Source organism: Rhizobium sp. BR 362, from assembly GCF_036528765.1.
Taxonomy (GTDB): Bacteria; Pseudomonadota; Alphaproteobacteria; order Rhizobiales; family Rhizobiaceae; genus Rhizobium.
This window is the reverse complement of sequence record NZ_JARWGH010000031.1, coordinates 1-57,509: the sequence shown is the minus strand read 5'-3', so window position 1 is coordinate 57,509 and position 57,509 is coordinate 1. Positions and strand designations below refer to the sequence as shown.

General features: G+C 57.6%; 46 protein-coding genes and 9 pseudogenes. 20 read left to right on the top strand and 35 right to left on the bottom strand.

Annotated features, from left to right (window positions below; translation table 11 throughout):
• Window positions 1-332 precede the first annotated feature (332 nt).
• The 6 genes and pseudogenes from QDY28_RS25200 to QDY28_RS25175 all read right to left on the bottom strand — a co-directional run.
• Window positions 333-437: pseudogene (locus tag QDY28_RS25200) on the bottom strand (helix-turn-helix domain-containing protein); the annotation flags it as partial.
• Window positions 438-562: 125 nt separating this feature from the next.
• Window positions 563-2,200 carry an MFS transporter gene (locus QDY28_RS25195; protein ID WP_184806213.1) on the bottom strand — a complete coding sequence of 546 codons (1,638 nt, stop codon included), beginning with the start codon at window positions 2,198-2,200 and terminating at the stop codon, window positions 563-565.
• Between the two features lie 381 nt (window positions 2,201-2,581).
• Complete coding sequence (locus QDY28_RS25190; protein ID WP_184806209.1) at window positions 2,582-4,225, bottom strand: MFS transporter; 1,644 nt, start codon at window positions 4,223-4,225, stop codon at window positions 2,582-2,584.
• A gap of 195 nt (window positions 4,226-4,420) precedes the next feature.
• Window positions 4,421-4,669, bottom strand: coding sequence for a hypothetical protein (locus tag QDY28_RS25185; protein WP_246802376.1), 249 nt, complete (start codon window positions 4,667-4,669; stop codon window positions 4,421-4,423).
• A gap of 28 nt (window positions 4,670-4,697) precedes the next feature.
• A complete protein-coding gene (locus tag QDY28_RS25180; RefSeq protein WP_246802375.1) occupies window positions 4,698-4,838 on the bottom strand; it encodes a hypothetical protein in 141 nt (46 codons plus the stop codon).
• A pseudogene (locus QDY28_RS25175) lies at window positions 4,835-5,489 on the bottom strand (DUF433 domain-containing protein). Before QDY28_RS25175 ends, QDY28_RS25180 begins: the two are co-directional and overlap by 4 nt.
• 252 nt (window positions 5,490-5,741) lie before the next feature.
• Between QDY28_RS25175 and QDY28_RS25170 the strand changes: the two are divergent.
• The 5 genes from QDY28_RS25170 to QDY28_RS25150 all read left to right on the top strand — a co-directional run bounded on the left by QDY28_RS25170 (window position 5,742) and on the right by QDY28_RS25150 (window position 9,341).
• Window positions 5,742-6,089 (top strand): helix-turn-helix domain-containing protein, encoded by a 348-nt coding sequence (locus QDY28_RS25170; protein WP_184806206.1) that lies wholly within the window; start codon window positions 5,742-5,744, stop codon window positions 6,087-6,089.
• Window positions 6,089-7,378: a type II toxin-antitoxin system HipA family toxin gene (locus QDY28_RS25165; RefSeq protein ID WP_184806203.1), complete on the top strand. Its 1,290-nt coding sequence runs from the start codon at window positions 6,089-6,091 to the stop codon at window positions 7,376-7,378. Before QDY28_RS25170 ends, QDY28_RS25165 begins: the two co-directional genes overlap by 1 nt.
• Before the next feature lie 81 nt (window positions 7,379-7,459).
• Window positions 7,460-8,050: a DUF433 domain-containing protein gene (locus tag QDY28_RS25160; protein ID WP_184806200.1), complete on the top strand. Its 591-nt coding sequence runs from the start codon at window positions 7,460-7,462 to the stop codon at window positions 8,048-8,050.
• Window positions 8,051-8,052: 2 nt separating this feature from the next.
• A complete protein-coding gene (locus tag QDY28_RS25155; RefSeq protein ID WP_184806191.1) occupies window positions 8,053-8,493 on the top strand; it encodes a type II toxin-antitoxin system VapC family toxin in 441 nt (146 codons plus the stop codon).
• A 410-nt stretch (window positions 8,494-8,903) separates the two neighbouring features.
• A complete protein-coding gene (locus QDY28_RS25150) occupies window positions 8,904-9,341 on the top strand; it encodes a hypothetical protein (RefSeq protein WP_184806187.1) in 438 nt (145 codons plus the stop codon).
• 136 nt (window positions 9,342-9,477) lie between these two features.
• On the opposite strand, the gene QDY28_RS25145 is transcribed toward QDY28_RS25150, so the two are convergent.
• On the bottom strand, window positions 9,478-9,978 hold the full coding sequence (locus QDY28_RS25145) for a hypothetical protein (RefSeq protein ID WP_331384114.1): 501 nt from the start codon (window positions 9,976-9,978) through the stop codon (window positions 9,478-9,480).
• A 167-nt stretch (window positions 9,979-10,145) separates the two neighbouring features.
• On the opposite strand from QDY28_RS25145, the gene QDY28_RS25140 reads away from it, so the two are divergent.
• Both QDY28_RS25140 and QDY28_RS25135 read left to right on the top strand, forming a co-directional pair.
• Complete coding sequence (locus QDY28_RS25140) at window positions 10,146-10,478, top strand: hypothetical protein (RefSeq protein ID WP_120764207.1); 333 nt, start codon at window positions 10,146-10,148, stop codon at window positions 10,476-10,478.
• Between the two features lie 93 nt (window positions 10,479-10,571).
• Entirely contained in the window at window positions 10,572-11,954 is a 1,383-nt protein-coding gene (locus QDY28_RS25135; RefSeq protein WP_184806185.1) for an IS1380 family transposase, read from the top strand.
• Between the two features lie 158 nt (window positions 11,955-12,112).
• Here QDY28_RS25135 and ligD read toward each other — a convergent pair.
• Window positions 12,113-13,166: pseudogene (gene ligD, locus QDY28_RS25130) on the bottom strand (non-homologous end-joining DNA ligase).
• Window positions 13,167-13,203: 37 nt separating this feature from the next.
• On the opposite strand from ligD, the gene QDY28_RS25125 reads away from it, so the two are divergent.
• From QDY28_RS25125 to QDY28_RS25110, 4 genes and pseudogenes are all read left to right on the top strand, one after another.
• The gene (locus tag QDY28_RS25125) at window positions 13,204-13,425 is read left to right on the top strand and encodes a hypothetical protein (RefSeq protein WP_120764208.1); all 222 of its coding nucleotides are present in this window, start codon (window positions 13,204-13,206) and stop codon (window positions 13,423-13,425) included.
• A 578-nt stretch (window positions 13,426-14,003) separates the two neighbouring features.
• Window positions 14,004-14,882: pseudogene (locus tag QDY28_RS25120) on the top strand (DUF7146 domain-containing protein); the annotation flags it as partial.
• A 417-nt stretch (window positions 14,883-15,299) separates the two neighbouring features.
• Window positions 15,300-15,779, top strand: coding sequence for a coproporphyrinogen III oxidase (locus QDY28_RS25115; RefSeq protein ID WP_246802373.1), 480 nt, complete (start codon window positions 15,300-15,302; stop codon window positions 15,777-15,779).
• Complete coding sequence (locus tag QDY28_RS25110; RefSeq protein WP_285170279.1) at window positions 15,776-17,545, top strand: GNAT family N-acetyltransferase; 1,770 nt, start codon at window positions 15,776-15,778, stop codon at window positions 17,543-17,545. The genes QDY28_RS25115 and QDY28_RS25110 overlap by 4 nt, the downstream gene beginning before the upstream one ends.
• A gap of 173 nt (window positions 17,546-17,718) precedes the next feature.
• Here QDY28_RS25110 and QDY28_RS25105 read toward each other — a convergent pair.
• Window positions 17,719-18,122, bottom strand: a pseudogene (locus tag QDY28_RS25105) (ISNCY family transposase); the annotation flags it as partial.
• A gap of 808 nt (window positions 18,123-18,930) precedes the next feature.
• Between QDY28_RS25105 and QDY28_RS25100 the strand changes: the two are divergent.
• From QDY28_RS25100 to QDY28_RS25090, 3 genes are read left to right on the top strand one after another with little or no spacing between them, the layout of a single operon-like run.
• Entirely contained in the window at window positions 18,931-19,611 is a 681-nt protein-coding gene (locus QDY28_RS25100) for a vWA domain-containing protein (protein WP_004122927.1), read from the top strand.
• Window positions 19,608-20,378: a PP2C family serine/threonine-protein phosphatase gene (locus tag QDY28_RS25095; protein WP_245462488.1), complete on the top strand. Its 771-nt coding sequence runs from the start codon at window positions 19,608-19,610 to the stop codon at window positions 20,376-20,378. The genes QDY28_RS25100 and QDY28_RS25095 overlap by 4 nt, the downstream gene beginning before the upstream one ends.
• The gene (locus QDY28_RS25090) at window positions 20,375-22,282 is read left to right on the top strand and encodes a protein kinase domain-containing protein (RefSeq protein ID WP_120764214.1); all 1,908 of its coding nucleotides are present in this window, start codon (window positions 20,375-20,377) and stop codon (window positions 22,280-22,282) included. The genes QDY28_RS25095 and QDY28_RS25090 overlap by 4 nt, the downstream gene beginning before the upstream one ends.
• A gap of 765 nt (window positions 22,283-23,047) precedes the next feature.
• Here the strand turns inward: QDY28_RS25090 and QDY28_RS25085 are convergent.
• The 7 genes and pseudogenes from QDY28_RS25085 to QDY28_RS25055 all read right to left on the bottom strand — a co-directional run bounded on the left by QDY28_RS25085 (window position 23,048) and on the right by QDY28_RS25055 (window position 30,729).
• A complete protein-coding gene (locus QDY28_RS25085; protein ID WP_246802359.1) occupies window positions 23,048-24,226 on the bottom strand; it encodes a hypothetical protein in 1,179 nt (392 codons plus the stop codon).
• Window positions 24,227-24,238: 12 nt separating this feature from the next.
• Window positions 24,239-24,862, bottom strand: a complete 624-nt coding sequence (hxsA, locus tag QDY28_RS25080) for a His-Xaa-Ser repeat protein HxsA (protein WP_184805936.1) — start codon at window positions 24,860-24,862, stop codon at window positions 24,239-24,241.
• The gene (gene hxsC / locus QDY28_RS25075; RefSeq protein WP_184805939.1) at window positions 24,859-25,941 is read right to left on the bottom strand and encodes a His-Xaa-Ser system radical SAM maturase HxsC; all 1,083 of its coding nucleotides are present in this window, start codon (window positions 25,939-25,941) and stop codon (window positions 24,859-24,861) included. The genes hxsA and hxsC overlap by 4 nt, the downstream gene beginning before the upstream one ends.
• Window positions 25,938-27,344: a His-Xaa-Ser system radical SAM maturase HxsB gene (hxsB, locus tag QDY28_RS25070; RefSeq protein ID WP_184805942.1), complete on the bottom strand. Its 1,407-nt coding sequence runs from the start codon at window positions 27,342-27,344 to the stop codon at window positions 25,938-25,940. Before hxsB ends, hxsC begins: the two co-directional genes overlap by 4 nt.
• The gene (locus QDY28_RS25065; protein ID WP_245462489.1) at window positions 27,341-27,628 is read right to left on the bottom strand and encodes a hypothetical protein; all 288 of its coding nucleotides are present in this window, start codon (window positions 27,626-27,628) and stop codon (window positions 27,341-27,343) included. The genes hxsB and QDY28_RS25065 overlap by 4 nt, the downstream gene beginning before the upstream one ends.
• Before the next feature lie 523 nt (window positions 27,629-28,151).
• Window positions 28,152-29,069: pseudogene (locus QDY28_RS25060) on the bottom strand (MFS transporter).
• 262 nt (window positions 29,070-29,331) lie between these two features.
• On the bottom strand, window positions 29,332-30,729 hold the full coding sequence (locus tag QDY28_RS25055; protein ID WP_184805945.1) for a helix-turn-helix domain-containing protein: 1,398 nt from the start codon (window positions 30,727-30,729) through the stop codon (window positions 29,332-29,334).
• 124 nt (window positions 30,730-30,853) lie between these two features.
• Here QDY28_RS25055 and QDY28_RS25050 point away from each other — a divergent pair, with 124 nt between their 5' ends.
• The 3 genes from QDY28_RS25050 to gltA all read left to right on the top strand — a co-directional run bounded on the left by QDY28_RS25050 (window position 30,854) and on the right by gltA (window position 34,124).
• Window positions 30,854-32,446, top strand: coding sequence for an isocitrate lyase (locus QDY28_RS25050; RefSeq protein WP_184805949.1), 1,593 nt, complete (start codon window positions 30,854-30,856; stop codon window positions 32,444-32,446).
• Window positions 32,447-32,510: 64 nt separating this feature from the next.
• Window positions 32,511-32,690, top strand: a complete 180-nt coding sequence (locus QDY28_RS25045) for a hypothetical protein (protein ID WP_184805951.1) — start codon at window positions 32,511-32,513, stop codon at window positions 32,688-32,690.
• A 144-nt stretch (window positions 32,691-32,834) separates the two neighbouring features.
• A complete protein-coding gene (gene gltA / locus QDY28_RS25040) occupies window positions 32,835-34,124 on the top strand; it encodes a citrate synthase (protein ID WP_184805953.1) in 1,290 nt (429 codons plus the stop codon).
• Between the two features lie 110 nt (window positions 34,125-34,234).
• Here the strand turns inward: gltA and QDY28_RS25035 are convergent, their stop codons facing one another.
• Window positions 34,235-34,459, bottom strand: a complete 225-nt coding sequence (locus QDY28_RS25035; RefSeq protein WP_184805955.1) for a hypothetical protein — start codon at window positions 34,457-34,459, stop codon at window positions 34,235-34,237.
• Between the two features lie 84 nt (window positions 34,460-34,543).
• On the opposite strand from QDY28_RS25035, the pseudogene QDY28_RS25030 reads away from it, so the two are divergent.
• A pseudogene (locus tag QDY28_RS25030) lies at window positions 34,544-36,019 on the top strand (NAD-dependent succinate-semialdehyde dehydrogenase).
• 164 nt (window positions 36,020-36,183) lie between these two features.
• On the opposite strand, the gene QDY28_RS25025 reads toward QDY28_RS25030, so the two are convergent.
• The 18 genes and pseudogenes from QDY28_RS25025 to QDY28_RS24940 all read right to left on the bottom strand — a co-directional run bounded on the left by QDY28_RS25025 (window position 36,184) and on the right by QDY28_RS24940 (window position 56,024).
• A complete protein-coding gene (locus QDY28_RS25025; protein ID WP_425516144.1) occupies window positions 36,184-37,629 on the bottom strand; it encodes a Glu/Leu/Phe/Val family dehydrogenase in 1,446 nt (481 codons plus the stop codon).
• Between the two features lie 42 nt (window positions 37,630-37,671).
• Window positions 37,672-38,169 carry a UPF0262 family protein gene (locus tag QDY28_RS25020; RefSeq protein WP_184805957.1) on the bottom strand — a complete coding sequence of 166 codons (498 nt, stop codon included), beginning with the start codon at window positions 38,167-38,169 and terminating at the stop codon, window positions 37,672-37,674.
• A gap of 15 nt (window positions 38,170-38,184) precedes the next feature.
• Window positions 38,185-39,366, bottom strand: coding sequence for an acetyl-CoA C-acetyltransferase (locus QDY28_RS25015; RefSeq protein ID WP_184805960.1), 1,182 nt, complete (start codon window positions 39,364-39,366; stop codon window positions 38,185-38,187).
• 71 nt (window positions 39,367-39,437) lie between these two features.
• On the bottom strand, window positions 39,438-40,067 hold the full coding sequence (locus tag QDY28_RS25010) for a 3-oxoacid CoA-transferase subunit B (RefSeq protein WP_184805962.1): 630 nt from the start codon (window positions 40,065-40,067) through the stop codon (window positions 39,438-39,440).
• A 16-nt stretch (window positions 40,068-40,083) separates the two neighbouring features.
• Window positions 40,084-40,782, bottom strand: a complete 699-nt coding sequence (locus QDY28_RS25005; RefSeq protein ID WP_184805964.1) for a CoA transferase subunit A — start codon at window positions 40,780-40,782, stop codon at window positions 40,084-40,086.
• Window positions 40,783-40,886: 104 nt separating this feature from the next.
• Window positions 40,887-42,296 carry an aldehyde dehydrogenase family protein gene (locus QDY28_RS25000; protein WP_184805966.1) on the bottom strand — a complete coding sequence of 470 codons (1,410 nt, stop codon included), beginning with the start codon at window positions 42,294-42,296 and terminating at the stop codon, window positions 40,887-40,889.
• 141 nt (window positions 42,297-42,437) lie between these two features.
• Entirely contained in the window at window positions 42,438-43,841 is a 1,404-nt protein-coding gene (locus QDY28_RS24995; protein ID WP_184805969.1) for an aspartate aminotransferase family protein, read from the bottom strand.
• A 401-nt stretch (window positions 43,842-44,242) separates the two neighbouring features.
• Window positions 44,243-45,422: pseudogene (locus QDY28_RS24990) on the bottom strand (M24 family metallopeptidase).
• A 32-nt stretch (window positions 45,423-45,454) separates the two neighbouring features.
• Complete coding sequence (locus QDY28_RS24985) at window positions 45,455-46,171, bottom strand: hypothetical protein (RefSeq protein ID WP_184805971.1); 717 nt, start codon at window positions 46,169-46,171, stop codon at window positions 45,455-45,457.
• 78 nt (window positions 46,172-46,249) lie between these two features.
• Window positions 46,250-47,434, bottom strand: coding sequence for a M20 family metallopeptidase (locus QDY28_RS24980; protein ID WP_184805972.1), 1,185 nt, complete (start codon window positions 47,432-47,434; stop codon window positions 46,250-46,252).
• A gap of 140 nt (window positions 47,435-47,574) precedes the next feature.
• Window positions 47,575-48,042 (bottom strand): Lrp/AsnC family transcriptional regulator, encoded by a 468-nt coding sequence (locus tag QDY28_RS24975; RefSeq protein ID WP_120764339.1) that lies wholly within the window; start codon window positions 48,040-48,042, stop codon window positions 47,575-47,577.
• A 182-nt stretch (window positions 48,043-48,224) separates the two neighbouring features.
• Entirely contained in the window at window positions 48,225-49,403 is a 1,179-nt protein-coding gene (locus tag QDY28_RS24970; protein ID WP_184805974.1) for a M24 family metallopeptidase, read from the bottom strand.
• 112 nt (window positions 49,404-49,515) lie between these two features.
• Window positions 49,516-51,156: a N,N-dimethylformamidase beta subunit family domain-containing protein gene (locus QDY28_RS24965; RefSeq protein ID WP_184805976.1), complete on the bottom strand. Its 1,641-nt coding sequence runs from the start codon at window positions 51,154-51,156 to the stop codon at window positions 49,516-49,518.
• A gap of 73 nt (window positions 51,157-51,229) precedes the next feature.
• Window positions 51,230-52,045 carry an amino acid ABC transporter ATP-binding protein gene (locus QDY28_RS24960; RefSeq protein ID WP_425516146.1) on the bottom strand — a complete coding sequence of 272 codons (816 nt, stop codon included), beginning with the start codon at window positions 52,043-52,045 and terminating at the stop codon, window positions 51,230-51,232.
• Window positions 52,042-53,016, bottom strand: coding sequence for an amino acid ABC transporter permease (locus QDY28_RS24955; RefSeq protein WP_184805979.1), 975 nt, complete (start codon window positions 53,014-53,016; stop codon window positions 52,042-52,044). The genes QDY28_RS24960 and QDY28_RS24955 overlap by 4 nt, the downstream gene beginning before the upstream one ends.
• Window positions 53,017-53,075: 59 nt before the next feature.
• Window positions 53,076-53,915: a transporter substrate-binding domain-containing protein gene (locus QDY28_RS24950; protein ID WP_184805982.1), complete on the bottom strand. Its 840-nt coding sequence runs from the start codon at window positions 53,913-53,915 to the stop codon at window positions 53,076-53,078.
• Window positions 53,916-54,150: 235 nt separating this feature from the next.
• Window positions 54,151-54,627 carry a carboxymuconolactone decarboxylase family protein gene (locus QDY28_RS24945; protein WP_246802361.1) on the bottom strand — a complete coding sequence of 159 codons (477 nt, stop codon included), beginning with the start codon at window positions 54,625-54,627 and terminating at the stop codon, window positions 54,151-54,153.
• 71 nt (window positions 54,628-54,698) lie between these two features.
• Window positions 54,699-56,024, bottom strand: a complete 1,326-nt coding sequence (locus tag QDY28_RS24940; protein ID WP_184805988.1) for an aspartate aminotransferase family protein — start codon at window positions 56,022-56,024, stop codon at window positions 54,699-54,701.
• Window positions 56,025-56,256: 232 nt separating this feature from the next.
• Here QDY28_RS24940 and QDY28_RS24935 point away from each other — a divergent pair, with 232 nt between their 5' ends.
• Both QDY28_RS24935 and QDY28_RS24930 read left to right on the top strand, forming a co-directional pair.
• Window positions 56,257-57,141 (top strand): MurR/RpiR family transcriptional regulator, encoded by an 885-nt coding sequence (locus tag QDY28_RS24935; protein ID WP_184805991.1) that lies wholly within the window; start codon window positions 56,257-56,259, stop codon window positions 57,139-57,141.
• 247 nt (window positions 57,142-57,388) lie between these two features.
• Window positions 57,389-57,509: pseudogene (locus QDY28_RS24930) on the top strand (IS66-like element accessory protein TnpA); the annotation flags it as partial.

The following is a 57,509-nucleotide window of genomic DNA, read 5'->3' as shown; positions in this document are numbered from 1 at the left end:
CGATTCCCCCCTCAGCGCCGCCCGAAACCAAAAACCGCCCGCAATCTGGCCTTCCCCAGGGTTATCGACCCCGCGGAGCCCCCGATCCGACCCGAGCGACACGTGTCGAATTCGATCGCCACAATCCGAAGGCACTTGACCGTCGCACTCAGTCGCAACCTCCAGCGATGTCCATGCTGCTCCCGGATGAAGGATCGATAAAATCCACAAATTTGTGACGCAGTAAGATTAACAGGCCGTTGAAAAAGGCCCTGGCGCATAGGCCCTTGTCGTGATTCACTCGCTTTGTGGCGATTTGGAGCTGATGGATGCGCGGCGGCGATGTGAGGACATCGGTGACGGCCGAGCTTACGTGCCATCTCGTTGATCGGCACCTTGCGCTCGACTAAATGATGCAGGCGCCGCCGATCGGCGAGGGTCAATTGCGAATAGTGCACAACAACAAGCTGTGGCGTAACCAGCAACAAGAAACTGGAGAGCGGTTTTCCGGTGACGCTCGAAGCTTTCCAAAGAAGAATGGCCACCAATATAAACCCCGTTGGGAAGATGTCTGCTGACATCCCTACTTCTGCGAAACGTATGGCACGGGCGCGGACTTGCGCGCAGCCGTCGGGCGCTCCACCAGAATGGTTGTTCGCGGGAGATCGTACGCCACGCTCAACGCTTTGAGCTCGTCGTCCAGGCGCTTGTCCGCTTCGTTGAGGCGGTGATGAAGGCGATGGTAATCCGTCCAGGTCGGCGTCCGGAAGCTCTCGAGCCATCGCGAAGGCTGCTGAACGTCGCGCGTGAGTGTCCACTGGCGTGCACCGACGCGGCTTTGAACCAGCCGACGCCTGCGCATGATTTCAAGAAAAAGGTCAGCATTCTCGTCCGCCACAGCGTATTCTGTCGTGACCAGGATCGGGCCACTTCGCGGCTTCAGATCAAGTGCCGGCACAGGCGCATCGAAAGCGCCGGAGGCTTCGAGCTCCGACTCCAGGCGGTTGCTGATCGGGAGCTTGAGCCCAAGTGCCGCAACAACCAAGGAGGACGCAGCAGAACATGCCAGGGACAGGGAGAGGGAATGATTTTCCGCGATAATTCCCCAGAGCCAACTGCCCCCGGCAATCCCCCCATAGGTGAAGGCGCTGTAGATGGAAATCGTGCGACCCACGACCCAACGTGGGCTTGCCAACTGCACATTGACGCCGAACCCCGACCATCCTGTCACCCAGCCTGCGCCCCCGAAGGCAAGGCAGACTGTTGCGATGATAAGGGAGGACGTCAGAGCAAGTGAGATGGCACATGCCGCACACGCGACGCATGCCAGAACGATCAGCAGCTCCTGCGTGACCGCGCGCCTGAGTGGTGGGTTCACGAGCCCCGCGACCAGCGCGCCGGCGCCAAAGCCCCCCATGAGAATACCGTAGTCGATCGGCCCGCCCTTCAAAAGGTCTCTCGCGACGAGCGGCAGGAGCGCCAGCATTGAGGTTCCGGTCAGCCCGAAGAGCGTCCCGCGGACAATGGTCGCCTTGATTTCGGAGGATATCGCGGTGAAGCGCAGGCCATCATAGATGGCCGTCATAAGCGCTTCCCGGGGGAGGGGCGACGCTTTCACGGTCCACGTGTTTCGCCACAGGGCGGTGAGGGGCGCGACGAAGCCGAGGGTGGTGAGCGCGAATGTGACGAGCGGCCCGAATACAGCAACGATGATGCCGCCGAGGGCGGGACCAACGCTACGGACCGTGTTGAAGCCGACGTTAAGAAGTGTCACGGCCGACGGCAGATGGCGGCGCTCCAGCATATCGCCAAGCGAAGCGCGCCAGGCAGGATCGCTGAGTGCGATACCGCAGCCGTCAAGGAAACTGAACGCCAGGATCATCCATGGATCGGTGATGCCGAAGGCCATGAGGATCGTCAGCATCGCCGAGGCCGCCATCATCAGGCTGCGACCGACGATCATGACCATGCGCCTGCTGTAGTTGTCGGCGATCGCGCCAACGAAGATCGCAAGAAAAAAGGCTGGCAGCGTGGATGAGGCCTGAACGAGGGCAACCATGACATCGGACGTCGAAACCGTGGCCATGAGCCAGCTGAGCGCTACCGTCTGCATCAGCCAGCCCAGGCTCGAAAGCTGCGACGCGAAGAAAATCGAACGGAAAGTCGAATTCTTCAGTGGCGCCAATAACCCTATGGATGCTGTCTCTTCTATTGAAGGCATGTCATTCAGTCTCTTTCGGGCGGGTCACTTCGGCCGTGCTTGACGGGCGCCATTCGGCGATGAGGGAAAGGAGTCGTACTTCGGTCTGCCATCATTTGTCGCCTGCCCAGTCGACGCTTTGTCCAAGAGTTCGCGGGCCAGGTTTCGACGCGTGGCGGCAAGGCCGGAATCGAAAACCGAGGGAAAAGCGGCTGTCGTCGAGCAGGGATCGACGACAGCCGAGCGAACCTGGATGGCAGGGGTTGATGCCACTCCCAGGCCAGGAGCTGTGTTCGGCTTGCGGCTAGTCTCCACAGTCTGAACCGTGAGGTTTTGTTTCTGGCCGACGCCATTATGGGACCGTTGCCGCTGCTCGATAAATGGCCTCATCGCAAGATCACCTCATGGACGCGAAAAGCGCGCGACCGGTTGGCTCCGGGTCCGTCGCGCGTCTGTTGTGCGCTCAATCACAAGATCAGTTTCCGGAGGCTTGTCACTCATATGCAAAGCGGCGAGAAGCTGTACGACTTCCTGATCCGACGGGGAGAGACGATGATGCAAACGCAGGAAATCCATCCAGGTCGGCGTGCGGAATGTTTCTGTCCAACGGGAAGGCTTTCGAAGATTTCGCTGGAGCGTCCAGTCACGTGCGCCTGCCCGGGCCAGGGCGTATCTTCGAGTGCGCATGTGATCGAGGAAGATGTCCAGGTCGCTGTCGTCTATGGCATATTCCGTCCTCGCTGCAATCGGGCCGCTTCGGGGCTTCAGATCAAGCGCCACAGCTGGCGCCGGATAAACCGAGCCCTGCTGATCTGCCTCGGCCGCCAGATGCACCGGCAGGACGAACCCTGATGCGGCGACGAGTAACAGGGCCGCTGCGGCAAGTTCGAGAGAAGATGCAAGCGAATAGGTCTGGGCGACGGTGCCCCAGATCCAGCTGCCGGCTGCCATGCCGCCGGAGAGGAATGCGTAATAGATAGAGAGCGTACGGCCGACGACCCAGCGCGGACTTGCCAATTGCACCCAGACGTCGAACCCGGTCCAGGTGATGACCCAGCCGGCGCCTCCGATGACAAGCGCAAGTGTCGCCAAAGGTACTGAGGAGGTGAGGGCAAGTGAGATGCAACAAAACGCGCAAGCGATGGAAGCGATCGCCATCAGCCATTCCTGAGGAATCAATCTCCTTAAGAGCCGGTTGGTCAGCCCGGCGATGCAAGCGCCTGTTCCGAAACCAGCAAACAGTATGCCGTAGATGATTGGGCCGCCGGCCAAACGATCGCGGGCGACAAGCGGCAGAAGGGCAAGTATGGCAATAGCGGCAAGGCCGAAGAGGGTGGCACGTATGATCGCCGCCCGGATGTCGGAAGAAAGCGCCGTGAACCGCATTCCGTCATGGATTGCTGTTGAAATTCGCTCTGCAGGCAGCGGAGACTTGCGGACGTGCCACTTGTTGCGCAACACCGCGCCGAGAGGCGCTAAGTTGCTGCAGGCGGCAAAGAGAAAGGCCGCCAACGGACCGAGGAACGCGAGAATGGCCCCGCCCAAAGCCGGTCCAACGCTGCGCGTCATGTTGTATCCGACCGACATAAGCGTCACCGCAGCCGGAATATCTCGCTTGTTGAGGATATCGCCCACGGAGGCATGCCAAGCGGGGTCATTCAGCGCAAAGCCGCAGCCTGCGATAAATCCCAGACCTAGAATGAGCCAGGGACTGACGAAGCCGAAGGCGGCAGCAATCGCCAGTACGATGGAAGCGAGCGCAATCAATGAGAGCCCGGTGATCATGACCAATCGGCGGCTATAGGTGTCGGCGATCGCTCCGGCGGGAATGGAGAGTATGAATGCCGGAAGCGTCGTTGAAGCCTGCACAAGCGCGACCATCAGATCCGAAGCGGAGATCGTCGCCATGAGCCAACTGATCGCGACGGTTTGCACCAGCCATCCCAGGTTGGCGACTTGCGTGGAACTCCAGATCGAACGGAATGCTATACTGCGTAGCGGATCAAGGGTGGTTGGGCCGCGCGCGGTGACGTCTTCGATCTGCATTCTTGATGGCTCTGAGCTTCGCATCGACACGGTGACGCCACAGACTATCCGCAACTCGGATACGAATTCCGGCGTTATCGAGGTTCTTGGCGCAGGAACCCTGCGTTGAGCGGGAGTGTATCAGCCAGTCCGATTAGTTCTAGCACGTTGCTGGCTTATTATTGAGCCTGTATGCCGTTTTTCCTTCCTGAACGATTATTCCTTCGGAAGTGCGTACCGGAGCACGCGCAGTTCCTCCTCATCGTTGAGGGAAATTTCCAACACACGATTGACGAAATCATCGTCGTCGTCGAGTTCGGCCAAAGCCTGTTCGAACAGCTCGATCTGCATCTCGAGGTCCATACCGGACGGGCCATTTAGGCAGATCAGCCCGGCATGGATGGCAACGTCGGCATATTGCCCATTCGTCTCGGGCTTGTCTTTGGGCCCGCGGAAGTCGACCAAGTTATTCGTGACGAACGTCCAGTCGCCCTCAAGAATGATCGGTTTGAGCTCCCAGTCTTTCAGGCCACCCAGTTTTCATCCAGACGACATGGCTCGTTTCACCATAACCTTTTTCCAGCGCCATCTTAGCCAGTTCAGGACTGAGGCACTCATCAATCAGAAACTTCATCCAGCCTTCCTACGACGGGGGACGCGACGATCTGTCACGATGACCGTTCCTTCGGGAAGATCTCCCAGGACACGCGGCCGCCCACGCAAAGGGTTAGCTTCCGCGTAGATCGTCGCGAGCCTGATCTTCTCTCTGTCCAGGCTAGGCCAGGTTTCGAGAATGCGCTCCGTTGAATGGCCTGCGGCCACGGACGCGGCAATATCGTAGACCGGAATGCGGGTGCCTCGAATGACGGCCGTCCCGCCAAGGATGTCGGGCGATGATGTCACGGCTTCTCGCGCCGCGGCAAGGTCGTCCAGCCGCTCGCTCGCGCCCCTCATAAAGGGCATGAGATCGATCGTCAGAAACTCTGTGGTGCACGGTCCAGTCTTCACGCAATAGGGGGGGACCACGGGAGGGTGCGGGCTCTTGCGAGCCGGGCCTCTGCCGTCCGGATAGTAAATAGGCGTTCTTCCGAGGTGAGGCGGCGGGCGCTTTCGAAGTAAAAGGCGATGAGCGAACAGGCTCCGGCCAGGACATGACGCCCGTTGTCGAGGGAGACGAACGCTTCCGGCAAGATGTGCTCGTCGATAACGCGATTGACGTCGCGCAGGCTCACGCGCGAGACAACGGCAGCCTCGCTCGCTTCAGCATTTCCGCAACTGCGGGCATGTGGGCCTCCTGTTAATTCTTCCGGTGTGTCGGAATATATAATTTGCTGCGGTTATATCGAGGGAACGCTGCGCCAGCGTTACATCGAATGCTGAAACGTCGGAGCAGACTTGGCGCAACCGCTTAGGCCAGCGGCGAGCTCCATGCGCCATTTCGCTCCTTATGGTGTCCTGTTGCGGAATTCCGCATTCTCCTTTATCTTAGGGCCGTACGAAATTCCGGACACCCGCCAGTAGATGAGCGATATTCCGCATGGGCACTACGATTTTCAACACCCTTGGCGAGCAACTGCTGGCCGCTCGTAAACAACGCGGTCTCAGCCAGCCTGCACTTGCGACAAGGCTCGGCCGGGACCGGGCGCGAATATCGGAACTCGAACGCGACCTCGCGACCGATCGTCGGGGTAGGGACCGACTGACGCTGTTTGCCGAAATCTGCGATGCCCTCGACCTTGTGCCGGTCCTGCTGCCAAAGTCCCGGATCGGGGAAGTAAGGCAGCTGATTGGCGATGCTGGGGACCAGCTGAATAAAGGTACGGCGGTGAGCGCATTTGAGGAACTTTTCATCGATCTCGATGAAGACGACAATGGGGAACCGTAATGACGAAATCATCGGCGATCCTCGGCGTCCATCTTCTCGATCAGACACTCGGGAAGGTTAGGGTAGGGACCCTGACGCGCGATAGTGACGGCGCGGTCGCGTTTGTCATTGCGGAAACGTTTTTGCGAGATGCAAGGCGGCCAATTTTCAGCCTGGGTTGGTTCGATCCTGACGATGACGAGGGCACACGCAATCGTCTGGCGCGACGTGGCGACAAAATTGGGCTTCACGGCACATTGCCCCCATGGTTTTCAGGATTGCTTCCCGAGGGCGCCCTCAGGGATCTCGTGTTGAACGAAATGGGGCCTGGCGATCACGACGAGTTCGACGTCCTGACCCGCCTTGGTGGCGATCTCCCTGGCGCAATCCTCGTCGTACCGGAAACCGCGATCCCAGCGTCAGCTGGGCCAATCACCATCGAAAAGGTACATGGCGTGGATGTCGCGCTGCCCGACGGCGCGGTCAAATTCTCGCTCGCTGGTGTGCAGCTCAAGTTCACCGCCAACGTCGAGGGCGACAGATTGACGGTTCCCGGTCGCGGTAACACCGGCCGCTGCATCATCAAGGTGGCAAGCGAGCGATACCCAGGGCTGCCGGAAGCTGAACATGCGGCCATGCAGATGGCAAGGACGATCGGCGTGCGAACAGCAAACTGCCGGCTTGTCTCCAGCACCGCTATCAACGGCGTCCCTGCGGAACTGTTGGCTCATGGTGAGCGCGTTCTCGTCGTCGATCGCTTCGACCGTGCCGACGATGATCGTCGCATCCACATCGAAGACGCGGCCCAAATTCTGGGAGCGATAGGCGATCGAAAATATACGATGGCGACGACCGAGACCATCATCAACATGGTGCGCCGCTTCAGCACCGACCATCGTGATGACATATTGGAAGCTATCCGCAGGGTCGTTGCAGACGTGCTTTTAGGAAATGGCGACAACCATCTCAAGAACTGGTCTTTCCGTTTCCCGGCACCTGGCGAAATCCGTTTGTCGCCGGCCTACGATATCGTCCCGACCGTTCTTTACATGCCGTCCGACACTATGGCGCTGAGGTTCATCAAAACCCACAGCTTCGAAAGCGTGAACCTGCATCGCTTTGAGAGGGTCGCGAGTTTTCTTCGTCTGGACGCGAAGCTGATCACACGCGAGGTCGTGGCGACAGTCAGGCTTGCGCTGGAGCATTGGCCGACAATGGCACCTGAACTGCTCGGTGAAAAGAAAGCAAGCCAGCTTCTTGATCGCCTCGGGACTCTGACCCTGGTGGACGAAGTGCGGCGTCAATCGTAGTCTTTGGCTCACGTCGGTCCGGGCCTTGCACTCTCTCTAATTCGCCCCTATGTTTGGAGGTGAATTAGAAAGGGCAATAGGATGGAACATCTGACAACGGCACAAGCGGCTTTTGTGGTTGGTGCGCCTCTAGACACTTTCAAAAAGGTTGTCGAGCGCGCGCCGATCAAGCCGCAACTCGTGAAGCGAGGCGGTCGGAATATTAGGCAATTCGGTCAAGCCGAGCTGGTGTTTCTCCATGCCTATGACGAACTCAAACAAGCGCTGACACCCAAGAGCCAGTCCGAATTCTACGAGGCGTTGCGAAGCTCTCTCAAACGCGGTCTCGCGAAGGAGGTCGTGTTCGGTAAACAGCGTTACGACATTGGTCAGCACTTGGTCTTCGTCGAGCGTAAGCTGAAGGAACTCGACAAGCTCAGTGCTCAAATCGACCTATCCGGCAAGGAACCGCTAATCCGGGGAACGCAAATCGAGGCGCATCGGATCGCCGCTCTCCTCGACGCCGGCGCGACTGTCAAAGATGTCATGCGCGACTATCCCTCTCTGAAGGAACAACAGATCGTTGCAGCGCGAGTCTATGTGGAGGCGCATCCGAAGGCAGGCAGGCCATATCCGAAGAAAACGGCAAAGGCCGCCATGCGAGCCGCCGATCTTAGTGCGCTGGATGATTGAGCTTGAAATATCTGCTCGATACCAATGTTCTGAAAGAGATAGGTCGACCCGTGCCGCACGAAAATGTGGCGGCTTGGCTCGATACGGTTGACGATACCGATCTCGCGATCAGCGTGATCTCGGTCCGAGAGATCTCGAAAGGCATCGGAAAAAAGCGGAAAACCGACGACGCTGTGGCTAACGAGATCGCCAAGGCGGCCGATGCCATCTTCGCAGCCTACGATGGCCGTATCCTTCCTGTCGATGAAGCTGTCGCTCGCCGCTGGGGGCAGATGCTCGGACACTCCGACAAGAACATTGACGACACAGGATTAGCCGCGACGGCGCTGGTGAATGGTCTGGTCATCGTCACCCGCAACGTCGCTGATTTTCAGGAGCGCGGCGTCACAATCATGGATCCGTTTAAGAAGGCGACCAAAGACTCCCGAAATATTGCACGATGAACTTCGTCCATCCATTATGCAGCAATTTCATGTAGTTAGAAAAAATCAGATAAGTTCTATTATGGAACTTGCCATGAATCCGACTTTGTGCGGACGAACGGATCGGAGGCTGGTGGGCGTGTCTGAAAATCGGCTGTTGATGCTAAAAGAGCTGGCGATGTAAGTGAAGCATCTCTTTTGCTTCGTTACTGAGGAGCGATGGCCCTGGATAAACTCTCATCTCAACAAGCAGGTACGCTGGGCGAGCTGTTGACTTAGCGAAGCTCAATACTCTGGGGCTTGCCGCATACATGAGTCCGGAAGGCGCACCCGGCCACGATGTGATGGTCGTAACAGACGGACAGCTACGGTCAGTCGAAGTAAAGACACGGCAGTTCCTCAGGCGGCCGACAGAGATCACGCGGTGGCCTATGGACATGGAGACAAAGGGCGTTGCTGACTTCATCTTCATCGAACTCGACCTGAGAACGATGTCGCCAACCTTCTTTGTCCTAACGAACGCGCAAGCTCGCGCGACGTTCAGAGACTACATCGGTGGAGGAAACTGCTATCCGCCGGAGGTCCGCAAATTAATCCGCCCTAATGACTTTTCGGCGCTCGCCCCAAGCGCGTCTTCGACCGCCATTGCGACCGAAATTCCGTCTGGTACATATGTTTATCCGAACGGAGGGAATCTGATGAAAATTTATCGAGCGGAGTTCGGGGATACCAAATACAAGGATATCCCGCTGACCGGGGACGATATCGGCGAAATGAAGGAGGAAGCTTGCGAGGCTATGCGCGGTTCGGCGATAAAGGCAAGAAGCCGCCCTTCATGGCCGCCCTGCTTGACGAAAACGATCACGTGATCGCTCGATTCGAGGTTCGGCCAGCGGTGCCTGGAAGCGGAGAAAAGGCATTCGAGGTGCCGCCGCAACTCTGGTCGGATAAAATGCCGGGAACTCCTTCGCCTGCGATTCTTAAGAACCTGTAAGAGCGGGGACGCTACCGAGGAAGCCTGCCCGACTTCCATTCGCAGTCGCCTTTCACCCCGCACTCGCAGCGGAGCTTCGGCAGCAAGTTGGCGATGACCGTCTGCTTGCCATGTTTCCGCGCGATCTCCCATCGGTCGACAGGGGCAACGCGGTCACAGCTCCTACAGCGAATCGCGAGCGTGTTCCATTCCGGGAGGTTCGCGAATGTCCACTTCTGGTCTTTGAGAATCTCCGGATACGGATCTGGCCCGATCTTTGTGCGAGGCGGCGACAATGGAGCCGGAGGATCGGGCGCGAGCTCGCAGCTCATGCGATGCCTTCCGTTCATGTGGACGATGTATTTGCCGGGGCGCTCCCGGATAGCGGCCTTCAGCGCGGCGACCGAGACCGGAAAGCTCGTCGAGGAGGCGATGACTTCAACGATAGAGCCGCCGGATTCAGGCGGGTCGTCCCAGACCTCTATTCGGTATGGATGGCCCGTGCCTGGCGGCTCCGGCGCGGTGTATTGCACGTCGTCCTCGCTTCTCACCAGTTGGATGCCCTTGCGGTGCCTCATGTCGAGAACGAAACTAGAACACGCTTTCGCTGTCAATTGCTGTCGTCCCAAACAAATCCGAGTTGCACTTGCGCAGTAACACGCTATCGTCGCCAAGGTTGTGCGATGACATCGGGGGGCGAATGTCGAAAACTCTTTCAAATCTGTTTGTCGTAGTCGGCGGGGTCGGGGTCGTTGGTTCCGTCTTCTGGTGGTATTCATTTTACACACAGGTCTCCGAGTTCCTTGGTGCTCGTGGGAGTCTGCCTAGCGAGTGCATCTACACGCTTGGCGGAGCCTGCGGCATGGTGAGCAACGCCGCCAACACCTTTGGCGCGACAGCCTACGACCCAAAGGCTTTCTGGCTGTCTATCGGAATCCTTGCGGTTGGGGTCATTTTACGTCTCATTCCCGATGGCAACAAAGACCACTTAGGATATCAACAGCGGCCAAAGCACAAGGATCCGTCCCTCTAACCCGAATATCTCAAAGTAAGAGGTGCATCGAGCCTGAGAATCTGAGAAACTGCTTTTGCTACAAAGGCTTACCAGATTTATTAAGGAGGCCCGATGCAAACACACTGTATCTCCGCACAGTTCGAATTTGAAGGCTTCGACGGCCACAAAGTGGTCGCCGGTTTCGACGGCGGCGCGATCACCTCGGATGCCGGTGCGCTGCTGCTTCGCCACGTCGACGGGGCCATCGGGTTGTTCGACCGGGTGGCCGCCTGCTTCGTCGATGGCCGCGATCGCAAGTGCACGGTCCACAGCGTGCGCACGCTGATCGGCCAGCGCATTGCGGCAATCGCGCTGGGCTACGAGGATGTCGACGACCACGACACGCTGCGCCAGGACCCGGTGCTCGCACTGTTGTCGGAGCGGCTGATGCCGAAGCGGCAAGACTGCGCGGTGCTTGCCGGCAAATCCACATTGAACCGGCTGGAGCATGGCCGCCCCGACGCACCGACGCGCTATCACAAGATCGCGTATGACCAAGGCGCGCTGGAATCGCTGTTTGTGGACGTGTTCCTGGACGCCCACGACGGGCCGCCGAACGAAATCGTGCTCGATCTCGACGCCACCGACGATCCGCTGCACGGCAATCAGGAAGGGCGGTTCTTCCACGGCTATTATGACGGCTATTGCTATCTGCCGCTCTACATCTTCTGCGGCCGGCATCTGCTGGCGGCCAAGCTGCGGCGCTCCAACATCGATGCCAGCGCCGGCGCGGTCGAGGAGATCGAGCGGATCGTCAAGCAGATCCGTGCGCGCAGGCCGAAGGTCCGCATCATCCTGCGCGCCGATTCCGGTTTTGCCCGCGAGGAACTGATGGCCTGGTGCGAGGAAAACGGCGTCGACTATATCTTCGGCCTGGCCCGCAACAAGCGGCTGGAAAGGAAGATCGCCGGAAGCCTGGCGAAAGCTTGCCGCGCCGCCGGCGAAACCGGTCAGGCGGCGCGTGTCTTCCACGACTTCATGTGGGCGACGAAAGGCAGCTGGGCGCGCCGCCGGCGCGTCGTCGCCAAGGCCGAATGGACCACGCAAGGCGCCAATCCGCGCTTCATCGTCACCTCGCTCAAGCTCGATCATTGGGCGGCACGGGCGCTTTACGAGGACCTCTACTGCGCCCGCGGCGACATGGAGAATCGGATCAAGGAATGCCAACTCGATCTCTACGCCGACCGCACCAGCGCCCACACCATGCGCGCCAATCAGCTACGGCTGTGGTTCGCCTCGTTGGCCTATGTGCTGCTCTGCGCGCTACGCCGCCTCGGGCTCGCCCACACCCGGCTTGCCGAGGCGACCTGCGGCACGATCCGCCTGAAGCTCCTGAAGATCGGCGCACAGGTCCGCGTCTCGGTTCGTCGCATCAAGGTGGCGATTGCCTCGGCCTGTCCCTATGCCGCGGAATTTGCCCTGGCCCATGCCCGAATAGGCACTGCGGCCCGATGATGCCGCCGGACCCGAACCCTTCCCGCCAACGACACAGGATACAGCCCCGGCCAAAAAACGCCGCATCACTGCGGCAGTGACCGCTCGCGTCCGCGGCATCGAGCGCTGCGACAGACCACAGCGCCAATACTAACCGAAGACGCTGTGAGAAATGCGGGCTAACGGGCGTGTAAATAAATATCGAGACGATAGACCCCCGCGTTGTCTTGGATCTCGCGCAGTCCCTTGAAGCTGGCGTGCCTCAGCTTCTCGTCGCTAGTCCACCCAAGATATTCGATCTCCGCAATGAGCGTCGGCTGGATCCATGCGACATCGCGCTTTCCGGAGTAGAGGACACGAGGCTGTTTTCGTTTCCACGGCAGCTTGTCCATTGTCGCCTGAAGCTGCGCAGCCTGACGCTCTTTGAAGCCCGTCCCGACCGATCCGACGTAGACCACCTGGTCGCCGCGATACGCGCCCAACATGAGGGAACGGAAGCTGGCTCCCGTCGATCGCTCGCAGCCGACGATAAGCTTTCCGAGGCGATGCACTTGACCTTGATCCAGTCGCCAAGTCGGCCGGAGCGATAGACGCTGTCGAGCTTCTTCGCGATGATGCCCTCGAGTCCGTGTTCGCACGCCGCCCGGATGATATCGGCTCCGGACGCGTCGAAGGATTCCGAGAATTTGATGGCAGCTATTTCGTTGCCAGCGATCAGCTCCTCGAGGAGATGACAGCGCACGCGGAGCTCGGTCTCGGTGAGGTTATGTCCGTCGAGATAGAGTAGGTCAAAGGTCATGAACTGCGCGTTCGAAACCTGCTTCCCGGCTCGGCCGCCAAGCGATGATTGAAGGAGACTGAAATCGGATCGGCCCAGCTCGTCATACATGACCGCCTCCCCGTCGATGATCGCAGACGCTGCCCGAGATCCCGCACTCCTCTTTCTATTTCCGGAAAACGACTGATCCGGTCGTGGCCGCCCTTCGTCAGGATCCTGATGCCCGGCGGCTCGATATGGATTGCGAGACGATAGCCATCCCACTTGATCTCGTATGTCCAATTCTCGCCCTCCGGCGGCCGGGGCTTCAGCAATGCGAGACAAGGTTGGATCCTGCGAGGCATAGGGTCGAGCAGAAGGTTCGGCTGTGCGGGATGGCGACGACGCCGTGGCTTCGACCGGGCCGGACCGTCAGTGTCTTGGAGGAGCGGTTTCGAACGCGGAGGCTTGGACATGGTGCTAATCCAGCCGGAAAAGCGTTAAGAAGCTGATATGAGCCGATTTGAAGAAACCGAAATAGCCCTGACGGATAAGCTTCGGTCCCTGAAGCTGAAGCCCGACATGATGATCAACCTGTTCGACATCGGGGTTCCACTCACCGCGGCAGGATTTACGCAAGATGAGATCATGGCTGTGCTCGTCGCATTGGAGCAGGACAAGGTCATCGAGTTTGCGCCGGGAAACAGGCTTCGGTTCTTGAAGCGACTGCCCTGACGCCCTTAATGCCGGGACTCGGACATCATGTCTCGGTACAAATCGTCCATCACGCCCGGGCAAGCAGGGCGACGTAATGGAGCCGCTTCGAGAGCTCCTGCAGAACTTCCTTCCGCAGATCGACAGGGAGTTTAGAGAACGGTTTCTGAGCATAAATTTCGACATCTCGGGCCATGTGTGACGCAATACCTCCGAAAAGTGATTCGCGGCTCAAGACGAATCACCGTCGAAGGTTCCGACTCATCGGACAAAGAAAAAGGCCACCCCCAGCAAGATGGCCCTGATCTTGGTTTTCTCCGAAGAGATCGGTCGGTAGTGTGCAGCACGCGCAATCAGGCCCCTGACCGTTCGCTTCCCATGCCTCAGTGATGGCTTCTAGCTCGGGATCGACTTCCATGCCGGAGATCGCGAGATTGGCCTTCATCTGCTCGTAGCGCCACTTCTGGGCTTCAGGGCTATGCACACTTCCATGCTCGTTCACTGAAAAGTTGCCATCGAATGTGCCCCACGTACTTCAGCGTACGAGGGCAGATTGGGTGGCAGTGCCGCTTTGATGTTCGCGGGCGTCGTGATGCGAGCGTATCGTGCAGTGGAGACGAGCCGAGGCGACCTCCGAATTTGGCGATCTGCTCGATGTCATCCGCGAAAGCTGTGGTCTGGTCGACTTCCGCGAAGTCGCGGATGAAGCACGTCGCTTCCTCTCCATGCCGCTGCCACCTCCCCAGCTCCCAGGCGCGCAGCGCCAGCCAGCGGCGAAACGCGGCTCCCCGAAGGCCGCGCGTCGACTGTTCGCCATGTCTCAGCCGATCGCCGGCACGCTGCCGAACGATACCTCGCCGGTCGCGGCATTCTGCTCTCCCCGCATGAGCGCGCGCTGCGCTTCCATCCCGGCTGCTACTACAGGGATCTCGTTACGGGCGAGACGCAGACTCTTCCTGCCCCAATTGCCGCTGTCACCGGCCTGCAGCGCACCTGGCTTGATCCTTCGGGTCAGGGCAAGGCGCAACTCGCGGATCCACGCCGCTCGCTGGGGGATATTCTTGGCAACGGCATCTGGCTAGGCCACCAGCCCGGTGCGCCCGTCCCGGTCATGGCCGCCGGCGAGGCCTTCGAGACGATGGCTTCGCTTAAGGTGGTGATGCCGGCGCTGCCGGTGGCCGCCGCCACCTCGGCCAATCACCTCGCCGGCCCGGACTTCCGCTTGGCTGCCGTCGCCTCTACATCGCAGCCGATGCCGACTCTGCCGGCCGGCACGGCATCGAACGTCTCAGCCAGCAGGCGAGTCCGGGATCCTCGCCTTGGTGTTGCGGCCGCAGCTCGGTGACTTCAACGACGATCTGCTTCATCTCGGCCGGGCCCACCTCGCGGCATGGCTCGGCGATCAACTCGTCCCCGACGATGAGGCTCAGCGGCCTTCGACGGTGTCCGACAATTTATGGCTGTTTTGGCGAATTTAGGACGTAGGCTTGTTTAGCCGGCCTCCTCGAAGTTTTCGCTAAGTAACTGAAAGGAAATCTACAATCTATTTGTTAGCGCCAAAATACAAATTGGCATGAACTTTGCCCCGCCGTTGAGAGCCGACGAAGTTGCGTGCCGGGTAGGAGCGAAGCGATCGCTCGGCAAAATTAAAGGGACTGGAATAAATGGGTTTGTTGAACTCCCACGACCCACGATTGCAAGACCCATCTTGCCTCCAAGGAATGGATAATCATGCATTTTATGGCGGAGCACATCCTCACCGCACTTGGCTATCGTCACGGGCCGATTTTCTATGGACGAAGGCGTCGCAATCGCACTCCTTTCGACAGTCTTGCAAGTACGATTCCTGGAGCGACAATAATCTTGTGCCGTTTGGGGTTGGCGGATTTGGCTACATGAGCCAGTGCCAGTTCTATATTGAGGCCGATTTTGATCGGTATCTGACTAGAGTTGAAGCGGGCGATAAACCGATTTGGAAAGGTGTCGCACTGTTAGAGGACGATCTGATGCGCAGGACAGTAATGTTTGCGTTGCGAAGCGGCGGAGTGTTGTTATCCCGCTTCGCACGGGAGTTTGGGGTGCCCTTCGAAAAATACTTTCCCCGCGAGCTTGAAATCTTGAAGGAGACCGACCTGGTATTCATCTCTAACGACGGCGTACTTTCTCTGACTTCCGCCGGCATCATCAATTCAGGCGCTGTGTCTCTGCTGTTTTTCTCGGACCAGGTGCTTGACCGGGTCGCCTACAACGATAGCAGGATAGGGACAAGAAGACCGACGTCTTGGAAGAGCACGATTACTCGCCAGCGGGACGGTACGGCTCAAGTGCGAAAATGCACGCTGTGTTTCGGTGAAGTCGGGGGACCTCGTCAATGACCTTTACCTCGTCCTTTTCCATCCCAGATCGACCCGCCCATCAGGCGCGAAAGATATTTTCTCACCTGGTCGACAGCATCGACCGCAGCCAGGCAAAACGCCCGCTTGGGATTGTCAGCGATTTCGTCGCCGAGCAACTCCCGCACCATATTGCGCAGATCAAAGGGAATGAACGGCCAGATGAAGCGGTTAAGGCGCTTGGGCAGAGCATCAACGCAATGATACGGGGAACAGACTGTGAGGCGCAGCTAATAAATCTGCCCCAGTCCGACTTCGGAGTGGCTAAGACAGACATTCAGTATCTCGTCAATTGTGCTTATCAGATGTCCGCGTTTGCCGGCCTCAGTCCCGTCGATGCGGAGTTGGCGGTAGGAGAACCGTTGATGCGTATTGCACAATTAAGTCGTCAGCGGCAGCCTAGCATTGATGTCCTCTCCTATGAAGACATGATCCTCACCAACCCAGTGGAGAGGGATCCTCGCGTATATTGCCTCGGTTCAGCTGGGGTCGAGGAGCGCGATTTTTGCCTCGGCCATCAACTTATTGAGGGTGACTTACAGTCGGCAATAGAAGCTCTGCTTAAGTTGCGAGACACGGTCGCGGCAGATGCACGCAAGTGTCTATCGCTGTGCATGAAGTCGCTGGAGTCAGCCATTTATGTTTTGGAACGTTTTTATGAACATATGTCGCACGATCTTTTCGAGCAATTTCGCATGTTTTACGGAAAGAACCCTTACAAGGATAGGCTTGGCCCAAGCGGTCGTTTCTCTGCCCGCATCGTGGCGGTCTCGGTTCTTCTGATCGGCGAAGAGCTGTTGCGCCAGAAGCCGCAATTCTACAAGGATGTATATCGGTTGTCGGAATATTATCCTCAAAAATGCATTGACGACGTATTTCGCTGGTTATCGCCAGACAAGGTGCGCGCGAGAACCCAGCCAAGCTGGCTTGAAGGGAAAGCGCCTTTCCCTAAGCTCGCAACGGTCTCGTCCATCGTGGAGCGCCAGAGCAGCGAAATCCGAGAGCTGCACGCGTCCTGTGTTTGTGCGCTGGATCGGTTTACCCGGATGCATCGTCGTGCGGCCCTGAAATATACGGTAGGGCCGGGTCTCCCAATTGTTGGAGTTGATATGTCGGAAAGGATTGAGGATGTGTTGTCGCAGCGGCTGTTAGGGAGCGCACCAAAGCTAGAGGCGGCATTTTCCTCGATCAAGCATATCTCCGACATCAGGCGAAAATGGTCAATGTCTCAAGACGAAGTGGTCTTTCGCCGATTCGAGGTAGGAGATGCTGACGATGTATGGCGGTTGCATCGAAGCGCATCCGACGCTGTTGGTGTACATGGGCCGGAAGGGGCATGGGAGGATGATTTGCGTAATGTCGGGGACGTATATCTAGCCTCAGGCGGAGATTTTGTAGTTGCTCATATTGGCGGCCAACTCGTCGCTATGGGTGGACTGAAACCTGCCGAAGATGATGTTGCAGAGCTGAAGCGGATGCGGGTCGATCCCGCCTTTCAACGACGAGGGCTTGGAAGGAGAATACTTAGTGAATTGGAGCTGCGCGCCGCTGCCCTAGGTTTCAAGTGCATAATGCTCGAAACAACAACCATCCAAGTCGGGGCTCAAATGATGTATGAGACGTCTGGCTATAGTCGCCGCGGTGAGGGGATGTTGCATGGGTATGCCGTGATTTTCTACGAGAAGCGGCTCGCCAGCCAGGATGACTTGTTGATTTCTGCTGAGAAGCGACCCGGGAATTCAGACTGATGGGGTCGTCTAGTCTTACTGCGTCATAAATTGCGGATTTGCCGCGGGCTGTCCATGGCCCTTGTACAGCACGGACATCGTTGCAGGCGGTTGGCCAGGGCCGCAGTCAGGCATCGACGGATGGTGGGGATCGAGGTCGGGACGCGCCGCCCTGGTCGGATCGGAGGATCCGCGGGGGTTTTGGCGCAGATGATGTCGATGTTCAGCTCATAAAGCGCCCGGCCGAACTGCGTCAGGCCGCTCGTCCGGTCCTTCTTCACGGATGTGTCGATCGAAAGACACCATGCTTGTCGCTATAGAAAGCCAGCGGCTTGCCCCATTGCTGCAGATAGGCCTTCGTCGCAGCAGATAGTCGAACGTGTCCTCCGATCCGGCAAACGCAAATGCAGAAGCTTTCCGGCGGCATCGTCGATATAGACGAGCAGGGCGCATTTGGGGCCGCGGTTCTCGAACCAACAGTGATGCGACCCGTCGATCTGCACCAGTACGCCAAAGCAGTCGCGCCGGCCACGCGGCTGGAAAACCCGTTTCTTGCGTTCCGGCGCGAGATCCAGATGCCGGCCTCAGTCATCCATTCGTCCCAATGTCTCATCGAAACCGCAATCCTTTCGAATGGTCTTCCAAAATAGGCCAGGCGCAATGGCCGCGGCTTCCGCAACGGCTCCCTTGTTAGCTTGAGGTTCGGAGTCTCCTGGTCCGCGTAAATTCGGAGATCGCCGCCCATTTGTTCGGCACTTCCACGCCGTGATCAAAAAGGAGAGCACGCTTGGAAGTGTCGATGGCGTTCTCCGCCTGATTCACCGCCCTGCGGTCGCCAACGACCAATACGAACCCAGGTGGGAAGAAGATTGCTGTTGGCAGCGTCCACGAGCTAAATCGAACATCATGATTGTATAACGTCGGCGTGAGAAAAACCCTGGGTAGCTTCTCCCAGAGACTCGTATATGCTGCCTGATGAATCTTAGTCCGCAGGCAACGAGATCGCGATGGCAATGCACCAGCTCCCCTCACCACAAAGCGGCTCGAGCACTCGGCCGCGACTCTGGTGGATGGTATTTCTATTTCCCGGGAAGGCCATCTTATGGTTTCAGTATCACTTTCCTAAATTCGGCAATGTCATTGCTACTGGGCGCCGCTATCGGAGCCGCACTTGCGAAATAATGTACTCGGCCGTGTTTTGGGTGCTAGTCGTCGCCTGGCTGCTTGCACTTTTGCACGGCGCACTTCGGTAACACCTCGATGCTGCCATCTCGAGCCCGAGAGTCGCGGTTCCGGTGCTTTTCCCAAAAGCCACAGCCGGCGAAAAAATATCTTTGAGCGCTCTTTTGTAAATGCAGCGCCGGCGAGAGCTGCTATGCATTGTTCACAAGCTTGAGGAGAACCACATGCCAAATCCATTTGAGCAAATTCCCTTTGATGGCGCGGAGTTCGTGGACAATCCCGAACCGCGTTGTCCCTGCCTTTTATTGCTAGACGTTTCTGGTTCGATGCGGGGACGCCCGCTTAGGGAACTCAATGAAGGTCTCGTCCAGTTCAAAGACGAACTCTATGCGGACTCTCTCGCATCTAAGCGCGTTGAGATAGGCATAGTCTCCTTCGGCCCCGTGACCATCGTGAACGACTTTACAAGCATGCAAAACTGGATCGTCCCCGAGTTGGCCGCACAGGGAGATACGCCAATGGGCCATGCAATCGAGGAGGGCCTCCGGCTCCTGCGCGACCGGAAGAACTCCTATCGCCAAAACGGAATCTCATACTATCGCCCGTGGGTTTTCCTGATTACGGACGGAGCCCCAACAGACGCCTGGCAGAGTGCGGCGGCGCAGGTCAAGGCTGGAGAAGTTGAAAAGGCCTTCAGCTTTTTTGCTGTCGGCGTCGACGGCGCTAATTTCGAAACGCTTTCCCATATCTGCGTGCGCCAGCCTTTGGCGCTGAAGGAACTCAGGTTTCGAGATCTGTTCCAGTGGCTTTCCAGCTCTCTAAGCTCGGTCTCGCAATCCAATCCCGGTGACGCCGTTCCTCTCTCTAATCCTGCAACGCCCGACGGATGGGCCTCAATCGCATGACCGACGGCTGGCGATGGGCTGCGGCCCGTGCTCGTGGCACCTCCCATGTGAAGACGGGTTTGCCATGTCAGGATTTTGCATTGAGTGAGACTTTAGCCAGCGTCGATGAAACCGTCATGGCAGTGATCGTTTCAGATGGTGCGGGAAGCGCAAAACTGGCGCAGATTGGTTCAAAATCAGTCTGCATTGGTCTGCTTCGGCTCATCCGTGGATATCTCGCAAATCACTCCCTCTCCCAGCTTCGTGAAGAAATGGTCTGGGGCTGGATAGACGATATCCGCGAATACATCAGCGCGAAGGCTAGTCGCTCTGGAACACAGCGACGCGATTTCGCGGCCACAAGCGTTGCTGCTCTCATGTCTGAAAACGGTACTGTGATCTTTCACATCGGCGATGGCGCGGCTGTCGTACGCTACGAAGGAGACGAAGCCTGGGATGTGCCGTCTTGGCCGTATCAAGGCGAATATGCATCGACAACCAGCTTCATCACCGATGATCCCCAACCGCATCTCACTTTCGTTCGAAATGACCGTCGTGTCGATCGATTTGCAGTCTTCTCCGACGGCATCGAACGTCTAGTCCTCAATAGCGCAAATCGTTCGGCTCATGAGCCATTTTTCAATCGGATGCTGACGCCGCTGACTCTTTCGGAGGAAGCCGGCAGGAACCTTCCTCTGTCGATGGCGCTGCGAGAATATCTTGAAAGCCCGTCCGTTTGCGAAAGAACCGATGACGACAAGACGCTCGTACTCGGTGTGCGCAAATGAGCACTATCGTATTCGGATCGGATGGGAGGAAGCTGACGCTTGGCGGGATGCTAGGAAAAGGCGGCGAAGGCGCGGTCTACCACGTCCACGAGGCGGGCGATTTGGCGGTGAAGATTTATAATCCCGGCAGGGCCTTCGAGAGGAAAGCAAAAATCCTTGCCATGACGTCGGCCGCACTCCACAAGACAACCGACATCGTCGCCTTCCCGATCGACACTGTCAGTGACAAGAGCGGAATGTTCATGGGGTTTTCCATGAAGAAGGTCGCAGGTTTTAAGAATATCCATGAACTCTATGGGCCTGGCAGCAGGCGGACGGAATTTCCTTCTGCCGACGCCCGGTTCCTGGTGCGCAGCGCGTTCAATCTTGCGAACGCGTTTGCTGCAATCCACAGCACGGGCTGCGTGGTCGGCGACGTAAACCACTCCGGCATCCTCGTTTCAAACCAGGCTATGGTAACTCTGATCGATAGCGACTCGTTTCAGTTCAATAAGGGGCCAGAGGTCTATCGCTGCGCCGTAGGCGTGCCGGATTACACGCCGCCTGAGCTGAGAGGCGCGGACTTCGAAAAAGTGGTTCGGATGGCGAACCACGACAACTTTGGTCTAGCCGTCCTCATCTTTCAGCTGCTTTTTCTTGGGAGACATCCGTTTGCTGGGAAGCATCTCGGTCTTGGCGACATAGACATCCCGACCGCTATAGGCGACCACCGTTTCGCCTATAGCGCATGCAGGGCTGAGACGCGTATGGAACCTCCGCCGCTAACACCAGCGCTGGGTGACTTTGGTAAGGAGGTTTCCGACGCATTCGAATCCGCTTTCGGAAAGAGTGGTGATCTTCCGGGCGGTCGACCGAATGCGACCTCGTGGGTCCAAATCCTCGGCAAGGTCGAGAAGGGTTTGCTGGAGTGCTCTGCTGACAAATCGCATGCGTATTTTCGGAGCTCGTCGTGTCCCTGGTGCCGCCTCGAGAAATCGATGGGCAGGAGCCTCTTCGCCGCGAAGATTTCAAGCACTGTTTCCACACTGAACATCGGTGACCTCATTGCTCTGATCAACCGTCCCGCTCCACCAAACCAACCCCCAGCACCTGAAAGCATCATTGCGGTTCCGTATCTCACCCGCAGCCCTGTGGCGGTATCCTTCTCACGTGGAAAGCAGCTGGCGTTTTTCGCCTCGGTTGCGGGACTGCTGATAGGTATTTTCCTTGCAAACCAGTTGAATGGCTTCTGGGGTGCAGCTCTGGTTATCGCATCAATCATAATGATGATCCGATCCCGCCGTCCTGCGGAAGAATTTAGGGTCGAACTGCAGGCGGCTACCGCAGCATGGGAGGAGAAGAAGAAAATTTGGGAAGAGCACGCCGGGCCTGCCGTGTTCCTGAAACGAAAAAGCCACTATCTGTCCCTGGCCTCGGCTCATGGCAAACTTCCGGAACAGGAACGCGAACGGCTCGCCGAGCTCGAGCGAAAGAAAAGAGACCTTCAATTCAGGAGCCACATGCAGGGGCACTTGATCTCCCGCGCAAAAATCGCTGGCATTGGACAGAGCAGGACGGTAACGCTCTCGTCGTTTGGTTTTGACAGCGCGTGGGATGTGAAGACTCGCTCGGTTTTAGCCGTTCCCGGCATTGGTCCCAAAAAAGCCGACGCCCTTGCGAATTGGTCGTCGTCTGTTGAAAAGAAATTTGTATTCAATAGTCACATTGCCACCGATCCGCAGGCTATCAATGAGGTCAAAACGGACATAGCGCGTCAGAGGGCTGACCTGGAAGGAGAGCTGAGGCGTGCTCCGGATGAGCTCAAGGAACTTCTGGATACTGCCTCCGAACTGCGAAGGAACCCGCCCCCGCAATTGGTTGAAGCGTATGTGCGACTTAAGCAAGTCCAAATGGATATAGGGTAACGGTGACGCGCGTGGCCGGAGCATACCGAGACTTCTGGGTAATGCTGGCAATGATCGGGGGCGCTGTCTTCGCAGCGAATACGACGTCAAAGCCGGGAACGGCGTCTCACGCCCCTGTTTCGTCACTTATTCCCTCTCGCAATCAGATCGTGACAGCGCCGGTTACTACCCCAACACGCGCTCAGGAAAATGCGCTTCCTGCGTCTCAAACTTCGGTGGTAACCGCGACTCCTGCCAGTGCAGAGCCGTCGCCCACATCTTCCAGTACAGCGAATGCGACATCCGTTTCGGAAGCGGCTCCGTCTTTCTCCGCACCTACGCCTCAAAGCACCGATTCGAGCCCTGGGCTTCCGATCACGCAGCCAATCACGAGCGGCGCCCCTGAACCTGATTCCTACGTCTTCGATGGATTGATCGCCTCCATCGAGAAATCGGAGGCGACCACCATCGCGCCTGCAGTCGATCCTTTCGATAAGGCCACCCCGCCCCCTGCCGCGAGGTTCGCTTACATTCGGCTACCTCTTGAACTCAGAGACGGCCCTGGTCCTAAGTACATCGTTGTCGGCAGTCTTGGGCAGAACGCCCTTGTATCTCTTATGGAGCAAGAAGCGGGTTGGACCCACGTTAGCGCCGGCGACGCCATTGGCTGGGTGCCTCCTGGGACGATTTCCTCCAGTCCCGTGCTTTCTGTTGCTCGCAAACCGACTCCTGCAGCACGGTCAGTCGAAACTCCACGCCGCGAGGGCGGCCGCTAGTTGTAGTTGATCACGGGCTGGCGCACTGCCTCCAGCCCAATCCCCGCTGATCACACCATCCAGAGCTATTCAAATCGGCCTCCAGGATCGAGCGCGATTTGCATACTTCCGCGTCGACAGCGTTCCCAATCGAGCAGGCGGTAGCGTCGAGAATCCAACGGCGGATTATACGATCGGGCCCGGCGACTGCTTTGTCGGTCTCAATGACCCTGCCCGTCTCACTGACTATCCTTCGACTAACCGGGTCCCAAGTCAGCGCCAGGTTGACTGCGCCTGAAGCACCCTTTTTTCTGGTTGCACTGAACGCGTACCAGTCGACAACGCCGAAGACTGAACACTTGTCTGCACAAAGCGCATGAACTGAACCCGGCCGCGCTGTGTAGATTCTTGTCGGCCATCGGTCCACGAAAGCGCTCTTCTCCTTAAGCACATCTTCTCGCGAAAGGTCTTTTCCGTAGTACTGGATGCGGTCGGCATAGACGTTGCGAAGAAAGGCTACCGCCTCGCTGCTCGAGCCCGACCATACCCGCTGGAACTCATTGAACACTTCCACTGCCCCTGCTTGATCGGTAGGCTGAATGTCCTGCACTTCATCTGCCGAAGCGCTTTCTCCATTGAGCTGCGCCGTTACCAGCTGATAGCCCGCCATATCGACAAGATTCAATTCTTTCGATTGCCCCAGCGGCATTGACAACGCTGCGTCCAGAAGCGAAGCGCTTACACCCATCGTGCCGAGGTAGTCTTTGAGGGCTGCTGACACTAAGGGATTGAGACGACCGTCAGATTCCGCAGATGTCGCAAACGTCTCTACAGATATGCCTATGCTCTCATCTTCGGCATAACGATTAAGGCCACCCATAAAAGCCAAAAGGCAGGTTTCGAGACAAGGGGAGCCTTTTGTCTGGAGCGTCGGAAGGCCGGTCTTGCGGATTGCCTTCCCGAAAGCCATCGCGATTGATCGATCGCCACCCGCCGAATTAAACGCGATGTATTTGGCCGGGCTCGCAGCAAGTTCTAAGGCGATGCGTTGAGGATCATCGCCAGTCTCGAAGCTGCCCTCAACAAGAAGGATCGTGGTCCCATTCGTCGTGGAGAGATGACGGTAGGAGACCGCAGCAGTCGCGGCGCCCATCGAAACCGAAACAGACAAAACAATTGTGATAATCGTATAAAGGAAACGCCGTTTCATTCGCATGGCGGTTTAGTTCGTCGCGATCCCCAGGGCCGACAGGACCTGCGGAGTTATGGTGCCGGTGACTTTGAGACCGTACGCGTCCTGCATTTTACTGAGCCCGCCCTTCGTGGCGGCATCGACTTGACCTGTTATCGGGCCGCCGAAATAACCAAAGGCGATCAGAGCGGTCTGGACCTGTATGACGATACGGCGAAATTTGTCCGAGTTGCCTGGCAACGTCTTCAGTGGCACTGGCTGCGCGCTCGTCGAAGAGGATTGCGTCGAATAGGTGCCAGTTGACGTCGTCGCCGGTAAGTTTGGAGTGGTTGGGAGACTTCTGATGACCGGCCCCGGGTTGGGCTGATAGCGCGGTGTCGGATCGGGCGATGGATAAGCAGTGTCATAATCGCCCCGTGGGACGTATCCACCTCCAGCTGAGGATGCGTGGCTTGCGTGACTGGCATGGCTTGCGTGGCTCGAATGCGAGCTATGGCCGGCAAGGGTATAGACCTGCTTGACCCGCAACCGTTCGAACAAGGTGGTGGCCGGCTTCTTTTCGGTAAGGCCGGTGATCGGCGCAGCGTCACCTTTCGATGGCATGAAACCGGCCGCGATCAACGACGGCACCAGGTAGATCTTGCGCTTCTTCATTGTGGTGAGAGTCCCCCAAACCCCTGATCAGCTTTATACCATTCAAAAAATCCACCACAAGTAGAGCGCAGCGAACATCCCCTGCACTGTTCCAAAAATTTGTTCTTCCAATCTGAAATCGTTCCTGGTGCCAGATGTCGGTACCCTGGAGGGACACTGCAAAGAGGGAAATTATAAAGAAGAGTTTGAATACCGCGCCCAATCGCGAGGTTAATGGCCATGCGGAGTTGGCCGAAATCCAGCGACGTATCCTTGAACGAATGCGCCCAGTTCATTCTGCCGTAGCCAATATTTTCCAGTTGCATGATCGCCCATACGTCAATGAACGGAAGCCGAGTCGAGACATAGTTCGCAAGCTGTGGCAACACATCCCAGTTCTGCTGGAGGACAACCGTACGAAGCTCGACCGCTGCCCCCGCCCTCATCAGCGCCGTCAAGTTCAACGACAGCGTTTCAAAGGCTCCGGATTTTCCAACAATGCTGTCGTGAAGTCCCGCATAAGGCGCATACAGTGGAATGCCCCACAACACGCGATCTCGTCCAATTTCATCAAGCAGCGCGCTGTCGCCCGGTTCGAAAAACTGGCCGTTGGTCAGAACATGAAATGAGACATCCGGCCGGGCTTTCGCGGCTGCTAGAAGAAATTGAAACAGCCTTCCTTTGTGCAGCAGCGGTTCGCCGCCAGATATGGTGATTCGAGCGTTTTCCGGCGCTAAGGTGGCGGCGACTGTGAACTGGTCAAAGAGGTCGGCGTGATATTTCTTTGGAGGCTGCGAGCACATGACGCAGAGCTGGTCGCATTGCTCGGTGACCAAGAAAGTGTTGTGTCTCGACCGGGATCGCACCAATCGATGCGCGGACCTTCGCCCAGGAACTAGAAGCAGGACGTCACCGTCAAGATCGGTTTCGGGACCGCAGTGGACGCGAAGCGAGTAACCCGCGAGATCGAAGGTTTGACTTTCCTGATCTCTGTCGATCAGGAGTGCATCATATTCACTATCCACCGCGTCCGAGCGCAAGCGAACGATACTTGGATTGTCGATCGGGACGTCATCGATCTTGAGCCGCAAATCGATCATGTGTGTACCGGCGCCAGTGACGGATCGAACTCCGGAATTCCGGCCCAGATCGCAAGGCTCTTTTGGACTTTCTCGTCAGCCGAATAGAGCAGCTCGAAGATCTTGTCGAAGATTGCGGTATGACGGCGACAGAAGGCTGTGTCGGCCTTCGGTAGATCGATGCGCCCATAACGGGATAGATCGTCAACAACGTCCGCACCACACGCGGCTTGGTATGGACAATGGATGCAGTCGGGATGGAATGAATTGGAAGACTTTTCGTTTAGCACGTCTAGCTTGGACTGGTCGATGCCGTCACAAAGATTGCCAATGCTAAGATCGACCTGTCCGACCCTCGTGACCATCCTGGCTTCATCCGTCGGATAGAAGGTGCCGTCGTAGTCAATAACGATGTAGTCTCGGCCGAGAATATTCGGATTACGAAGGTCGACTTGCTGATTGTGGCCGCCACGCAGAACCCGGCGCAGGCAGTGTGTGAAATAGAACTCCTCGACCGGCTGCCTAGCGGTCCAATTGTGCTCGATCAGAGCGTCGATAAAATCGGCATGGTAGGCATTCCATTTGTCTTCGAGACCGGTGGTCTGAAACCGTTTTCTGGCAAAACCCTGATGATTAACTGGTCGAAGGAAAATGGACCGAAATCCGAACCGACCAAACGTATCAGTGATCTCGGAAACGCTCGGCAACTGGTTGATGTCTAGCGTCGGGAGAGCCGAGACCTTTCCCTGCCCCAAGCGCTCGATGGCATAGCTGAGGTTCGATACGAATTGCTGCGTGTCTTTGGCGTTTACGGTTCGTTGCCGCTCATGCGTCGAAAATTCGCCATCAAGTGACGTACTCACGAAGACGTCCGAGGCATCCAGGAAATCCCAAGCTTCTTCCGATACTGATTGCAGATTGGTGCATACCGTAAAGAAAACTTCTTGGAACTTGCGGCGAGCGAAATCACGAACCTTCTCCAATAGGTCTAATCGGAGCAGTGGCTCGCCACCCTGGAATTCGATTTTGACGCTCGCGGACGTCATGGCATCGAGAAATCGGAGAACGCGCTCAAGCGTCTCATCCGTCCAATCAAAGCCCGGAGTGCTCTCGTTCACCCGAGACACCTGGCAATAGGCACATGCCAAATTGCAACGGAGGGTCGGAACGAGAATGACGTAATTCAGCTCTTGAGGACGGTGCAACCGTTGGGCCCACCGGTAGGCAAATCCCATATAGGCTGGATCGTCGATCTCATTGAACGCATGACCATTTGCTTCAAAAAAGCCCCTATCCAGTGCCGTCAGCTTTCCGGTCGCATAGCGATTGAGAAAGTGAGCGTCGGCTTTGAAGTAACCGCCCGCATCATCCGCAAAAAGATAGCCGGCGCCGAACGGTTTGAACTTAAGGGGAAATACGGTCATCGCCCGAGGACACCGTCGACCAGGGCACGCCTGAGCGGAAGCGTCTCGGCATAAATTTTCTCGCGATACAGACAGTGGTGGAACTCTCGAACGAGCAGATCACTCGGCGCTACGCCGTTATCCAACAGGCTGATGGTTTGCGATATTTCGATTTCTGTATCTGGATGCGACGCACTGAACCGAACAATAGCCACTGCGAGATATGGACGGAATGTCGGATCGAGCTCGATCGCACTGCGGCGAGTTTTCTCTGGGGACGAGGTGTGAGAGTTTTGCGGTTTCACGTCAGTGCAGCCTCCCCATTCCGTACGATTGAGATTGTAGCCATGCTGGCATCCAAACACCAGAGGGTTGCACTGAATTTCGCTTTCGAGCCCCCGGCGCACGACATCCCAAACCAAGTATCCATTCGACCAGGTTCTCAATTACCACATTTATTCCAGTGAGTGCTTTCATGATTTGCCCTCTTGCCGTAGCAGGAAACGCTCGTGATTCCTTGTCTGGCACCGAATCGCAGAGGAGCCAGGGAGGCGTGGTTTGATGGCGACCTTGCCGGTTACGGCGGCTAACACTTTGCCGATGTGAATCCTTTTCGTTCCAATATTCGAAATGCCGTTGACGTCTCACAAAGGAAGGGCCGCCTCGAAGGGGCGATTGGTGGCCCAAAGGTGACTGCTCGTGCAGCCACCTTTGGCGAATGAAAGGAAAATTCGCCTAAGCCATAGTAGAATTGCAATTTTGATATTGCAACGGTCACTTTGAAATAGCTGTAGCACGAAGCTCTACCACTGATTGATTTACCATACGCTATTTGCCGATGCGAACCGATGTCTTGCAAACAGCTGAAGTCGAGCTGGGGGATGATGGGAGACGCCGGCGCTTTTTGCAAACCACGCTGAGCTGCGGCGACAGCCTTCGGGCCAGCGGCCAAGGCCTCCCACAGCCGAATTGGAACCGCGCATAACCTCGGCGACGCGATGCACGGCAATTTCTTGATCTTGGGTCATCATGTTTATGGTTCCTGCCTTGGCCGTTTTCAAAGCGTCCAGTTCCTTTAGGTATCGATCCACTTGATTTCGGCCCGGCACTCAGCCAGCCCGTGGAGCAGCCAAATGCGACCGAAAGCGAGTGGCTCTGTGCAACCGTTCCCTTGATTTCTGAGGACACAGCGGTGAAGCCATCACAGATAGCTGTAAACATCGCCTGACGCGGCAAGGATGAGGAAAGCGTTTTCCATTTATTTTGCCACAAGGTGATCAGCGGAACTGCAAAACCAAATGTCGCAATCGCAAAGGCAGAGAGGGGCCCCGCTGAGGCAACGACGATCCCTCCCAGTGCGGGACCGACACTGCGAACAGTATTGAACCCGACAGAAATAAGCGTGACCGCACCCGGCAGGTGGGACCGTTCGACGATATCCCCGACCGATGCCTACCAGGCGGGATCGTGGAGAGCAATGCCGCAGCCAGCCTGAAAACTGAAACCGAGAATGATCCACGGATCAGTTTCGCCGAAAGCAACGGAAAGCGTGAGCATGGCGGATGCGGTCATCATAAGGCTTCGGCCAATGATCATCACCTTACGTCAGCTAAAGTTGTCAGCGATCGCCCCGACGAAAATGGCCAGAATGAATGCAGGTGACGTTGAAGACGCCTGGACCAATGCGACCATCACATCCGAGGTCGAAAGGGTCGCCATCAGCCAACTGATCGCAACCGCTTGTATTAGCCGGCCGAGACTGGAGAACTGATTGGCGGGCCAGATGGCGCGAAACGTAGGATTTATTCAGCGGTGCCGACAACGTTGATGAACAGGAAACCTGCATTAATAGACAGGTTGACGCCCTTTGGCGGGAAGCTTTTGGACTAAGAGAGCGTCACTTTAGGAGTGACATGCCACGATCCCGGATTGAACGGCGGAGCCGATCCGAATTCGTTCCATCTTGGCGCCGATACAACACGAGGGCGCACCTCCTGCGGCCCCATCCTCAGTCGGAAAACCCAAATGGCGCGTCCGTGCGCCGGTAATGATCAGGCAAGATCTGTCGGCCGATTGGCGGTTCCGACCGGGATGTGCAGCTATCGCGTTGGCAAAGACGACAGGTAATGCCGATCGGCGTTGGCACAACGGACGTGTTGTCCTTATGATAGACCAGACGTTCGACGTGGCTGGCTTCGCAAACCAGCGCCACGGCCCGATCGACGCGCGGAAGTCCAAAGGCACCTCCCCCGGAACTTACGGTTCGAGCGATCGAAAAAAATAGTTGGCCATCCGGCAACTCTAGCCACTGCGTTACCACCGTCCTCGGCGTTGTAAAAACCTGGTGCAACGTCCAAAGGGGGCAACCACCGCCATGTCGTGCGAAGGGAAAATTTGCGCTGTCGAGGCACTTGGACACGTTGCCTGCAGAATCCACACGGATAAAGAAGAAGGGGATCCGCTCTTGTCCGGGCTTCTGTAGTGTGGTCAACCGATGTGCCGTCTGTTCGAAACTGGTGCCAAATTGACGCGAGAGCGCTTCGACATCATAGCGGCGCGCTTCAACCGCTTTGGCAAATTGCGTGTAGGGCATGACGACGGCTGCTGCAAAGTAGCCTGCGAGCGCCCGGTACGCTAATCGTCGCCCACTCTCTGTCGCAAGATTGCCTTCTTGAATGAACTTTTGAATATCGCCCTCGGATTCAAGATAGGCGAGTTGCTGTGCAAGTTGAAAGTTTTGGCTTGCCAGATCCAAGCAGTCGTCAAGTAGAACCTCATGCCTGTGTCGGTCCAGTCGGCGGACCGATCCTGACATGATCTCCGTTGGTAATCGTCTCACTCGAAGATTGTGACGTTGCATAAGATAGAATGGAAGCCCGCCAGCCTCCTTCACCGCCGCCGCCAACTTTTCTGCCGCAACATCAAGGCCAGGAAAGCAATTACGTCGAGCTGCGAGGAACCGTCGCACGCCCGCAACAGGATCTGCTCCTTCATCGATCCCTCCGTCGAGGGCGGCCTGTCGTTGATCGGCAAGAACAATTTGTTCCTCCTTGTACGAGGTGTAGAGCCGCAGCATCGCTTCTGCAAACCCCGGAAAGCTGCTGAGCACGTCTGCGACTTCGAGCGGTGATATCTCTATGCCACTGAATATTGGATCCTTCATGGTCGATTGTAGTCGCGCAAGGATTTCGGGCGTGCCGTCGTCGGCAAAGAGCGACATGTCGAGCCTGTAGGTCTTCGCAAGTCGCAGAAGAATCTCGGCCGTAACCGGTCGCTGATTCCCCTCCATGAGCGCGACATAAGAAGGGGAGACATCGAGGTCAGATGCCATGTCGGCTTGAGTGAGGCCAAGATTTTTCCGCAACCGTCGAAGTCGCGGACCGAGATAAACGCCGAGTTTTTCCATACGCCGATTACAACATTACAAAGGATCACTGTAAAGTTTGACAACATCACAAAGGCACCGGCTGAAAAGAAAACGGCGACCCGCTATTGCAGTGCACACAACTGGCCGACCCTTGGAGGAGTAAATGTCGTATTCAGATAGTGTTGAAGGAGCCAAAACCTTGATTGCCGAAAACCACGCATGGTCCGGCCTCACTGCCGAAGCTGTCGCTCGCATGCGCCTTCAGAACAGATTCAGAACCGGTCTAGACATTGCGCGCTATACCGCTGCGATCATGCGTCGGGACATGGGCGCCTATGATCAAGACCCGAGCAAATATACGCAGTCGCTCGGATGCTGGCATGGGTTTATTGCCCAACAGAAAGTCATCTCGCTGAAAAAGCACTTCGGCACGACGGAACGCCGTTACATCTATCTCTCAGGTTGGATGGTTGCGGCACTGCGGTCGCAGTTCGGTCCGCTCCCCGACCAGTCCATGCATGAAAAAACGAGCGTGCCGGCCCTTGTCGAGGAGATCTACACCTTCTTGCGCCAGGCAGATTCACGCGAACTCGGCATGTTGTTCAGGGAAATCGACAAAGCCCGGGTGGAGGGTGACCAAGCGCGGGAACAGCAGCTGGTTCAGGCGGTCGACAATCATCAGACCCACGTCATTCCCATCATTGCTGATATTGATGCAGGTTTCGGAAATGCCGAAGCAACCTACCTGCTGGCGAAAAAGTTGATTGAAGCCGGCGCCTGCGCGCTGCAGATCGAGAACCAGGTCTCCGATGAAAAGCAGTGCGGCCATCAGGACGGAAAGGTGACCATTCCGCACGAGGAATTCGTCGCCAAGATCCGCGCATGCCGCTACGCGTTTCTCGAGCTCGGCATCGACGACGGCATCATCGTGGCTCGCACCGATTCACTCGGCGCAGGCCTTACCAAGCAGATCGCCTTCAGCGTCAGCGAAGGCGACATCGCCGACCAGTACAACGGCTTCCTGGATTGCGACGATGTCACCGGCCAGCCACCCTCCAACGGCGACGTGTTGATTACGCGCGGCTCGAAGCTCTTGCGGCCGAAGCGGCTGCGTTCCAACCTTTATCAGTTTCGTGAAGGCACAGGCGCCGACCGCTGCGTCATTGACTGCATCAATGCGCTTAACAATGGCGCCGACTTGCTGTGGATCGAGACCGAAAAGCCTCATGTCGAACAGATCGCGAGCATGATGGACCGCATCCGGCAGGTGATCCCCAATGCCAAGCTGGTCTATAACAACTCGCCCTCTTTTAACTGGACGCTGAATTTCCGGCAGCAGGTTTTTGATGGTTGGCAGAGCGAAGGAAGGGACATCTCCGGGTTCGACAGGGCCAAGCTGATGAGCGAACAATATGACGACAGCGATTTGGCGCGCGAAGCAGACGAAAAAATCAGGACCTTCCAGCATGACGCCTCCAAACGCGCCGGTATCTTCCATCACCTGATCACGCTGCCGACCTATCACACCACGGCGCTCTCGACCGACAATCTCGCCAAAGAATATTTCGGCGCGCAGGGCATGCTCGGTTACGTCGCCAACGTCCAGCGAAAGGAAATCCGCCAGGGCATTGCCTGCGCGAAGCACCAGAACATGGCTGGTTCTGACATTGGCGACGATCACAAAGAGTATTTTGCCGGCGAAGCGGCGCTTAAGGCCGGCGGAGCTAATAACACCATGAACCAGTTTGCGGCCTGATGCAGACCTACCTTGCAAGGGACCTGCAGCAGGCCTGCGTTCCTTTGCCTTATCGGAGGAAGAAATGTCGAACGACGAAGAGAAAAAGAAACCGATCTTGCTGGAGCGACCGCGGGCTGTCTTTTCGCAAGAGGACTTTGAGCTCATCCGGGTAGCTGTCGCCCACTATCTGCATCTGGTGAAAAACGAGCCAGTGGCAGTAAAATACTCAAACCTGCATCACCGGCTCGGCCGGATATCTTAAGATCGCAGCTCTTGTAATCGCGCGTTGCAATTGCGCTCGAAGAGTTGCGTTCCGAACCCCCTCTGCGGGAAGACAATTGAGAACACCGATCAGTTCATTCGGCAGCTGTTAGTTCCCAGCTAGCGAGCCCTGAGGAAAAATATCATGGATAACAACAATGCTTGTGTCTTAGTCGACGGCCATAGTGCCGAATTGAAACTTCGATCAAGCACGATCGGTCCGAACGTCCTCGACATTGGATCCCTCTACGAGCAGACGAAGATGTTCACCTATGATCCTGGCTTCACTTCGACTGCGTCGTGCGAGTCCAGCATCACCTTTATTGATGGCGACGAAGGCGTTCTGCTGCATCGCGGTTATCCGATCGAACAGCTTGCCGAGCACGGCGACTTCCTCGAAGTCTGTTACCTGCTGCTCTACGGCGAATTGCCGACCGCAGCCCAGAAGAAGGACTTCGACTATCGGGTCGTGCATCACACCATGGTGCATGAACAAATGTCCCGCTTCTTCACCGGTTTCCGCCGCGATGCGCATCCGATGGCCGTCATGTGCGGCTGCGTCGGCGCTCTGTCGGCCTTCTATCACGACTCCACCGACATCACCGATCCGCACCAGCGCATGGTCGCMAGCCTGCGCATGATCGCCAAGATGCCGACGCTTGCCGCCATGGCCTACAAGTACCATATCGGCCAGCCCTTCGTTTACCCGAAGAACGATCTCGACTATGCRTCGAAYTTCCTGCGCATGTGCTTTGCCGTGCCCTGCGAGGAATATGTGGTCAATCCGGTGCTTGCCCGCGCCATGGACCGCATCTTCATCCTGCACGCGGATCATGAGCAGAACGCATCGACCTCGACGGTTCGCCTYGCCGGCTCTTCCGGCGCCAATCCCTTTGCTTGCATCGCCGCCGGCATCGCATGCCTCTGGGGSCCGGCCCATGGCGGCGCCAACGAAGCTGCGCTSAACATGCTGACGGAAATCGGCACGGTCGACCGCATTCCGGAATATATCGCCCGCGCCAAGGACAAGAACGATCCGTTCCGWYTGATGGGCTTCGGTCATCGCGTYTACAAGAACTACGATCCGCGCGCCAAGATYATGCAGAAGACGGCGCACGAGGTCCTCGGCGAACTCGGYATCAAGGACGATCCGCTGCTCGACATCGCGATCGAACTSGAGCGTATCGCSCTGACCGATGACTATTTCATCGAGAAGAAGCTTTACCCGAATGTCGACTTCTATTCCGGTATCACGCTGAAGGCGCTCGGCTTCCCCACGACCATGTTCACGGTACTGTTTGCGCTTGCCCGAACCGTCGGCTGGATTGCCCAGTGGAACGAGATGATCGAAGATCCGGATCAGCGTATCGGCCGCCCGCGCCAGCTCTATACCGGCGCACCGCTGCGCGAATACGTTCCGGTTTCCAAGCGCTGAACGACATCCTTGACGAAGCGAAAGCCCGGCTCCCCAATGCTGGCCGCGACCTAGCAAGTGCCGAATGCAAAAGTCGTCGAACTGGCCCAATGTGCCTGACGAATCTTGCTTCAATTGCGAAGGTCTAGCGCTGGCATGCCAAGACGTTGAAAGCACACGTTCTGCTCTTTGAACTCAGCGACTTCGCCGACGTCAATCGTATCATGCTGCCCCTCGAGACCCCCTACCCCTGCTGGTAGGCTGAGGAGTTGCCGAAAGGTGCAAAAGTGGAAATCGATGCCTTGATTGCCCTCAGCCAAGCTGCGCGCCACCTGGACCGCAACGATCATGAACAACCATTGCTCCGGCGTCCCCGTTCAGCATAAACGTTCAGATAAACAAAGCTGTAGACGTTGACGATCGGAAGAGGAAAAACGGAGATGACGCTCACTGCTGCATTAACGAGGCATTTGAAAAATCCGGAGCAATTCCTCCGCCTAACCTCCGAGCCGAGCACGCACACGGCTACATCCATGAAGCGCTTTGCAGTCTTTAACCCGTCCACCGGTGACCTGCTGGCCGAGGTGCCGGACATGAGCGCTGAAGAGGTTTCCGTCGCCATTGACAAGGCGCATGCTGCCCAGGGGCGTTGGGCTGGACTCACCGCCCGGGAGCGCTCCGACATACTGTGGAACTGGCATCGGCTGATCCTCGAACATAGCGACGATCTTGCGGTGATCTTGACGGCCGAGATGGGAAAGCCACTCGGAGAGGCGAAGTCGGAAGTCTTGCACGCGGCGGCATATCTTCAATGGTACGCCGAAGAGGCTAACCGCATTTACGGCGAGACCATTTCAGCGCCCTCCAATGACAGGCGTATGCTGGTGATCAAGCAACCAATCGGTGTTGTCGGCGCCATTACCCCTTGGAACTTTCCGGCCTCGATGGTAGCGCGCAAGATTTCGCCGGCGCTTGCCGCTGGCTGTACCGTTGTCTTGAAGCCCGCCGAGCAAACGCCCCTGGTTGCCGGGGCCATGTTCGCCCTCGCGCGTGCAGCTGGTTTCCCGGAGGGCGTTGTCAATTTGGTCTATGCGTCAGAGGGTGACGCTATCGGTCGTGAATTGTGTTCAAACCCAAAGGTGCGAAAGATCAGTTTCACCGGGTCGACCGAAGTCGGCCGATTGCTGATGCGCCAGTGCTCCGACCAGATTAAGCGCATCAGCTTCGAACTCGGCGGGAACGCGCCTTTCATCGTCTTCGACGACGCTGATATCGACGCCGCCGTCGATGGCGCGATCCAAGCCAAATTTCGCAATGCTGGGCAGACCTGCGTGTCCGCCAATCGGCTGTACGTCCAAAAACGCGTCTATGACGAATTTGCTGAAAAGTTCACCGCGCACGCGCGAAGACTTCGCATTGGCGACGGCTTTGAACCGGACACCGCGATCGGGCCTCTGATCGACAATCATGCTCTGACAAAGATCGAAGCGCATGTCGACGACGCTGTCAAAAAAGGGGCAATAGTGCGATGTGGTGGGCGCCAGATCGGCACGTCCGGAACATTTTTTGAGCCGACCGTGATTACAAATGTCGTCAGCTCAATGCGCATCGCCCAGGAAGAGACTTTCGGTCCTCTGGCACCAATCATCCATTTCGACGACCCTGAGCAAGTCGTGCGAGACGCTAACGATACGATCTACTGCCTCGCCGCCTATTTCTATGCTTCGAACCTCAAGCGGGTCTGACGTGTGGCCGAAGCGCTGGAATACGGGATAGTCGGCATCAACACCGGCCGCATGTCGTCGGAGGCTGCACCCTTCGGAGGGATCAAGCAGTCAGGCATTGGACGTGAGGGGTCTCGTCACGGCCTCGAGGATTATCTTGAAATGAAGTACCTTTGCCTGGGTGGCCTCTGACGCGGATTACGACCTCCCGCGATTTGACGCTGTTGATACCAGTCTCTCACAAAAAAGAGGCTGCCGTCGAAACTTGTTCGGCGGCAGCCACGTCGCTTGGGAGGCGAATTCAAAGCTGAAGCGACTGATCCCCTAAACGAAGCCCTTTTCGTACGTGTCGCCGATCAGATACCTATCGCTTCATAGGCATCGGCGATCTGTCGGATTGACGCGACATAGGCGGCGGTTCGGTAGTCAGCGAGTTCCGGTTGCTGCTCCATCAGGTCAGCAATGCGCCCCCAGGTGCTTCGCATGACGTCTTCCAGTCCGGAGCGAACGAGATCGATCTCCGCCCCGCCTTCGAGGAACTCCTCGCGCATGTCCGCCGGAAAATCCTTGCCGGTCATGCGTTCGAGTGCTGCGGCGATCGTCTGGTTACGCCGCTCACGCCGACGCCGTTCCATCAGGCCGAAGGGAATATGCGTCAGGTTCTTCACCCACTCGAAGTAACTGACGACGACACCGCCGGCATTGACGTAGAGATCGGGAAGGATGGTGAGCCCACGGGTGCGCAGAACCTTGTCGGCCTCGAAGGTCACCGGGCCGTTGGCCGCTTCGACCACCAGGTTTGCCTCGATGCGTTTCGCATTCCCCGCATGGATGGCATTTTCCATCGCCGCCGGAATAAGGACGTCACATGGCTGCTCGATGCCCGTCATATCGCCGGGAAACGAGGTGGCGCCTACGAAGCCGAGGATGCTGCCGGTTTTGATTTGATGCTGCTTCAGCGCCTCGATCGCCAGACCATCGGCGTTGGCAATATAACCGTCCCGTTCAGCGACGACGGTAACCCGGGCGCCGTCTTCTTCGGAGAGAAACTTTGCCGCATGGTAGCCGACATTGCCGAAGCCCTGAACGATAACCGCAGTACCCTTCAGATCGCGCTTGCCGTTCAGACCGGCAGTGCGCGGATCGCGGAGATAGCTCTGGATGGCGAACTGGACGCCTCGGCCGGTTGCTTCGGTGCGCCCGGCAATGCCGCCCTTCGACAATGGCTTGCCGGTCACGCAAGCGCGGGCGTTGATGACATCGGTCGGATTGGCACGGCGGAACTCGTCCATCATCCAGGCCATCTCCCGCTCGCCCGTGCCGATGTCGGGCGCCGGAACGTTGACGCCGGGGCCGATCAGGCCACGTTTGTTGAGCTCCTGGGTGAAGCGGCGCGTGATGCGCTCGAGCTCCTGCGGCGTCCATTCGCGCGGATCGATCTTCAGCGCCCCCTTCGAGCCGCCGAACGGCACATCGACCAGCGAGCATTTGAGCGTCATCAGCGCTGCCAGCGCCTCGACCTCTTCGGCATCGGCATTCGATGCATAGCGAATGCCACCCTTCACCGGTTCGCAGTGCTCGCTGTGGACCGAACGCCAGCCGATGAAACTGTACATGCGGCCGCGCAGGCGGACGCCGAAACGAACCGTATAGGTCGAGTTGCACTGCATGATCCGCTCTGACAGTCCTTCCGGCAGGTCGAGGAAAGTCATGGCATGGCGGAAGTTCTGGTCAACGCTGTCCAGAAAGCCAGCGGAGCTGGTTTCCCCGTCCTGTACGTTGCGTTGTGGTATTGCATTCACTGGAGGTTCTCCTTGCTCGAGTAGCTCAGGCGCTGTGCTGTCTCAGCTCAACAAAATTCTTTGGTCCGCATTGCGCACAAGCAAAGCATAGATCAGCGTGAACAGCCGGCGGGCGGTGTCGTTGTCGATGTTCACTTTCGCTGACAATCGGCTTCTCAGCAGTTCGGCAGCCTCGTTGTGGAGGCCACGCCGACCCATATCGATTGCCTCAAGGCGCTCAGGCCCAGGGTGCCGGACGGCCTCGTAGTAGCTCTCGCAGATGCGGGTGTAATCCTTGAGCAGTCGGCGGAAGGGCGTTAGCGACAGGTAATGACTGACAACATGTTCGCCATGGTCGGCGGTGACATGCAGTGCCAGGCGTCCGTCAACCGCTTCGATCCTGAGGCGATAAGGTCCGCCGTCGTGACCGACTGGCATGAATGTATTGGATTCCAAGAGGTCGATGACCGCGAGCGCTTGCTCCCGTTCAATTCTTGCGTCCCGGCCACCGAAGGACCGGTCGACCGATACGTCGCAGAGACGGTACTCGGCGGAGGTCATGACCCTGCCCTCCCCTCAAAGCGTTTCTACGCACATGGCGACACCCATGCCGCCGCCGATGCAGAGCGTTGCAAGGCCCCTAGAAACGCCACGGCGCTTCATTTCGAACAGCAGCGTGTTGAGCACGCGGGCACCGGAAGCGCCGATCGGATGGCCGATGGCGATCGCGCCGCCATTGACGTTGACGATGCTGGGATCCCAGCCGAGGTCCTTATTGACCGCGCAGGCCTGGGCGGCGAAGGCCTCGTTGGCTTCGACGAGTTCCACATCACCGATCGCCCAGCCGGCTTTCGCCAGCGCCTTGCGCGACGCCGGGATCGGGCCGGTGCCCATGACCTGCGGATCGACGCCTGCCGTCGCCCAGGAGACGATCCGGGCGAGCGGCTGGATGCCGCGCTTCGATGCCTGTGCTTCGGTCATCAGCAGGGTCGCGGCGGCGCCGTCGTTAAGGCCGGAGGCATTTCCGGCCGTCACCGTGCCTTCCTTGTCGAAGGCGGGCCGCAGCTTGGTCACCTGGTCGAGCGTTGCGCCATGGCGGATATATTCGTCCTGGTCGACGGTGACGTCGCCCTTGCGGGTCTTGACGATGAAGGGAATGATTTCGTCGACGAACCGCCCGGCCTTCTGTGCAGCCGCGGCCTTGTTCTGCGAGGCGAGCGCGAACTGGTCCTGTTCCTCACGGCTGAGCTGCCACTGGCGAGCGACGTTCTCGGCGGTGACGCCCATGTGATAGCCGTAGAAGGCGTCGGTCAGGCCGTCCTTGATCATCGTGTCGATCATCTTGAAGTCGCCCATCTTCACGCCGCCGCGAAGATGTGAGCAATGCGGCGCCATCGACATGGATTCCATGCCGCCGGCAACGATGATCTTCGCATCACCGGTGGCAATCTGCTGCATGCCGAGTGCGACGGCGCGAAGACCGGAACCGCAAAGTTGGTTCATGCCCCAGGCGGTCTTTTCCTGTGGGACACCTGCCTTCATCGCCGCCTGGCGCGCCGGGTTCTGGCCCTCGCCGGCCTGCAGAACCTGGCCCAGGATCACTTCGTCGACTTCACCCGCTTCGACGCCGGCGCGCTCGAGCGCGCCCTTGATGACGGCAGCGCCGAGCTCGTGCGCCGGCGTATTGGCGAACGCGCCGTTGAAGGAGCCGACCGCAGTGCGGGCGGCGCTGGCGATGACGATCGATGGGGTGCTCATAGTAGTCTCCTCTATGGTCCTGGTAAGCCGGCAAAGGCCGGCTCCAGCGTTTCGACAATAAGCCTTCGGGCCTAGTTGACGATGGTCGCCTCTGTGGCGCTGCGGATCTCGCCGTCAGTGACCCCCTCGGCAAGCTCGACCACCTTCAGTCCGCCATCGACGACGTCGAGCACACCGAGATTGGTGATGATCCGATCGACGACGCCCTTTCCGGTCAGCGGCAAGGTGCAGGCCTTCAGCACCTTGGATTCGCCGGACTTGTTGGTGTGGTCCATGACGACGACCACACGCTTGACGCCGGCAACCAGATCCATCGCGCCGCCCATGCCCTTGACGAGCTTGCCGGGGATCATCCAGTTGGCGAGGTCGCCATTCTCGGCCACTTCCATGGCGCCGAGGATCGCCATGGCGATCTTGCCGCCGCGGATCATCGCGAAGCTCTGCGCTGAATCGAAGAAGGCCGAATGCGCCAATGCCGTTACCGTTTGCTTGCCGGCATTGATAAGGTCGGCATCGATCTGATCCTCCGTCGGGAATGGGCCGATGCCGAGCAGACCGTTCTCCGACTGCAGCGTCACATGGACGCCTTCAGGGATATAATTGGCAACCAGCGTCGGAATGCCTATGCCGAGATTGACGTAGGTGCCGTCTTCGAGTTCGCGGGCAGCACGTGCCGCCATCTGGTTTCTGTCCCAGGCCATGTCTCGTCCCCTTCCCTCAAGCAGCCACGCGCGTCGTGCGCTGTTCGATGCGTTTCTCGTGTTGCCCTTGGATCAGGCGATGCACATAGATCCCCGGCACATGGATGTGATCGGGATCGAGGGTGCCGACCGGCACGATCTCCTCGACTTCGGCGACGCAGATCTTGCCGCAGGTGGCGGCTGGCGGATTGAAGTTGCGGGCGGTCTTGCGGAAGACGAGATTTCCCGACGAGTCGGCTTTCCAGGCCTTTACGATCGACAGGTCGGCGACAATGCCGGTCTCCAGAACGAAGACCTCTCCATCAAAGATTTTCAGTTCCTTTCCTTTCGCAACGACGGTGCCGACGCCGGTCTTGGTATAGAAGCCAGCAATGCCGGCGCCGCCGGCGCGCATGCGTTCGGCGAGTGTTCCCTGCGGATTGAACTCGAGCTCGAGTTCGCCGCTGAGATATTGCCGCATAAACTCGGCGTTCTCGCCAACATATGAGGAGATCATCTTCTTGATCTGCTTGGTCTTGAGCAGCACGCCGAGGCCGAAGTCATCGACGCCACAGTTGTTCGAGGCGATCGTCAGGTCCTTGGTGCCGGCCTGGCGGATCGCATCGATCAGCAGTTCCGGAATGCCGCAAAGGCCAAAGCCACCCGCCGCGATGAACATGCCGTCGAACAGCAAGCCCTCAAGCGCCGACGGCGGATTGTCGAAGATTTTGTTCATTCTCCCCCCGTTAGGTTCGTCTGTTGCGGCGACGAGGCGCCGCCTGGATTCATTCACTTGGGTTCCAAAGTCCGGCAGCGGTACCAAACGGCTGCTAGGTCTCTTCACCCACGATTGATGCAAACGACCTTCGGCTGGGTCATCTCTTCATAGGCGAAGCGCACGCCTTCCCGGCCCATGCTGCCGTATTTGGAACCGCCGAACGGCATGGCATCGAAGCGATAGTCCGAGGAGTCGTTGATCATCACTCCGCCGGCTTCGATCCTGCCTGCGGCTTCAAGTGCGACATTGAGGTTGCTGGTGAAGATGCCCGCGTGCAGGCTGTATTCGGGTTCGTTGGCCAGCTCGATCGCTTCATCGAGCGTGGCAAATGGCGCAAGCATGACCACAGGCGCAAACACCTCCTCGTGCCACAGGCGGCAGGTGACCGGCGTGCCCTCCAGCACCGTCGGGTGATAGAGCGACCCCTCGCGCCTGTGACCGCAAAGCAGCTTCGCGCCAACATCAATCGCGTCATTGACCGCTGCTTCGGTGCGTTGGGCGACCTCCTTCGAGATCATCGGGCCGACATCTGTCTCCTCCTTCAGCGGATCGCCGGCGGTGAGTTTCTTCGTGGCGGCCACAACGGCATCTCGAAAGCGTTCATAAAGCTCCGCCTGCACCAGAACGCGCTGGGCGCCGATGCAGTTTTGGCCGGCGGCCCAGAAGGCGCCGGAGACGCAGCCTTCAACCGCCTTGTCGAAGTCGCAGTCGTTCATGACGATGACCGGCGCATTGCCACCCAACTCCATCGCGAGTTTCTTCAGGCCCGCTTTACGGCTTATGGCTTCTCCGGTAGCAAAGCCACCGGTGAAGGAGACCATACGGACGTCCCGCGCAGAGATCAGAGCTGTGACGATCTCGCGATCGCCGTGAATGACGGTAATGATCTCCGGTGGCAGCCCCGCTTCGTTCAGCACGTCGACTAGGTTGATCGAGGAGAACGGCGTCAGGTTCGATGGTTTCAGCAGCACTGAATTGCCGCCGGCAATCGCTGGACCGAGCTTGTGGGCCACCAAGTTCAGCGGATCGTTGTAGGGGGTAATGGCGGTGATGATGCCGAGCGGCTCGCGCGTGAACCAGCCCTGGCGCTGTTCCGATCCCACATAGGCATCGAAAGGCACGATCTCACCGGCATTGCGCTTTGCCTCTTCGGCAGACAGCTTCAGCGTGTTGACGCAACGAAGCACCTCCTTGCGCGCCTGGACGATCGTCTTGCCGGCTTCGCGCACGATGGTTTCGGCAAACGCTTCACTACGGCTCTCGATGATTTGCGCGGCCCCTTCCAGGATGCTGGCGCGCTCATGTCTCGGCAGCTTGGCTGAAAGCTCAGCCCCGCGACGGGCGCGAGCGAGGAGTTCGCCGATTTCGCTTGCATCAGTGGCCTCAATCGTTCCCAGCACAGACCCGTCATAGGGGCTGTGAACAGTGATCGGAGCCAAGCTGGTGGTGATATGAAGTTTGGCGGCGGTCATTGGCCGGCTTCCTCTTCCCTGATGGATGCGCCATCTGCGCGACGGTTGAGTTTGTCGGTCAGGGCAAGGAAAAAATCCCTGCCCTGCTCTCAATTCGATCGATGTGATTGGTTGCGGTCGGTACCGTCGACCGCCTTTTCGTCAGACCTTCTGACCGTCGCGGACGAGGTCGTCCATCACCGAGCGCACGGCCTTTTCGGCGATCGAGACGATCTCATCGATTTCCGCCTTGGTGGTCACGAGCGGCGGCGCAAAGCCGAGGATGTCGCCATGCGGCATGGCCCGGGCGATGAGGCCGCGGTCGCGAGCAGCCTTGGAAACGCGGGCCCCGACCTTCAGGGACGGGTCAAAGCGCTTCTTGTTCTCCCGATCGCCAACAAATTCGATCGCGCCCATCAGGCCGACACCACGCACTTCACCGACGATCGGCAGCTGTGCGAACTTTTCCTTGAGCTGGGCCTGGAAATAGGCGCCGACTTCGCGGGCGTTGCCCGGCAGGTTTTCCTTCTCGACGATATCGAGCACCGCATTGGCGGCAGCCGCGCCGATCGGGTGGCCGGAATAGGTGTAGCCATGCGAGAAAGCACCGACCTTGTCGGCCCCCTCTTCCATGACCTTGTAGACCTTCTCGCCGACGATGGCTGCCGACAGCGGGAAATACGCCGAAGTCAGGCCCTTGGCGACGGTGATCAGGTCGGGTTCGATCCCATAATGCTGCGAGCCGAACATCGAGCCGGTGCGGCCGAAGCCGGTGATGACTTCGTCGGCGATCAGAAGCACGTCGTGCTTCTTGAGCACAGCCTGGATTGCCTCCCAATAGCCTTCCGGCGGCGGTGTGATGCCACCGGTGCCAAGCACCGGCTCGGCGATGAAGGCGCCGACATTGTCCGGTCCGAGCGTCTCGATCATCTCGTCGAGCTCGGCGGCGCGGCGTGCAGAGAATTCGCGTTCGGTTTCGCCGGGGTTGGCACCCCAATAGTGGTGCGGAACACCGGCATGATCAATCTGCGGCAGCGGCAGATCCATGTGGTCGTGATAGAAGCTCATTCCGGTCATCGAGCCGGACACCACGCTGCAGCCGTGATAGCCACGTTCACGCGAGATGATCTTCTTCTTCGTCGGCTTGCCGCGCAGGTTATTGTAGTACCAGACGAGCTTGGCCTGGGTCTCGTTGGCGTCCGAACCGGACATGCCGTAGAACACCTTGCTCATCTTTCCGGGCGTCATCTTCACCAGGCGGTCAGAAAGGATCGCAAGCTCATCGGTGGTGTGTGCCGCATAGGAATGGTAATAGGCGAGGCGATACGCCTGGCGCGAAATCGCCTCGGCGACCTCGGTACGGCCGTAACCGACGTTGACGCAATAGAGACCGGCAAAACCGTCGATCAGCTGGTTGCCATGCGCATCCTGGATGCGGATCCCCTTGCCCGTCTCGACGATCGTCGGTTCGCCGAGCTTGCCGGTTGCGAAATCCTTCAACTGCGTGAACGGATGCAGGACCGAGTTGCGATCTTTCTCAGCGATGTCTTTGATGTTGATGGTCATTTCAATCCCTTCCACCGCCGCATCTCGGCTGTGAATTTTTGTATTTGTGAACTGGGCCAGATCGAGCAGGAGTACAAAACTTGAGTTTAGGACAGCTTCGCTTGCCCGACCCGCTCCGATGATAGTGCCTTCAAGTGCGAGCTAAATCGCACCATTTCGCTCCGGGATGGCGCAGCCTTCCTGCAAACTTTTCTGCTTAATGCAGTATTTCGCTATTAGGTGTGCGGGCTTGCAGATTTACCGTAACGGTCGGCTTGTGAAGCAGTTGCGGTTGCCGACACGTGAGTGAAAAGACAAAGCGGGGATCAGACCGTTCTAACCCCGCTTGCAGTAGCTGAAATCTGCAAGCTCCAACGACACATCGCCCACGAGACATGAGATTTCGCAGTTCCCGGTGTTGGTCAGTCGATGACCAACAACTTCCGGGGAACGTTCCACAAAAATTCGACTTGGCCATCGGTGATTAGGATGCTCTCGGTGATTTCGATGCCCCAATCGCCGTACCAGAGACCGGACATGAAATGGAACGTCATTCCCGGGCGGAGCTCCGTCTTGTCGCCCTCCCGGAAGCTCGCCGAGTTCTCGCCCCATGCTGGCGGATAACCCATCCAATCGGGTAGCCTGAGCGACTTGTCTTCTCAAAGCCGTATCGCGCCAAAGTTCCTGAATAGGCTCTGGCGATATCCTCGAAGAGGTTACCGGCAACGGCTTTTTCGAGCCCTGCGTGCATGCCGTCGAGAACGGCCTTTTCCGCGTCCAATATCCGCTGCGTAGGTCGCCCGAGGTAATAGGTGCGCGACAAGGGGCAGTGATACCGCTTGTGAACGCCGGCAAGCTCGAAGAAAATGCTCTCGTCGGCGCGTATAGGCCGGTCCGTCCAGGTCAGATGCGGGGCTGACGCATCTGCCCCGGCGCCAAGGTTCGGGAAGCAGGCCGGATAATCTTCCCAATAGACATCGACGCCGCGGGTGCCGAGATATGTGAGTTCGGCAATCACGTCAGATTGCTTTATTCCCGGTCGCAGCACTTCGCCGACACACTGATACATCGCTTCGACGATCTTGCCAGCGCCGCGCATGTACTCGATTTCTCGCCGGGACTTAACCAAGCGCTGCCCGTTGATCAGTCTGTCGGCATTCCTGAATTTTGCATTGGGGAGCGACGCGGACAGCGCCTCAAAAGATCGGGCCGACAGGCAGGCACTATCCTTTTCGACACCGATCGTTGCCGAGCCATGACCCTCGTCTGCAATGATCTGCCCCAGGGCCGACATTGCGTGCGAGGTATCGGACTGGACATATTCGTCACCGTACCATTTGATGCGGTCTTCGCCGATATAGGCCGTCCTGCGGCAACCGTTGGCGTCCATGCGCCGGCCGAACCAGAGCGGATCCTTGTCCTTGGACACCACGGCGCATTGAGGCACATAGTAGGAGCAGCCATCGTAACCCGTCAGCCAGCCCATATTGCAGGATCGGTTACGACCAACAAGTCGATGCCGGCCTGCTCCATTGCCCCGCGGGCCTTTTCGAGGCGATTTTTGTATTCGAACAACTCGAACCGTAGCGTTTCGCCGTCCACGTCAGATCCTCCCATTGAAGTCGAAATTTACGTCAAATGCGGCTGGTCGCTGCGGCGAGAGTCAGCCGGCAGAGGTCCGTGATGTCGTAGATGGGCAGCCCTGTCTTCGATCGCAGGGCACTTGCAACGGTGGAAAAGCCTGTGCACTCGAAGAGTATCATTGCGATATCGGGATGGTCTCCGCGAAGTTGGACTATGCGGTCACCAACTTCCCTCTCAATCTGGCCAACGTCGGTGCGGACGAAGGGGCGAGCCAAAGCATTGCGCACGTAAACGCCACCTTCGATTCCCCCGACGACCACGCGCTTTCGATCCGCGGGATTTTCGATGCCCAGTAGGTCTTCACTGCAATGTCGAGAGTCGGCGGTCAAAACAGCAAGTTTCTTTTGAGGCGCGAGTTGCCGCAGCAGAGCCGGAATAAGGAGCAAGCTGGAAGTCACCACCGGCACATTGACGGCCGCTGAGATTGCTTGCTGGTGACGGATAAAAAAACCGCAGTCTGCGGTAATCACGCCAGCACCTCGGGCGACCAGCCGCTCGGCGGCGGCTATACAGGCACTTTCGAGCGATGCAGCGCCAGGAATGATCACCTCCGCCAGAGCGCCTTCAACCATTTCTGTGATCACGGGTCGGTTGAAAGTCCCCGGGTGGAAGAGCGATCCTTCCCGTGGAGCGAAAGGCGGGCTGTCTGCCGTCAGGCCTTCATCGAGTTCAAGAATTCCGAGAGTGAGGTTGGTTTGCAAAGACATAAGATGAAGCTCCATTGGTTAAAACGGCTGTTACCGCCTTGAGAAGGATTCGGGTCAGCCTCGGCGCGAAACCAGTCATCACGCGTTTTGGAACAGCTCCCAGCAGTAACGGATAGCCAGTTCCGTTGTCGGGATTAGCGTCTTGTCCGAGACGGCGAAGATGGGCGTGTGCACACCGGACTCGTTTCCGGCTTCCTTGCTGCCGAACCAGAAATAAATCGATGGCAGGCAGCTGGCATAGAAGCCGAAGTCGTCGCTGCCGGAACTCGCCGAGCCTTCAACATACCTGTCCTCACCGTCAGTCTGCACCACGATGTGCTTAAACAGCGCGACCATTGCGCTGTCGTTAACCACAGGAGGTTCACCGGCATGCGAACTGAACTCCGCCCGTCCGCGGTGCATGGCAGCAACCCCTTCGGCGATTTCGCGAACACGCTGGACCAACAGCTTTCTCCGCTCGGGGCTGCTTGTCCGGATCGTTCCGGTCATCGTGACGGTCTGGCAGATGATGTTCGTCGCTTCCCCGCCACGGATGGTTCCGATGGTGACGATTGCGCCGTCGTCTACCGGCATTTCACGCGACACGACTTTCTGCACTTCATTGATGAAGGCGCCGGCGATCGCAATTGCGTCCACGCCGAGATGCGGTTTGGCGCCATGCGCCATGGTCCCGGTGAATTCGAGCGAGAACTGGTCGGCAGATTTCGTTACAGCGCCCGCACGAGCGCCGTATGAGCCGACTGGAATGTCGGTGCGGACATGAAATCCGACGGCTGCATCAAATCCTTCGAGCAACTTTTCATCGACAACGGTCCTGCCGCCAAGCGGCTCCGCTTCTTCGGCTGGCTGGAAGAAGACCCGCAGCTTTCCTGAGAAATTTTCGCTCATGCGATGGAAGGCCAGCGCCGTTCCCAAGGCGATTGATCCGTGCATGTCATGACCGCACGCATGCATGATGCCTGGCACTTGTGACCTGTACGGCAGATCCTCGCGGGCTTCCTGTATGGGAAGGGCGTCAATGTCGCCACGCAGTGCGATGGACCGATTTGGGCCTGGGGCCAAGCCCTGGATATCCACATAGACACCAGTCTTGTGGAAGGTCGCCACTTCGGTCAATCCGAAGCCGGCCAAGGTTTCGATGATCCGCTTCTGGGTCTTCCACTCGTTGTTGGAAAGTTCGGGCTCGCGATGCATGGCGTGTCGCATTTCGACAACCGCATTACGTTCGACTTCAGAGAGTAAGTTGTTGGTGGCGTTGCTCATCGTGATCTCATGGTCTTTTCATGGTTGTCTGGCATCGAGGCTAGCAGCATGTGAGCGGCAAAACCCGTCGATTTGAATGCAGATCTCGCAGTGTTCCTGCAAAACGGCGGTGGCGCGCGATTTGGAAAGGATCACCATTGCTACGCCTCGATAGGGATCGCGAAGCTCGCCTTGAGGCGATCCATCACCACCATGGTCTTGAAGCCTTTGATATCTGCATTTTCATAGAAGAACCGCCGCGTGAAATGTTCGTAATCCTCCATGTCCTTGGCGGTGACGACGAGCATGAAGTCGGCATCCCCCGTTACATAGAAGCCCATCATCACCTCACGGGTATTTCGTATCGCCGTTTTGAATCTGTCGACGATGTCAGCCCTTTCTCGCTCAAGGGACACCATGACGATCATGGTAATATGGCGTCCGACGGCTTTAGGTGAGACAATGGAAACATCGCCCTCGATCACACCCTCGTTGCGCAACCGCCTCAAGCGTCGTTGGCAAGCCGTTGGAGAGAGATGAACGACGCCCGCGAGTTCCTCCGAGGTCAGCCGGTTATTCTTTTGAACCGCTTGGAGAAGTGCGATGTCCGCGCGATCGAGTTCGACCATCATCTGCCCTCCCCAAGGATGCAAACTGGGGAGGCGCCGCGGACGCCTGCGAGGCCAATGAGGCCTCGCAAACTTCTGTCGCTCCTCGGTCTGCGGCGCAGATAGTCATCCGACTTGGTCACGCCATTTCGAGAGCGAAGCAGACATGCTGGAATCAGATGAGTATGCACCGAATTTAGTCTCTATTTCACGAACAACTTACGCGGGGTCATTGTCAGTGGCTCGTAACCCGTATCGGAGACCGCGAAGCTCTGTGTGATGGTGATGCCGACATTGTCGAGCCACAGGCCGGGCATCATGTGGAACACCATGCCGGGCTCAAGCATGGTCTCGTCGCCCTTGCGAATGCTCGCAGTGCGTTCGCCAGAGGCCGGAGGGAACCCAATGCCGGTCGGATAACCGATGCGAGACTCTTTCTCGATCCCGTTCCGCGCAAGGGCCTTCCGGAAGTCGCCATCGACCTCTGAGCAGGTTCGCCCGGGTCGAACTGCTTCCAGCCCGGCATTCAAGGCCTCAACAGCGATTTCCGACAGGTTCAGGAAAGCGGATGAAGGCTGGCCGACGACGATCGTGCGCGCAAGGTTGACCTGGTAGCGATGCCGGCAACCGTTCAGTTCCAGGTTGACAATGGTGGACTCCGGCAGGGGATCGTCCGTCCAGGCGGCATGCGGCGCGATTGAGCGTTCGCCAATGCATAAATCGGGAGGGCAACAAGGATAGTCGCCACCGAACTCGGACGTGCCCGAAATCTGCTGATGATAGATCGCAGCAGCAATATCGCACTCACGGACCCCGGCTTTCACCATATTGATGACGCGCGTCATGGCGGCGTCCGCAAGCTGGCCAGCTTGACGCATAATGGCCACCTCGGCTGGGCTCTTTACGAGCCGGATCCATCCAACAATGAGATCGGCGTCGACGAACTCGGCATGCGGCAAGGCTCGCGTGAGATCTGCGTGGCCGCGGGCCGGATAGTAATATCCCCCCATCTCGACGCCGATACGCGCCTTTTCCCCTCCGAGCTCCTTCACGATATCGGCCATGAAAGTATAGGCCGAGAGCGTTGCAGATTGAACATAGGTGTCCGGATAGGCCCGGATGTTGTCCTCGGCAAGATAGGTGGTCATGGAGGCGGAAACTCGGTCCATGAAACGTCCAATCCAGATCGGCTCTGCGTGGTTTTGTGCCACAATCACCATTTGGGGCGTGTAGAAGGAATAGGCATTGTAGCCGGTAAGGTAGTTCTGGTTGGGCGGTTCCGAGAGGAGGAGGATATCGATCCCTCTCTTCGCCATTTCCTTTTTGACTGCCGCCAGACGAGTTTCGAACTCGCCAAGTTCGAAGTGTAGTTCCTTTATCACCTTGTTCTCCACGTAAGACGTTCGACTGCTGCGAAGCTTTGATCGGAGCGCGCGGACGATGTCTGCCAACGCGCGGGCTTTTCGAGTGTGTTTCAGATGCGCCGCGCGACGCCTATTTAGGGTACAGGTACCGGTTGATCACGTTGCGGGTGACCTGCTCGACCATCGGATCGTTTCTCAGCAATCCGGCAACCCATTCGCAACTTCCGGCATGAAACACCTCACCCTCGTTGCGCTTGAAATTTATGATCATTCCATTGCCGCGCTTGAGCTTTTCGATATTTTCTCTTGTTGCCTCGCCGAAAAGCAATTCCGCGGTCTGGCGCACCTCGGAGTCGTCCAGCGCCAACTCTTCACGCGTCAAGTCGGCGCTCCACTCCATCTGTGCCGCCATTCCGATCGCGAGGATGTCCGTTCCTTCCGGCGCCCTGCTTGTCGCTGTAGGGTATGGCAACCCGTCGCGAATCTCATAGTCCAGGCCGTCCACCTCGTAGCCAAAGATGTGGCTCTCGGCACCGAGCACGTCACCGTAGAAAAGGCCGGTGTCGGCGAATGCCCAATGCTCCGGTCTATAGATGGGGAAGCCACGGGCGCCGCGTGGTGCACAGCCCAACCATCCGGCATAAATGCCCTTGGTGGAATTGAGGCCAAACGTATAGGCTTCCGGCCGGCCTACCTCCGGCGTTTCCCATAGGGTCGCCGTACGGCTGGTGTCGCTGGTCTTGTAGACCGGATCCTCTGCGCGGGCACGAGCTTTGTAGCAAACCTGCCGCCGCCCTTCGTCTTCGAGCCTCGTCTGCCAACAAAAGTTGCCCGCAAAACGCGCCACTCGACCGCCCTGATCGACATAGGCGTCGACGGCGTCGCGCATCTCCCAAGTCCAATACTCGTCATGGCCGACGAACACGACACAGTCATAGTCGGACAATATCTCGGGAGAGAAGTGCAGTTCGTGCTGACTGGCAAGATCAACGCTGTAACCGGCACGCTCGGCGAAACGAAAGAAGTGGCTGTCGTAGGTTGCCCAGCCGGCAGAGGCATACTTCTTCGAATGGCCGGTTGCATAGGCCCATTCCTTGTGGGGATGGCGCGGCGCTGTCTTGGGCGGCATCATCATTTCGAGCGGCACACGGGGTGCAGTCGGCGGCAGGACAACGAAGCCGCGTCCCCACGGCCGCTGGGTTGAAACGATAGGCGACCAAAGGTTCCGGTCTGGTCCGGTTATGCCATCGTAATGATTGGAGCCGCCCCACGTGTTGTAGGCAAGCCATGTCCCTGTTGCCGCCACCTGCAGGATTCGCCCCGGCTTGCGGCCGGTCTTCGGGAGCACAATGACGATGTGGTAGCAATGTATCGGCCGGCCGTCCCGCCCTTCGGCCGCAAGCTTCACGCGATAACCGCCCGACGGCCAATCCGCGCCGATTTCGAATTCATAGGCAGTGTCCCATCGGCAGCCTTCGACGGAGCAATGCTCCGGAGTGTCCTGCCAGCGAGCGGAAATCCCTGTCTTCTCGAGAAATGTCACGCAAGAGCCGCCGTCGCGAATGACCTCGATGGCGAATGACGACGCCGTCGAGCTGACATGCAATCGGACGGTTTCGCCCGGTTGATAGGAGAACTTATCGCTGTAGCACCAGATCTCGCCTCGCGCGCTGTCCATGCCGGCGAATTCGTAGAAGTGTTGCCGCTGCGCGAACTGCCTCTCCTCCGGCGTAAGTCCGAAATCTGGAAAGCTAGTCGGTAGTTTTGCCATCAACAAATGTCCTGTATTCTTGAGCAAGTCAGCTTGACGCAGCCTGAATTGGGTTGCGTACGAAACTGAGCCCCTAATGTTTCAGGATTTGACTGAGAAAGAGCTTGGTACGGTCGTGCTGCGGGTTTGTGAAAAACTCGTTCGGTGCAGCTTCTTCAACGATCCGGCCGGCATCCATGAAGATCACCCTGTCAGCCACGGCCCGGGCAAAACCCATTTCATGGGTGACACAGACCATGGTCATGCCGTCGCGCGCTAAGCCTGTCATCGTTTCGAGCACCTCGGAGACCATTTCCGGGTCGAGCGCGGAGGTGGGCTCGTCGAACAACATCACGGCAGGCTCCATGCATAGTGATCGGGCGATCGCGACGCGTTGCTGCTGCCCACCGGAGAGCTGAACGGGAAATTTATTGGCCTGTTCGGGAATGCGCACACGTTCAAGAAATCTCAGGGCCGTCTTCTTCGCTTCGGCCTCCGGCACGCCTTTGATCCACATTGGGCCGGCCATGCAATTCATCAGGACCGTCATGTGTGGAAAAAGGTTGAAGTGCTGGAACACCATGCCGACGTTTTTGCGGACTTCGGTGACGTTGCGCATTTTGTTATGCAGCGAGATTCCATTGACGGTTATCTCGCCCTCTTGATGTGCCTCCAATCGGTTGAAGCAGCGGATAAGCGTCGACTTACCCGAGCCCGACGGGCCGCAGATGACGATGCGCTCGCCCTTTCGGACCGTGAGATTAATGTTGCACAAGACCTGGAAGGAGCCGTACCACTTGGAAACGTTCGTCGCTTCGATAATCTTGTCCGCACTCATTGGGACCTGCTTCTGATTGGAATACGCTTGAGGGGAAAGTCGCTGCGCGTGCAGTAGATTGCTTGCGGTCATCGTACTTTACTCCTGGCAAAGTGGCGCTCGAGGCGCGATTGCAGGACTTCGAGGCATGCCGACATGATCCAGTAGATCAGCGACGCCGTTATGAGCATCTCCATGTGATGGAAGGTTGGCTGACCGATCGTGCGAGCGAGGAAGGTTAGCTCCCACACACCGAGCACTGAAACGAGCGAGCTGTCCTTCAGCATCGAGATGAACGTGTTTCCCATGGGAGGGATGATGACGGGCAGCGCCTGCGGCAAGATGATCCTGCGCATGGTGAGGCCAAATCCGAACCCGATGGATCGAGATGCTTCCCATTGACCGCGGTCAATGCTTTGGATGCCCGCGCGGAAGATTTCCGTCATGTAGGCGCCAACGCACAATGACAGAGCAAGGATGCCGGAAGGAACCGCGTCGAGGACGATGCCCAACTGCGGCAGCCCGAGATAGATCAGATAGATCTGCATGAGAAGAGGCAGGCCGCGAAAGAAGGATGTATAGAAGCTGGCAATGGCGTAGGCGAAACCATTGCTCGAAAGCTTGGCAATTGCCGCGAGGATCGCGAGGATCGACGCGAAGATCAGCGAAACCGTCGAGACATAGATCGTGGTCACGACCCCTTGCGTGATCAAATAGGGCAAGTTCTCCCAGATGAACGGCATACTGAGGTTAAACGACTTAAAGAAGGCGAGGAACAGCAGCAGCAGTTGGAACCAAACAATTGCGATCTGAAAAGCTAAGGAAGCAAACCCGATCAGCACAATGTTCAGGCAGAAGAGAACTGCGATCAGAAAGGCGATGGCAAAACGGCCATAAAGCCCGCTTTGTGCTGGATCGCCAATAACTGGGCGCATGAGATCGCCCATTGCGGTGCCTGTTAGATTGAACGCGAAAAAACACGCGAGCACGAGTGCGAAGATCGACGCCACAAACCAAGGCTTATGGACGAGCACCTCGGATTCGACAGTATCCTGATAAAGCATGGGGAATCCTCCACGTTATTGCGGCCCAAGCATCCCTGGGCCGCTCACGCTTTTCCGACCTACTTCTCGACGGTATAGTCGACGCCGTACCACTTCATCGAAAGCTTCGAGAGCGTGCCATCTGCCTTCATCTCCTTCAAGGCTGCCGCGACCTTGTCGTGAAAGTCCTTGTCACCAGGCAGGATCGCGATGGCTGCCGGAGAGGAGAACAGAGCAGGCTCCAGGACTTTCAATGGATAGCCAGCCTTGATCGCGTCCCGGGCAATCGTTTCGTCAGTTAAGACCCCATCGATGCGCACGCCGTCACCGAGACGCAGATCATCGAACGCAATATTGGTACTCGTGTAGGTCTTTACCTGGCCCGCCTTGAAGGGATATTCCACAGGCTTAGCGTTTTCCCAAGCCGGCTGGAACTTCTGATTGGCATAGGCCTCCGCGCCAGTGCCGGACGCAACGCCAATCACCTTCCCATCGAGGTCGGAAAGCTTGGTCGCCTTACTGTCCTTGTGGACGACGGCGACGTTCGGCCCCCAGATATAGAGTGCCGGGAAATCGAATACTTCCGCCCGTGCCTTTGTCGGTATCATTTGACCCATGGCGACGTGCCAACGTCCCTGCCATTTGCCGCCTGTAATGATATCCCAGCCGGGAGTGACGAAAGTGGTTCGCGTGCCAAGATATTTTGCGATGCCCTTGGCGACGTCCACGTCGTATCCGACAAGTTCGTGCTTCTCGTCCAGGTGCGAGATTGGTCCCCAGTCGGTCCCGACCGCGACTGTCAACGTCTTGTTCGAAAGCACGCGATCAAGAACTTCGCCGGCATACGCCGATGCAGAGAAGGCGACAGGGGCCAGAGCCAAGGACAAGCCGGCTGCGATATGGGTGTTTATCTTTTTCATGCGATGTTCCCCTGCTTTTTAACCGCGAGCACGTCACTGCCCGCAGATTCATTTTGGAACTCTAGCAAATCGCCCAGTGAGCAATGTGCGTTAAATTAGCACATCTACATCAAACTGCGGCATTTTGCAACAAATGTTTTATATTATTTGAAATGATACAAATGTATCGCAGAGGTTGCGCGGGCTCCCTATCCCAAGACTGACAATTCAGCAGGGATTCGCGGAAATTGGCTTCTCATAGAGGATGCTTGGCAATCTCGTCAGCAACGCCTTGGTCAATGGGTGTGTCGAAAGTCAGCAACACGTAACCGAGCACCGAATAGAAGCCGACCGTGACCATGAGATCGAATACGGCTTGCTGGCCCATGGCGGCAGAAATTGCTCGTTCGAGATGCGAAGGCAGGCGCGCTTCATCAAAAAGCGCATCGACGGCGCCCGCAATCAATCCATCCTCTCCATCCGGAGTGCCAGCCATCGCAAGTATTCGTGCATCGGAAATACCAAGCGCACGAGCGCGGCTCACGTGATGTGCCCACTCATAGGCGGAACCCATCCGATGAGCCGCCCGCAGAATCACGAGCTCGGAGCGGACCGCACCCAACGCGCTGTCTTTGACGATGTGCTGCCGTAAAGGGGCCCACGCTCGGAGGAGCGCGGGATGATGAGCCATGGTGCGATAGACGTTGAGCGCCCCGGCAAAACCAGTTTTCATATCCGCAATATCTGCAGGCCAGTTGTCATCAGTAATAGGCGGGCAGGACGATCTCATCATTTCACTGAAACTCAGTCCGCTACTGCGGCGCGGATCGCGTCGGAAAGCCGTTCAACGATCAGATCCACCTCATCAGGCTTAATAATATAAGGGGGGGCAAGCAGCACATGGTCGCCATGTACGCCGTCGATTGTGCCGCCCATTGGGTAACACATCAGACCACGGAGCATTGCTTCCTTCCTGATCCGTGAATGCATCTTGCGGGCTGGATCGAAAGGTTGCTTGGTGTCTTTGTCCGATACGATCTCCACGCCTCGGAACAGACCGCGGCCACGGATGTCACCGACATACGGCGATTGTCCCAGCGCCTCGTCGAGTCCGGCCTGCAGGCGATCACCCATTTTGAGAACGTTTGTCATCATCTCGGGGCGCGTGATTATTTCAACCACCTTACTTGCTGCCGCCGCTGCGATCGGATGTCCGATGTAGGTATGCCCATGCTGGAACATACCCGATCCGTCTGCGAACGCACGGTAGATCTTCTCGGAGAGCAACACGGCTCCGATCGGCTGAAAGCCGCCGCCCAGGCCCTTTGCAATGGTCACTAGATCCGCGACAATCCCCTCCTGTTCCAAAGCGAAGATCGTGCCGGTACGCCCCATTCCGCACATGACTTCGTCGAGGATCAGCAAGATGCCATACTTGTCGCACACCTGCCGAACCAGTTTGAAATAGTCAGCAACCGGCCCCACTGCGCCGAGCGTCGCTCCCACGACCGGCTCGGCGACGAACGCCATTACCTCGTCCTCTCCGAGTTCAAGGACTTTAACTTCCAGCTCCGCCGCAAGCCGCTCGGCATAAGCCTCCAGCGTTTCGCCTAACTGCAGGTCGCGGTAAGCATAGCAGGGAGAAACGTGATGTGTCTCAGGCAGAATTGGTTTGAATTGTGCGCGGCGCCAAGCATTGCCACCCGTGGCGAGAGCACCGATAGTGTTGCCGTGATAGCTCTGCCGACGCGCTATGATGTGGCGTCGTTGCGCTTGACCGATTTCGACGAAATACTGGCGCGCCATTTTGAGCGCAGCCTCGACAGCTTCTGAACCGCCCGAAACCAGGTAGACATAATCTAGACCTTCCGGTGCGAGTTCAATCAATTGCCCTGCCAACCGCTCGGCGACATCGGTCGTGAAGAACGACGTATGGGCATAGCTGATCCGGCCCATCTGCACCTTCATCGCATCCAGGACTTCTGGATGATTGTGCCCCAGGCAACTGACCGCGGCGCCACCCGATCCGTCCAGGTAGCTCCGTCCGTCGCGGTCCACGATGAAGATGCCTTCCCCTGCTGCCGCGGTGGGCAGAATTGTGCCGATCGTTCGATGGAGAATTTTGGTCATGGTGATCTCGGTGCTTATCCGTTCGGCTTTCGTACGTTTCCAACCATTGATTTGCAGGTTTCACCAAAATATGCAACAACCGTTTTATACAATAGGTTTTGACGCATTTGTTTTCAACGTTCTCCAGCCGTGTTTCTGAAGCGTCTTTGCTAAGGATTGGCCTTCAACTGTTTGACTTTTTTGTTCCCGAGAGAGATGGTCCGGGTGAATTATGACATCGTATGTGAGGCAAATGTTGCAAAAAGGTCCATTGCACGCTTTAATCATTGAGCGGTTCGACGAGATGTCTGAGCAGTTGCAACAAGCTGCTCGACACATATTGGAGTATCCGCAAGAAGTAGCGCTTGTTTCTATGCGCGAGCTCGCGCGCAATGCCGGTGTGCAGCCGTCGACGATGACTCGGCTGGCGAAGTTTCTTGGCTTCTCAGGATATGAAGATTTTAGAGGACATCACGCTAACGTCATCCGGGTGAGCACAGACGGCTTTGCCGCCCGCGCACTGCAAAGAGACGAAGGAGCGGCCAACGGAGAGGGCTTGGCGTATCGAATGCTTCAGGGCCTCTCAGGTCAGATCGACCGGCTATGCGATTCCGATACAATTCTGCGGCTCAACACGATGGCGGATCACCTCGCCAAAGCTCGGCGCATCTATGTGCTCGGGTTGCGCTCTTGCCATTCGGTCGCCTGGCATTTCCATTACGTTATGACGTTGCTTGGCGAAAAAACAGTTCATTTGGAGGGGCCGGCCGGCACAAGCGGCGATCCGCTCATTCGCGCCACCCAAGACGACGTGCTTTTAGCTATCTCCATAAATCCCTATTCGCTTCAGACCCTAGAATTGGCCGAGGCGGCCCGGGTAAAAGGGATGCCTATTTTGGCGATTACCGACAGCGAAGTGTCCCCTTTGGTAACGATCGCAGAGCACGTGGTGTTATTTCCGACCGAGAGCCAAACATTCTTTCATACGTTGACGCCGGCCCTGGCGGTCTCTGAGGTCTTATGTGGCCTTCTTGCAAGCCGCGACCGTGCAGCGGCGCTGGAAGAACTAAAGCGTGCGGACCGCCATCTTTCAGCCATGAATACCTATGCCACCTCCATTCCTCGACGAAAGATCTGAGGGCGGGTAGGCTGCGTCGTCGCTATAGCGGCAACGCCGATTTGTGACCCGACCGCCATAGACGCTCACGCGGTCTCACAACATTCCGACATAACGCCAGACGAGGCTTCTTCGCACTTATGTCACATGGCTTAAAAATGCGGAGGTGCATCGGCCCCGTAAGCGCCGTCTCCGCCCCATTGAATTGGCTATATTTTGAGGCTTGCCGGGTGTGCGAGAAGGTTTCCAGGACTATCTGGAGATTTGCATGGCAGATGATGGATTTGTTGGGCGTTACGAAGTTGTCGAGCCGCGCCGCGGAAACCGGCGTTGGCCGGACGATGTGAAGGCGCGGATCGTGGCGGAAAGCCTTGAGCCTGGCGTTCGTG

Coding starts and splice junctions, on each gene's coding strand:
- QDY28_RS25140 (WP_120764207.1), top strand. CDS start 10,146: ATGTCGAAAACTCTTTCAAATCTGTTTGTCGTAGTCGGCGGGGTCGGG.
- QDY28_RS25180 (WP_246802375.1), bottom strand. CDS start 4,838: ATGAAGTTTCTGATTGATGAGTGCCTCAGTCCTGAACTGGCTAAGATG.
- QDY28_RS25020 (WP_184805957.1), bottom strand. CDS start 38,169: ATGACCTCCGCCGAGTACCGTCTCTGCGACGTATCGGTCGACCGGTCC.
- QDY28_RS25005 (WP_184805964.1), bottom strand. CDS start 40,782: ATGAACAAAATCTTCGACAATCCGCCGTCGGCGCTTGAGGGCTTGCTG.
- hxsC (WP_184805939.1), bottom strand. CDS start 25,941: ATGATCGATTTGCGGCTCAAGATCGATGACGTCCCGATCGACAATCCA.
- QDY28_RS25135 (WP_184806185.1), top strand. CDS start 10,572: ATGCAAACACACTGTATCTCCGCACAGTTCGAATTTGAAGGCTTCGAC.
- QDY28_RS24950 (WP_184805982.1), bottom strand. CDS start 53,915: ATGAAAAAGATAAACACCCATATCGCAGCCGGCTTGTCCTTGGCTCTG.
- QDY28_RS25010 (WP_184805962.1), bottom strand. CDS start 40,067: ATGGCCTGGGACAGAAACCAGATGGCGGCACGTGCTGCCCGCGAACTC.
- QDY28_RS24940 (WP_184805988.1), bottom strand. CDS start 56,024: ATGACCAAAATTCTCCATCGAACGATCGGCACAATTCTGCCCACCGCG.
- QDY28_RS25095 (WP_245462488.1), top strand. CDS start 19,608: ATGACCGACGGCTGGCGATGGGCTGCGGCCCGTGCTCGTGGCACCTCC.
- QDY28_RS25000 (WP_184805966.1), bottom strand. CDS start 42,296: ATGACCGCCGCCAAACTTCATATCACCACCAGCTTGGCTCCGATCACT.
- hxsA (WP_184805936.1), bottom strand. CDS start 24,862: ATGAAGAAGCGCAAGATCTACCTGGTGCCGTCGTTGATCGCGGCCGGT.
- QDY28_RS25110 (WP_285170279.1), top strand. CDS start 15,776: ATGACCTTTACCTCGTCCTTTTCCATCCCAGATCGACCCGCCCATCAG.
- QDY28_RS25115 (WP_246802373.1), top strand. CDS start 15,300: ATGAGCCAGTGCCAGTTCTATATTGAGGCCGATTTTGATCGGTATCTG.
- QDY28_RS25085 (WP_246802359.1), bottom strand. CDS start 24,226: ATGAAACGGCGTTTCCTTTATACGATTATCACAATTGTTTTGTCTGTT.
- QDY28_RS24965 (WP_184805976.1), bottom strand. CDS start 51,156: ATGGCAAAACTACCGACTAGCTTTCCAGATTTCGGACTTACGCCGGAG.
- QDY28_RS25100 (WP_004122927.1), top strand. CDS start 18,931: ATGCCAAATCCATTTGAGCAAATTCCCTTTGATGGCGCGGAGTTCGTG.
- QDY28_RS25050 (WP_184805949.1), top strand. CDS start 30,854: ATGTCGTATTCAGATAGTGTTGAAGGAGCCAAAACCTTGATTGCCGAA.
- QDY28_RS25045 (WP_184805951.1), top strand. CDS start 32,511: ATGTCGAACGACGAAGAGAAAAAGAAACCGATCTTGCTGGAGCGACCG.
- QDY28_RS25190 (WP_184806209.1), bottom strand. CDS start 4,225: ATGCAGATCGAAGACGTCACCGCGCGCGGCCCAACCACCCTTGATCCG.
- QDY28_RS24975 (WP_120764339.1), bottom strand. CDS start 48,042: ATGGTCGAACTCGATCGCGCGGACATCGCACTTCTCCAAGCGGTTCAA.
- QDY28_RS25150 (WP_184806187.1), top strand. CDS start 8,904: ATGGACATGGAGACAAAGGGCGTTGCTGACTTCATCTTCATCGAACTC.
- QDY28_RS24995 (WP_184805969.1), bottom strand. CDS start 43,841: ATGACCATCAACATCAAAGACATCGCTGAGAAAGATCGCAACTCGGTC.
- hxsB (WP_184805942.1), bottom strand. CDS start 27,344: ATGACCGTATTTCCCCTTAAGTTCAAACCGTTCGGCGCCGGCTATCTT.
- QDY28_RS24935 (WP_184805991.1), top strand. CDS start 56,257: ATGTTGCAAAAAGGTCCATTGCACGCTTTAATCATTGAGCGGTTCGAC.
- QDY28_RS25165 (WP_184806203.1), top strand. CDS start 6,089: ATGACGAAATCATCGGCGATCCTCGGCGTCCATCTTCTCGATCAGACA.
- QDY28_RS25125 (WP_120764208.1), top strand. CDS start 13,204: ATGAGCCGATTTGAAGAAACCGAAATAGCCCTGACGGATAAGCTTCGG.
- QDY28_RS25195 (WP_184806213.1), bottom strand. CDS start 2,200: ATGCCTTCAATAGAAGAGACAGCATCCATAGGGTTATTGGCGCCACTG.
- QDY28_RS25160 (WP_184806200.1), top strand. CDS start 7,460: ATGGAACATCTGACAACGGCACAAGCGGCTTTTGTGGTTGGTGCGCCT.
- QDY28_RS25090 (WP_120764214.1), top strand. CDS start 20,375: ATGAGCACTATCGTATTCGGATCGGATGGGAGGAAGCTGACGCTTGGC.
- QDY28_RS24980 (WP_184805972.1), bottom strand. CDS start 47,434: ATGAGCAACGCCACCAACAACTTACTCTCTGAAGTCGAACGTAATGCG.
- QDY28_RS24985 (WP_184805971.1), bottom strand. CDS start 46,171: ATGTCTTTGCAAACCAACCTCACTCTCGGAATTCTTGAACTCGATGAA.
- QDY28_RS24960 (WP_425516146.1), bottom strand. CDS start 52,045: ATGACCGCAAGCAATCTACTGCACGCGCAGCGACTTTCCCCTCAAGCG.
- QDY28_RS24955 (WP_184805979.1), bottom strand. CDS start 53,016: ATGCTTTATCAGGATACTGTCGAATCCGAGGTGCTCGTCCATAAGCCT.
- QDY28_RS24945 (WP_246802361.1), bottom strand. CDS start 54,627: ATGAAAACTGGTTTTGCCGGGGCGCTCAACGTCTATCGCACCATGGCT.
- QDY28_RS25055 (WP_184805945.1), bottom strand. CDS start 30,729: ATGGAAAAACTCGGCGTTTATCTCGGTCCGCGACTTCGACGGTTGCGG.
- QDY28_RS25015 (WP_184805960.1), bottom strand. CDS start 39,366: ATGAGCACCCCATCGATCGTCATCGCCAGCGCCGCCCGCACTGCGGTC.
- QDY28_RS25170 (WP_184806206.1), top strand. CDS start 5,742: ATGGGCACTACGATTTTCAACACCCTTGGCGAGCAACTGCTGGCCGCT.